The 57,671-nt window shown below is 72.7% G+C and carries 45 protein-coding genes (1 of these 45 running past the window's edge); 22 read left to right on the top strand and 23 right to left on the bottom strand.

Annotated features, from left to right (window positions below; genetic code table 11):
• Nucleotides 1-217, top strand: the final stretch of a protein-coding gene (locus tag AB0I79_RS57145) for an FAD-dependent monooxygenase (protein ID WP_357893383.1). The gene continues 1,259 nt to the left of window position 1, outside the view; the window shows 217 of its 1,476 coding nt (coding positions 1,260-1,476); its start codon lies beyond the left edge, outside the window; the stop codon is at nucleotides 215-217.
• A 32-nt stretch (nucleotides 218-249) separates the two neighbouring features.
• Here AB0I79_RS57145 and AB0I79_RS57140 read toward each other — a convergent pair whose 3' ends face one another.
• From AB0I79_RS57140 to AB0I79_RS57125, 4 genes are all read right to left on the bottom strand, one after another.
• Entirely contained in the window at nucleotides 250-1,053 is an 804-nt protein-coding gene (locus tag AB0I79_RS57140; protein ID WP_357893381.1) for a carbohydrate ABC transporter permease, read from the bottom strand.
• Nucleotides 1,050-1,925 carry a sugar ABC transporter permease gene (locus AB0I79_RS57135; protein WP_357893379.1) on the bottom strand — a complete coding sequence of 292 codons (876 nt, stop codon included), beginning with the start codon at nucleotides 1,923-1,925 and terminating at the stop codon, nucleotides 1,050-1,052. The genes AB0I79_RS57140 and AB0I79_RS57135 overlap by 4 nt, the downstream gene beginning before the upstream one ends.
• 349 nt (nucleotides 1,926-2,274) lie before the next feature.
• Nucleotides 2,275-4,245: a substrate-binding domain-containing protein gene (locus AB0I79_RS57130; protein ID WP_357893377.1), complete on the bottom strand. Its 1,971-nt coding sequence runs from the start codon at nucleotides 4,243-4,245 to the stop codon at nucleotides 2,275-2,277.
• Between the two features lie 174 nt (nucleotides 4,246-4,419).
• Nucleotides 4,420-4,902 carry an NAD-dependent epimerase/dehydratase family protein gene (locus tag AB0I79_RS57125; RefSeq protein WP_357893375.1) on the bottom strand — a complete coding sequence of 161 codons (483 nt, stop codon included), beginning with the start codon at nucleotides 4,900-4,902 and terminating at the stop codon, nucleotides 4,420-4,422.
• A gap of 674 nt (nucleotides 4,903-5,576) precedes the next feature.
• Here AB0I79_RS57125 and AB0I79_RS57120 point away from each other — a divergent pair.
• The 9 genes from AB0I79_RS57120 (at nucleotide 5,577) to AB0I79_RS57080 (ending at nucleotide 17,552) form a co-directional block, all read left to right on the top strand.
• The gene (locus tag AB0I79_RS57120) at nucleotides 5,577-8,351 is read left to right on the top strand and encodes a carbohydrate-binding protein (protein WP_357893373.1); all 2,775 of its coding nucleotides are present in this window, start codon (nucleotides 5,577-5,579) and stop codon (nucleotides 8,349-8,351) included.
• A gap of 6 nt (nucleotides 8,352-8,357) precedes the next feature.
• Nucleotides 8,358-10,970, top strand: a complete 2,613-nt coding sequence (locus AB0I79_RS57115; protein WP_357893371.1) for a ThuA domain-containing protein — start codon at nucleotides 8,358-8,360, stop codon at nucleotides 10,968-10,970.
• Between the two features lie 74 nt (nucleotides 10,971-11,044).
• Nucleotides 11,045-11,509: a cupin domain-containing protein gene (locus AB0I79_RS57110; protein ID WP_357893369.1), complete on the top strand. Its 465-nt coding sequence runs from the start codon at nucleotides 11,045-11,047 to the stop codon at nucleotides 11,507-11,509.
• Between the two features lie 48 nt (nucleotides 11,510-11,557).
• Nucleotides 11,558-12,031 (top strand): hypothetical protein, encoded by a 474-nt coding sequence (locus tag AB0I79_RS57105; protein WP_357893367.1) that lies wholly within the window; start codon nucleotides 11,558-11,560, stop codon nucleotides 12,029-12,031.
• Nucleotides 12,028-12,894: an alpha/beta hydrolase gene (locus AB0I79_RS57100; RefSeq protein WP_357893365.1), complete on the top strand. Its 867-nt coding sequence runs from the start codon at nucleotides 12,028-12,030 to the stop codon at nucleotides 12,892-12,894. The genes AB0I79_RS57105 and AB0I79_RS57100 overlap by 4 nt, the downstream gene beginning before the upstream one ends.
• A gap of 212 nt (nucleotides 12,895-13,106) precedes the next feature.
• Nucleotides 13,107-13,622 (top strand): DUF2243 domain-containing protein, encoded by a 516-nt coding sequence (locus tag AB0I79_RS57095; RefSeq protein ID WP_357893363.1) that lies wholly within the window; start codon nucleotides 13,107-13,109, stop codon nucleotides 13,620-13,622.
• On the top strand, nucleotides 13,619-14,527 hold the full coding sequence (locus AB0I79_RS57090) for a cytochrome c oxidase assembly protein (protein ID WP_357893360.1): 909 nt from the start codon (nucleotides 13,619-13,621) through the stop codon (nucleotides 14,525-14,527). The genes AB0I79_RS57095 and AB0I79_RS57090 overlap by 4 nt, the downstream gene beginning before the upstream one ends.
• A gap of 217 nt (nucleotides 14,528-14,744) precedes the next feature.
• Nucleotides 14,745-15,659, top strand: a complete 915-nt coding sequence (locus AB0I79_RS57085) for an iron-containing redox enzyme family protein (RefSeq protein ID WP_357893358.1) — start codon at nucleotides 14,745-14,747, stop codon at nucleotides 15,657-15,659.
• Nucleotides 15,660-15,866: 207 nt separating this feature from the next.
• A complete protein-coding gene (locus AB0I79_RS57080) occupies nucleotides 15,867-17,552 on the top strand; it encodes an FAD-binding oxidoreductase (RefSeq protein ID WP_357893356.1) in 1,686 nt (561 codons plus the stop codon).
• Between the two features lie 196 nt (nucleotides 17,553-17,748).
• Here AB0I79_RS57080 and AB0I79_RS57075 read toward each other — a convergent pair whose 3' ends face one another.
• Nucleotides 17,749-18,075, bottom strand: coding sequence for a hypothetical protein (locus tag AB0I79_RS57075; RefSeq protein WP_357893354.1), 327 nt, complete (start codon nucleotides 18,073-18,075; stop codon nucleotides 17,749-17,751).
• A gap of 53 nt (nucleotides 18,076-18,128) precedes the next feature.
• Between AB0I79_RS57075 and AB0I79_RS57070 the strand changes: the two genes are divergently transcribed.
• Entirely contained in the window at nucleotides 18,129-18,611 is a 483-nt protein-coding gene (locus AB0I79_RS57070) for a hypothetical protein (RefSeq protein ID WP_357893352.1), read from the top strand.
• A gap of 12 nt (nucleotides 18,612-18,623) precedes the next feature.
• Here the strand turns inward: AB0I79_RS57070 and AB0I79_RS57065 are convergent, their stop codons facing one another.
• A complete protein-coding gene (locus AB0I79_RS57065; protein WP_357893350.1) occupies nucleotides 18,624-20,609 on the bottom strand; it encodes a hypothetical protein in 1,986 nt (661 codons plus the stop codon).
• Between the two features lie 227 nt (nucleotides 20,610-20,836).
• Nucleotides 20,837-22,780, bottom strand: a complete 1,944-nt coding sequence (locus tag AB0I79_RS57060; RefSeq protein ID WP_357893348.1) for a hypothetical protein — start codon at nucleotides 22,778-22,780, stop codon at nucleotides 20,837-20,839.
• Between the two features lie 202 nt (nucleotides 22,781-22,982).
• On the opposite strand from AB0I79_RS57060, the gene lgt reads away from it, so the two are divergent.
• On the top strand, nucleotides 22,983-23,822 hold the full coding sequence (lgt, locus tag AB0I79_RS57055) for a prolipoprotein diacylglyceryl transferase (protein WP_357893346.1): 840 nt from the start codon (nucleotides 22,983-22,985) through the stop codon (nucleotides 23,820-23,822).
• A gap of 215 nt (nucleotides 23,823-24,037) precedes the next feature.
• Here the strand turns inward: lgt and AB0I79_RS57050 are convergent, their stop codons facing one another.
• From AB0I79_RS57050 to AB0I79_RS56995, 12 genes are all read right to left on the bottom strand, one after another.
• A complete protein-coding gene (locus AB0I79_RS57050; protein ID WP_357893344.1) occupies nucleotides 24,038-24,424 on the bottom strand; it encodes a hypothetical protein in 387 nt (128 codons plus the stop codon).
• A 143-nt stretch (nucleotides 24,425-24,567) separates the two neighbouring features.
• Complete coding sequence (locus AB0I79_RS57045) at nucleotides 24,568-27,399, bottom strand: TIM-barrel domain-containing protein (RefSeq protein WP_357893342.1); 2,832 nt, start codon at nucleotides 27,397-27,399, stop codon at nucleotides 24,568-24,570.
• Nucleotides 27,396-30,668: a TIM-barrel domain-containing protein gene (locus AB0I79_RS57040; RefSeq protein WP_357893340.1), complete on the bottom strand. Its 3,273-nt coding sequence runs from the start codon at nucleotides 30,666-30,668 to the stop codon at nucleotides 27,396-27,398. Before AB0I79_RS57040 ends, AB0I79_RS57045 begins: the two co-directional genes overlap by 4 nt.
• 14 nt (nucleotides 30,669-30,682) lie before the next feature.
• Complete coding sequence (locus AB0I79_RS57035) at nucleotides 30,683-32,998, bottom strand: TIM-barrel domain-containing protein (protein WP_357893338.1); 2,316 nt, start codon at nucleotides 32,996-32,998, stop codon at nucleotides 30,683-30,685.
• Entirely contained in the window at nucleotides 32,995-34,170 is a 1,176-nt protein-coding gene (locus tag AB0I79_RS57030; RefSeq protein WP_357893336.1) for a glycoside hydrolase family 15 protein, read from the bottom strand. The genes AB0I79_RS57035 and AB0I79_RS57030 overlap by 4 nt, the downstream gene beginning before the upstream one ends.
• A gap of 42 nt (nucleotides 34,171-34,212) precedes the next feature.
• Entirely contained in the window at nucleotides 34,213-35,478 is a 1,266-nt protein-coding gene (locus AB0I79_RS57025) for a sugar ABC transporter substrate-binding protein (RefSeq protein WP_357893334.1), read from the bottom strand.
• A gap of 12 nt (nucleotides 35,479-35,490) precedes the next feature.
• A complete protein-coding gene (locus AB0I79_RS57020; protein ID WP_357893332.1) occupies nucleotides 35,491-36,297 on the bottom strand; it encodes a carbohydrate ABC transporter permease in 807 nt (268 codons plus the stop codon).
• The gene (locus AB0I79_RS57015; RefSeq protein WP_357893330.1) at nucleotides 36,290-37,231 is read right to left on the bottom strand and encodes a sugar ABC transporter permease; all 942 of its coding nucleotides are present in this window, start codon (nucleotides 37,229-37,231) and stop codon (nucleotides 36,290-36,292) included. Before AB0I79_RS57015 ends, AB0I79_RS57020 begins: the two co-directional genes overlap by 8 nt.
• Nucleotides 37,232-37,301: 70 nt before the next feature.
• On the bottom strand, nucleotides 37,302-38,552 hold the full coding sequence (locus tag AB0I79_RS57010) for an ROK family transcriptional regulator (RefSeq protein ID WP_357893328.1): 1,251 nt from the start codon (nucleotides 38,550-38,552) through the stop codon (nucleotides 37,302-37,304).
• A gap of 172 nt (nucleotides 38,553-38,724) precedes the next feature.
• Nucleotides 38,725-40,188: an MFS transporter gene (locus AB0I79_RS57005; RefSeq protein ID WP_357893326.1), complete on the bottom strand. Its 1,464-nt coding sequence runs from the start codon at nucleotides 40,186-40,188 to the stop codon at nucleotides 38,725-38,727.
• 71 nt (nucleotides 40,189-40,259) lie between these two features.
• Nucleotides 40,260-40,748: a MarR family winged helix-turn-helix transcriptional regulator gene (locus AB0I79_RS57000; protein ID WP_357893324.1), complete on the bottom strand. Its 489-nt coding sequence runs from the start codon at nucleotides 40,746-40,748 to the stop codon at nucleotides 40,260-40,262.
• 412 nt (nucleotides 40,749-41,160) lie between these two features.
• Nucleotides 41,161-43,209, bottom strand: coding sequence for an ATP-binding protein (locus AB0I79_RS56995; protein ID WP_357893322.1), 2,049 nt, complete (start codon nucleotides 43,207-43,209; stop codon nucleotides 41,161-41,163).
• A gap of 644 nt (nucleotides 43,210-43,853) precedes the next feature.
• On the opposite strand from AB0I79_RS56995, the gene AB0I79_RS56990 reads away from it, so the two are divergent.
• From AB0I79_RS56990 to AB0I79_RS56975, 4 genes are all read left to right on the top strand, one after another.
• The gene (locus AB0I79_RS56990) at nucleotides 43,854-45,317 is read left to right on the top strand and encodes an MFS transporter (RefSeq protein ID WP_357893320.1); all 1,464 of its coding nucleotides are present in this window, start codon (nucleotides 43,854-43,856) and stop codon (nucleotides 45,315-45,317) included.
• Complete coding sequence (locus tag AB0I79_RS56985) at nucleotides 45,314-46,144, top strand: ChbG/HpnK family deacetylase (RefSeq protein WP_357893318.1); 831 nt, start codon at nucleotides 45,314-45,316, stop codon at nucleotides 46,142-46,144. The genes AB0I79_RS56990 and AB0I79_RS56985 overlap by 4 nt, the downstream gene beginning before the upstream one ends.
• 323 nt (nucleotides 46,145-46,467) lie before the next feature.
• Nucleotides 46,468-46,893 carry a hypothetical protein gene (locus tag AB0I79_RS56980; RefSeq protein WP_357893316.1) on the top strand — a complete coding sequence of 142 codons (426 nt, stop codon included), beginning with the start codon at nucleotides 46,468-46,470 and terminating at the stop codon, nucleotides 46,891-46,893.
• 145 nt (nucleotides 46,894-47,038) lie between these two features.
• Nucleotides 47,039-47,767 (top strand): PEMT/PEM2 methyltransferase family protein, encoded by a 729-nt coding sequence (locus tag AB0I79_RS56975; RefSeq protein ID WP_357893314.1) that lies wholly within the window; start codon nucleotides 47,039-47,041, stop codon nucleotides 47,765-47,767.
• Here AB0I79_RS56975 and AB0I79_RS56970 read toward each other — a convergent pair.
• A complete protein-coding gene (locus AB0I79_RS56970; protein ID WP_357893312.1) occupies nucleotides 47,757-48,323 on the bottom strand; it encodes a hypothetical protein in 567 nt (188 codons plus the stop codon). The genes AB0I79_RS56975 and AB0I79_RS56970 overlap by 11 nt on opposite strands.
• A gap of 225 nt (nucleotides 48,324-48,548) precedes the next feature.
• On the opposite strand from AB0I79_RS56970, the gene AB0I79_RS56965 reads away from it, so the two are divergent.
• The 6 genes from AB0I79_RS56965 to AB0I79_RS56940 are packed head-to-tail and all read left to right on the top strand — an operon-like array spanning nucleotide 48,549 to nucleotide 54,139.
• Complete coding sequence (locus AB0I79_RS56965; RefSeq protein ID WP_357893310.1) at nucleotides 48,549-48,797, top strand: phosphopantetheine-binding protein; 249 nt, start codon at nucleotides 48,549-48,551, stop codon at nucleotides 48,795-48,797.
• On the top strand, nucleotides 48,794-50,023 hold the full coding sequence (locus AB0I79_RS56960) for a beta-ketoacyl-[acyl-carrier-protein] synthase family protein (protein ID WP_357893308.1): 1,230 nt from the start codon (nucleotides 48,794-48,796) through the stop codon (nucleotides 50,021-50,023). Before AB0I79_RS56965 ends, AB0I79_RS56960 begins: the two co-directional genes overlap by 4 nt.
• A 13-nt stretch (nucleotides 50,024-50,036) precedes the next feature.
• Nucleotides 50,037-50,420 carry a hypothetical protein gene (locus tag AB0I79_RS56955; protein ID WP_357893306.1) on the top strand — a complete coding sequence of 128 codons (384 nt, stop codon included), beginning with the start codon at nucleotides 50,037-50,039 and terminating at the stop codon, nucleotides 50,418-50,420.
• A 46-nt stretch (nucleotides 50,421-50,466) separates the two neighbouring features.
• Entirely contained in the window at nucleotides 50,467-52,191 is a 1,725-nt protein-coding gene (locus AB0I79_RS56950; RefSeq protein ID WP_357893304.1) for a fatty acid CoA ligase family protein, read from the top strand.
• Entirely contained in the window at nucleotides 52,188-53,204 is a 1,017-nt protein-coding gene (locus tag AB0I79_RS56945; RefSeq protein WP_357893302.1) for an NAD-dependent epimerase/dehydratase family protein, read from the top strand. Before AB0I79_RS56950 ends, AB0I79_RS56945 begins: the two co-directional genes overlap by 4 nt.
• Nucleotides 53,204-54,139, top strand: coding sequence for an alpha/beta fold hydrolase (locus AB0I79_RS56940; RefSeq protein WP_357893300.1), 936 nt, complete (start codon nucleotides 53,204-53,206; stop codon nucleotides 54,137-54,139). The genes AB0I79_RS56945 and AB0I79_RS56940 overlap by 1 nt, the downstream gene beginning before the upstream one ends.
• On the opposite strand, the gene AB0I79_RS56935 is transcribed toward AB0I79_RS56940, so the two are convergent.
• Genes AB0I79_RS56935 through AB0I79_RS56925 form a run of 3 tightly spaced genes read right to left on the bottom strand, consistent with a single transcriptional unit; the run spans nucleotide 54,128 to nucleotide 57,452 of the window.
• Entirely contained in the window at nucleotides 54,128-54,871 is a 744-nt protein-coding gene (locus AB0I79_RS56935) for an MMPL family transporter (RefSeq protein ID WP_357893299.1), read from the bottom strand. The genes AB0I79_RS56940 and AB0I79_RS56935 overlap by 12 nt on opposite strands.
• Complete coding sequence (locus AB0I79_RS56930; RefSeq protein ID WP_357893298.1) at nucleotides 54,804-56,381, bottom strand: MMPL family transporter; 1,578 nt, start codon at nucleotides 56,379-56,381, stop codon at nucleotides 54,804-54,806. The genes AB0I79_RS56935 and AB0I79_RS56930 overlap by 68 nt, the downstream gene beginning before the upstream one ends.
• 60 nt (nucleotides 56,382-56,441) lie before the next feature.
• Nucleotides 56,442-57,452, bottom strand: a complete 1,011-nt coding sequence (locus tag AB0I79_RS56925; RefSeq protein WP_357893296.1) for a 3-oxoacyl-[acyl-carrier-protein] synthase III C-terminal domain-containing protein — start codon at nucleotides 57,450-57,452, stop codon at nucleotides 56,442-56,444.
• Nucleotides 57,453-57,671: the final 219 nt, after the last annotated feature.

Raw genomic sequence — 57,671 nt, 5'->3', positions numbered from 1 at the left:
GCTCCTGCTCCGCCTCGGCGACCGGCCCCTGCCGGCGGCCGGCGGCCGGGTGGACACCCACGACGCCCGCTGCCCCGGGCAGCCCGGGCTCGAAGGGCTGCTGATCCGCCCCGACGGGCACACCGCCTGGGTCTCCACCACCGCCGCCCCCCAGCCCGACGCCACCCTCGCCACGGCCCTGTCCACCTGGTTCGGCGCCGCCTCCCGGGTGGGCTGAACAGGAGACAGACCAGGGCCGCGGCCACCCGCTCACCCCTTGATCGCCCCCGCCGGCCCGTTGACGAAGTAGCGCTGCAGGAGCAGGAAGAGGGCGATCACCGGGAGCACGATGATCAGCGACGCCGCCATCACCTCGTTGTAGCGCGGCACCTCGCTGGAGACGAGCGACTCCAGCCCCAGCGGCAGCGTGAACCGCGAACGGTCCGACAGCGACACCCGGGTCAGCACGTACTCGTTCCAGGTCGGCACCGCCGTCAGCACGGCCACGGTGATGTGCGCCGGCTTGGCGAGCGGCAGGTACACCGACCAGAAGATGCGCGCCTCGCCCGCGCCGTCCGACCTGGCCGCCTCCCGCAGCTCGCGAGGGATGGAGCCGTAGCTGGCGGTCAGCAGCAGCACCGTCAGCGGCGCGGTGCCGTTGACGAAGGGCAGCACCAGCCCCAGGTGGGTGCCCAGCAGCCCGAGGTTCTTCTCCAGGATCACCACCGGCAGCAGCACCGTGATGCCCGGGACGAACAGCAGCGCCACGAAGAACCAGTACAGGAGGCGGCGGCCGGGGAAGTCCAGCACGGCGAAGGCGTAGGAGGCCAGGCTGTAGACCACCAGGACGCCGGCCACGGTCAGCGCCGTGACCTGGAGGCTGTTGCGGAAGTAGTCGAGGAAGTGCAGCCGGCTCCACGTGGCGACGAGCGTGTCGAGAGTGGGCTCGCGCGGCAGCAGGCCGCCTTCCAGGATCTCGCCGCGCGCCTTGAAGGCGCCCGACACCATCCACAGGAACGGGTACACGCTGATCACCGCGTACGCGATCAGCCCCGCGTGGGCGAACCGCTTCACCGGACCCTCCGCAGCAGCCGCGCGTTGGCCAGGGTCAGCAGCACGGCTCCGGCGAACAGCAGCCAGCCCAGCGCGCTGGCGTGACCCAGCGACGGCGCCAGGCCCTTCATGAACGCCAGCCGGTAGGCCATCAGGCCGAGCACGTCCGTGTGGCCGCCAGGGCCGCCGTTCGTGGTGATCAGGAAGAGCTGGAAGCCGTGCAGCGCGTCGCGGACGCCCAGCAGCACGATGGCCACGGTGATCGGCCGCAGCAGCGGCCAGACGATGCGGCGCAGGACGTGCCAGGAGCCGGCGCCGTCGATCCGCGCCGCCTCGACGAGAGCGCGGTCGATGGCCTGCAGCCCGCTGAGGTAGAGCAGCGTGGCGATGGGCACGCTGGACCACACCAGGATCACGATCAGGGCCGGCAGCGCCGTGCCCGGGTTGCCGAGGAAGCCCTGGGGCTGCTGCAGGCTGCCCAGGCCCAGCGAGCCGAGCAGCAGGTTGATCGCGCCGTCCGGCGCCAGCACGTACCGCCAGGCGTAGTAGACGGCGATGCCGGCGGTCACGTACGGCAGGAAGAACACCGAGCGCAGGACGGCGCGCAGGCGGGTGATGGAGTTCAGCATCACCGCGAGCGGCAGGGCCACGGCCACGGTCAGCAGCGGCGTGACGACCATGACCTGAGCCGTGTTCCCGGCCGCCCGGCGCAGGTCGGCGGCGAGCGACGGGTCGGCGTGCAGCAGGTCGGCGTAGTTCCCGAGCCCGACCCAGCGCCATTCGGGGGTGAAACCGTTCCACTTCGCGAAGCTCAGCAGGAACCCGCCGGCGATCGTGTACGCCCCCATCAGCAGGAACAACGCCACCGCGGGCGCGACGAAGGCCTGATCCACGAGGGCCCTCGCCTCGTCGAGGCCAGGCCTGGCGGCGCAAATCGTTAAGATGACTCCGAAATCTACACGCGGCGCATGCGGTGTCAAGAGCCCGCCCCGGCCGGATCGGCGAGCTGTGAGTGTGGCGGGCGCTCAGGCGAGCGGGCGTGGCCGGTCCGGCGGCGAGGGCTCAAGCGGAGCGGCGGCGGACGAGGCCTGCGAGGGCTCAAGCGGAGCGTCGGCGGACGAAACCTGCGTGGACTCAGGTGGAGCGGCGGCGGACGCGAGGTCGGCTGGGGCTCAGGTCGGCGCGGGTTCAGGTGGATCGGCGGGGACGAGGCCGGCGGGGGCCAAGGCGGTGGGGGTTGGTTCAGGTGGATCGGCGGCGGACCAGGCGGGCGGGGACGACGAGCTCGGAGGACGGCTCGTCGATGGCGCCGCGCAGCCGTTCGAGCAGCCGCGTGGCCGTGGCCCGGCCGATCTCGCGGGCCGGGTTGGCCATGGTGGTCAGGCCGGGGGAGACCATGCCGGCGGCGTCGATGTCGTCGAAGCCCATCACGGCCAGGTCGTCCGGGACGCGCAGGCCGCGCCGCGCCGCCACGTCGAGGGCGCCGATCGCCATGACGTCGTTCGCGCACAGGACGGCGTCGGGCGGCTCGGGCAGCTCCAGCAGCCGCGCCACGCCCTCCGCGCCGCCCGCGCGGCTGAACTCGGTGTGCGCCACGAGCGCCTGGCCGGCCGGCACGCCGGCCTCGGCGAGGGCCGCGCGGTAGCCGGCGACGCGCTCGGCCGCCGGGCCCTCGGCCGCCGGGCCGCACACGAACGCGATCCTGCGATACCCGCGGTCGAGCAGGTGGCGCGTGGCCTCGGCGGCGCCGCCCTCGTCGTCGCTGTGGACCACGTCCACGCCCCGCTGGGCCAGCCGGCCGCCGAGCCGCACCACCGGGATGCCGGCCTCGATGACCGGCAGGAGGTCCTCGGCGTGGGTGTGGAACACCGCGAAGGCCAGCCCGTCGACCTGGCGGGCGATCATCTGCTCGATCGCGGCCCGCTCCGCCCGCCGCACACCGTCGGTGTTGCTGATGATCTGGTCGTAGCCGGCGGGGCCGAGCACGTCCTGCAGGCCGCGCGCCAGCGCCGGGTAGAACGGGTTGGTGATGTCGGGGATGATCAGGCCGACGGTCTGGCTGCGGCTGGTGCGCAGGCCCCGGGCCAGGACGTTGGGCCGGTAGCCGAGCTCCTCGATGGCCCGCAGCACGCGCCGCCGGGTCTCCTCGGCCACCGGGCGGCGGCCGTTGAGCGTGTGCGACACGGTCGTCGCGCTCACCCCGGCCAGGTCGGCCACCCGCCTGATGCTCGGCCGCTCACCCCTGACCGCACGCGGCTGCCCGCCGGGGCCTCGGAGGAGCCCTCCTGCGCCAGGGCCTTCGGCCACCTCGCGTCCCTCGGGGAGGCCCGCGGTCGCGCCGCCGTGCCGGGGGAGACCCACGGGCGCTCCGCGTCCCTGGAGGAAGCCCTCGAAGGCGCCGCCCAGCACGGCGTAGGCCTCCTCGAGCGTGCGCACGCCCCGCGCGACGGCCTCGGCGGGCGGCACCCGGCCGGCCGCCTCCAGCAGGATCGACTCCCACACCTGTCGCAACGGCCCCAGCGCCGCCGCCGCCAAAATCCGCGCCCTGAGCCCGCTCGCCCCCTCGGCCACCGACCCGATCAGCGACCCGGTCACCGACCCGGTCACCGGCCCAGTCACCGGCCCAGTCACCGGCCCAGTCACCGGCCCAGTCACCGGCCCCGCCACTCGCGCTGCCACCGGCTCCGCCTCTGGCCCAGGCACCGGCTCGGCCAGCGGCTCGGCCAGTGGCCCTGTGACCGGCTCGGTCAGCGGCCCTGCCACCAGCCCTGCCACCGGCTCGGTCAGCGGCTCGGTCAGCGGCTCGGTCAGGAAATCGGCCAGTGCGTGCTCGCGGCCCGCGAACAGCTCGCGGCCGTACGCGCGCAAGGTGTCGCTGTCGCGGTACACCCGTCCGAAGAGCGCCAGGTCGCCGGCGGGCTCGGCGCGCAGCAGCCCGCTGAGCGCGACCGCCGTCCGCCCGCCCCGCCGGTGCCGCACCACCTCGGCGGGGTCGCCCGCCAGCAGCGGCTCGTGCTCGTAGAAGAGCTGCTCCTTGACGGGGAAGTAGTTGAAGACGGTCTTGGCCGACACGTCCGCCGCCTCGGCGACCTCGTTGACCGTCACCGCGTCGAACCCCCGCAGCGCGAACAGGCGGAGCGCGGCGTCGGCGATGGCGCGCCGCATCTCGGCCTTCTTCCGCTCACGCCTGGCCGGAGGCTGCTGGGTGGGCATGCCGAGATCTTACACCGACACGATCCTTTCAGTCGCTAGAATTTTTTAGGATGCCTCCAGCCCTCCGTCCGGCCTGCGCACCGTGGCGGCCCAGCCGTCGGGGTACGGCTGCCCCGGGTAGCCGCCGGCCGTTCCAGGAGCGCCGTAGTGGACGTCTCCCGGGCGCGCGCCCGGTCACGGCAACACGTGCCGCGCGGTGAAGCCCAGCACCCGCTCGGCGGCACCCAGATCGACCCGCTCGGCGGCACCCAGATCGACCGGCACGGCGCGATCGGACACCGGAGCCCGCCGCTCGCTGTCGGGATGGAACACGGCCAGCAACTTCTCGGTCGGCTCGGACATCAGCGTGTTCGGCGCGGCGACGGTCACCACGTGGTGCCCCTCGACCGGCCGGGTGACGGCCAGCCACGCCGCCCGCGCGGCGTCGCGCACGTCCAGGTAACTCCACAGCTCCCTGGCGCCGGCGGCCCGGTCGGCGGCCCACTCCCGCGCCGCGTGCCGGAGCTTGTCCCGCGGCCCGCCCAGCCGGGGGAAGCGCAGCGCCACGGTCGTCATCCCGTGCCGGCGGCTCATCATCGCCGCGGTGAGCTCGTCGGCCTGCGTGGACAGCCCGTACGGGTCCTCCACCTGCAGCGGGATCTCCTCGTCCACAGGCACGTACGCCGGGTGCAACACCCTCGACCTCCGGATCGCCGGCGCTGCCCACCGCCATGCGGTCGAGCGGCAGGCCGCCGGGGTCGCGCAGGTCGAGCCCGGTCGCCGTCACCTTCCGGCGGGCGAGCAGGTCGAGGGTGGCCCGGCCGACGTTCCCGGCCGCACCCGATGACCAATGCCCGACGCGGAAAGTCGGTCATGTGCTCCTCAGGACACAAATCGATTTGTGAGGCGCAGCATGCCGACCCGAGGGGCGGATGTCAAGGTGCGTACAGCGACTGTAAGTTTCGCGCGGCAGCACGGATGCGCCCGCCCGGCACGGGAGGACGGCACCCACATGCGGCGGGCCCCCGTGGTCGGCGGCAGGGGGCCGCCGCAACCTTCCGTCGATGCCAGGCGGGCGTGCGTCTGGATTAAAGGCCCTCCAGCCCCGCCCATGCAAGAGGGTGGAGCGCTCCAGCCGTCAATTTGCGCTACCTGATCGAGATTTTGCGGATCTCCGTCGCCTGTCACCGTTCAGTCGCTGAACGGTCAAGCTCTTGACAGCCATATTTCGTCGCGGTAAGCAACTCGTTGGATCCCGAAACCGCCCGACAAATCGTCAAGCGCACTCCCCACAGCAAAGCGCGGTCGGCGCGCGCCTTGCCTGACGTCCCCCCGGTCAGGAAAGGAAGCCCATGTCTGCGTGGCCGAGGCTGCTCGTCGCGGCGTCACTGGTGTTCACCGGTGCCGCGGCGATCGACATCCCACCCGGCGACTACCAGCACGTCCAGCTCGCCCTCGGGCCGTCCGAACTGGGCGAGCCCATGTCGCTCACGGTCCTGCCCGACAGGTCCGTACTGCACACCGCCCGCGACGGCACGGTCCGCCACACCGACGCCTCCGGCGCCACGAAGGTGGCGGGCAAGCTCGACGTCTACACCCACGACGAGGAGGGGCTGCAGGGCATCGCCGCCGACCCCGGCTTCGCCGCCAACCGCTTCGTCTACCTCTACTACTCGCCCAGGCTGAACACCCCGCCCGGCGACGCCCCCGTGACCGGCACCGAGGCCGACTTCGCGCCGTGGAAGGGGCACCTGAACCTGTCGCGCTTCACGCTCAAGGCCGACAACACCCTCGACCTGGCCAGCGAGCAGGTCGTGCTGGAAGTGCCCAACGACCGCGGCCAGTGCTGCCACGTGGGCGGGGACATCGACTTCGACGCCGCCGGCAACTTGTACCTGACCACCGGCGACGACACCAACCCCTTCGAGTCCGGCGGCTACTCCCCGCTCGACGAGCGCACCGGACGCAACCCGCAGTTCGACGCGCAGCGCTCCTCCGGCAATACCAACGACCTGCGCGGCAAGCTGCTGCGCATCAAGCCGCAGCCGGGCGGCGGCTACACCGTCCCGGCGGGCAACCTCTTCCCGCCCGGCACGGCGGGCACCCGGCCCGAGATCTACGCCATGGGTTTCCGCAACCCGTTCCGGATGTCGGTCGACAAGCAGACCGGCACGGTCTACCTGGGTGACTACGGCCCCGACGCGGGCGGCGCCGACCCCGGCCGCGGGCCCGGCGGCCAGGTGGAGTTCGACCGCATCACGGCGCCCGGCAACTACGGCTGGCCGTACTGCACCGGCACCAACACCGCCGCCGAGACCTACAACGAGTACACCTTCCCCAGCGGCCCCTCCGGCGCCAAGTACGACTGCGCGGGCGGCCCGGTCAACAACTCCTTCCGCAACACCGGCCTGGCCAGGCTGCCCGCCGCCCAGCCGAGCTGGATCAAGTACGGCGACGCCGGCTCGCCCCCGGAGTTCGGCGGCGGCTCGGAGTCGCCCATGGGCGGCGAGGTCTACCGCTACGACGCCGGCTCCTCCTCGATGGTCAAGTTCCCGCAGTCGCTGGACGGCCGCTACTTCGCCATGGAGTTCGGCCGCCAGTGGATCAAGGCGATCGAGGTGGACAGCGACGGCACGCCCGGCGTGATCGAGGACTTCCCGTGGGACGGCACGCAGATCATCGACTCACAGTTCGGCCCCGACGGCGCCCTGTACGTGCTGGACTACGGCACCGGCGGCGGCAACCAGGCGCTGTACCGGATCGAGTACCTCGGCGGCGCGAACCGCAACCCCGTCGCCAGGGCCGGCGCCGACAGGACCTCCGGCAAGGCGCCGCTGACCGTGGCCTTCTCCTCCGCGGGCAGTTCCGACCCCGAGGGCGGCGCGCTCACCCACACGTGGGACTTCGGCGACGGCACCTCCTCCACGCAGGCGAACCCGGCCCACACCTACACGGCCAACGGCACGTTCCGGCCGACCCTGACCGTACGCGACCCGCAGGGCCTGACCGGCACCGCCAGCCTGGTGATCACCGTCGGCAACACCGCGCCCACCGTGACGCTCACCACCCCGGCCGACGGGCAGCTCTTCTCCTACGGGCAGGCCGTGCCCTTCCGGGTCACCGTCACCGACCCCGAGGACGGCGCCGTGAACTGCGCCGCCGTCAAGGTGACGTACCTGGTGGGCCATGACAGCCACACCCACTCCATCACCTCGAAGAACGGCTGCGAGGGGTCGATCACCATCCCGCCCGACGGCGAGCACGACGCGGCGGCCAACCTCTACGGGGTCTTCGACGCCGAGTACACCGACCAGGGCGGGCTGACCGGCCACAGCGTCCGCACCCTGCAGCCGGCGCACCGCCAGGCCGAGCACTTCGGCGCCCAGCAGGGCGTCCAGATCGCCAACCACGGCGGGGCCGAGGGCGGCGCGACCGTCGGCTTCACCGACGACGGCGACTGGATCTCCTTCGAGCCGTACCTGCTGGCGGGAGCCACCCGCGTGACCGCCCGGGTCTCCTCCGGCGGCCCCGGCGGGACGATCGAGATGCGTGCCGGCTCCGCGACCGGGACCCTGCTGGGCACGCTCACCGTGGCCAACACGGGCGGCTGGGACACCTTCACCGACGTCTCGGCCGGCCTGAACGGCGCCGCCCCCACCGGCCCGACCAAGCTGTTCCTCGTCTTCAAGGGCGTGACGGGCCAGGGCAACCTGCTGGACGTGGACGCCTTCACCTTCTCCACGGCGGCCACGACCGTCGAGGGCGAGGCGTACACCTCCAGCGCGGGCGTGCAGGTCGCCGACCACCCGCCGGCCAGCGGCGGCAGGACGCTCGGCTACGTGGACAACGGCGACTGGGCGGGCTACGCGAACGTCACGACCGCCGGAGCCACCCGCTTCTCCGCCCGCGTCTCGTCCGGCGGGGTGGGCGGCACGATCCAGGTCCGCTCGGGCTCGGCCACCGGCACCCTGCTCGGCTCGGTCACCGTGCCCGTCACCGGCGGCTGGGAGAACTTCCAGACCGTCTCCACCACGCTGACCGGCTCCGCCACCGGACCGCTCTTCCTGGTCTTCACCGGCGGCAGCGGCAACCTCTTCGACATCGACTCGTTCACGATCACCAGGTAGGCGGCGATGCTGCACAGACTCCTGACCCTCGCGCTCGTGGCGGCGAGCCTGACCGCCGTGCCCGCCGATCCGGCCTTCGACGTGCTGGTCTTCTCCAAGACCGCCGGCTTCCGCCACGACTCCATCCCCGCGGGCATCCAGGCCGTCCGCGACCTCGGCGCGGCCCACGGCTTCACCGTGACCGCCACCGAGGACGCCCGCGCCTTCGCCGACCTGTCCGGCTACGAAGCCGTGATCTTCCTCAACACCACCGGCGACGTCCTCGACCCCACCCAGCAGGCCGCCTTCCAGACCTACATCGACACCGGCGGCGGCTACGCCGGCGTGCACGCCGCCGCCGACACCGAATACGACTGGTCCTACTACCAGCAACTGACCGGCGCCCCCTTCGCCAGCCACCCCGCCATCCAGCAGGCCACCGTCCGCACCGAGGACCGCGCCCACCCCGCCACCGCCCACCTCACCCCCGCCTGGACCCGCACCGACGAGTGGTACAACTACCGCACCAACCCCCGCCCCTCGGTACACGTCCTGCAAACCCTGGACGAGGCCACCTACAGCGGCGGCGACATGGGCGACCACCCCATCACCTGGTGCCACCCCCAGGCACAGGGCCGCGCCTTCTACACCGGCCTCGGCCACACCACCGAGTCCTACACCGACCCCGCCTTCCGCAACGTGCTGCTCGGCGGCATCCGATACGCGGCCGGAGCCGCCCACGCCGACTGCCGCCCCGAGCACGGCTACACCCCGCTCTACAACGGCTCCACCAGCGGCTGGTCCCAAGCCGGCCCCGGCAGCTTCACCAACACCGACGCCACCCTCACCTCCCAGGGCGGCATGGGCCTGTACTGGTACTCGGCCAAGGAACTCGGCTCCTACTCGCTGAAACTGGACTGGAAACTGACCGGCGACAGCAACTCCGGCGTGTTCGTCGGCTTCCCCGCCTCCGGCGACCCGCAGTCCGCCGTGGACCACGGCTACGAGGTGCAGATCGACGCCACCGACACCCCCGACCGCACGACGGGCTCCATCTACGGCTTCAAAGCCGCCGACCAGGCCGCCCGCGACGCCGCGCTGAACCCGCCCGGCTCCTGGAACACCTACGAGCTGCTGGTGGAGGGCGAACGCCTGCGCGTCCACCTCAACGGCGTGCTCATCAACGACTTCACCAACACCGACCCCCTGCGCTCGCTGCGGCAGGGCCACATCGGCATCCAGAACCACGGCGCCTCCGACCAGGTCGCCTTCCGCCACATCCGCGTCAAGGAGCTCGGCGCCGGCAGCGTCACCGTCGAGGGCGAGGCGTACACCTCCAGCGCGGGCGTGCAGGTCGCCGACCACCCGCCGGCCAGCGGCGGCAGGACGCTCGGCTACGTGGACAACGGCGACTGGGCGGGCTACGCGAACGTCACGACCGCCGGAGCCACCCGCTTCTCCGCCCGCGTCTCGTCCGGCGGGGTGGGCGGCACGATCCAGGTCCGCTCGGGCTCGGCCACCGGCACCCTGCTCGGCTCGGTCACCGTGCCCGTCACCGGCGGCTGGGAGAACTTCCAGAACGTCTCCACCACGCTGACCGGCTCCGCCACCGGGCCGCTCTTCCTGGTCTTCACCGGCGGCAGCGGCAACCTCTTCGACATCGACACCATCACCCTGGACGGCGGCGGCACGGCGCCGCCGCCGTCGGACAAGGTGCACGTCTTCTACTACCCCTGGTACGGCTCCCCGCAGGTCAGCGGCGGCTGGCGGCACTGGCAGCAGGGCGGGCGCACCCCTCCCGACGACATCGGCGCCGACTTCTACCCCGCCCTGGGCGCGTACGACTCGGGGGACTTCGCCGGCGCGGTGGCCCAGCACATGAAGTGGATCAGGCAGTCGGCCGCCGGGGTGCTGGTGCTGAGCTGGTGGGGCCGAGGCAGCTACGAGGACGGCCTGGCCCGCGGCGTCCTGGACGCGGCGGCCAAGGAGGGGCTCAAGGTGGCCTGGCACCTGGAGCCCTACTCCGGCCGCACCGCCGCCTCCACGGTGGAGGACATCCGCTACATCAACCAGGCCTACGGCGCGCACCCGGCCTTCAGCGACGCCTTCTACGTCTTCGAGAGCCTGCGCATCACCGACTGGTCCGCACTCGACGCGGTCAACGACGACAACGTCATCCTGGCCCAGACCACCGACACCACGAAGATCGCCCACTTCAACGGGATGTACACCTACGACGCGATCGCCGGCGCCACCGCGCCCGGCTGGCAGCAGGCCGCCGACCACGCGCGGCAGCACGGGCTCGTGTGGGCCCCGTCCGTGGGGCCCGGCTACCTCGACGACCGCGCGGTGCCCGGCAACACCACGCCCACCCTCGCCAGGGACAACGGCGCCACCTACGACAAGGAGTGGTCCAACGCCCTGGCGACGGGGCCCACGTGGGTGTCGATCACGTCGTTCAACGAGTGGCACGAGGGCAGCGTGATCGAGCCCGCGGTCGCGCGGGCCGGCTACCAGAGTTACGAGGGCGCCTACGGGCGTACGGGCGCCGCGGCGCAGACCGCGTACCTGGACCGGACGGCTTACTGGGTGGGCCGGTTCGCGGCGGCCGGCACGCGCGCACCCCTCGGGAAGGGCTGACGGCCTGCACGAATCGTGAGCGGCCGGGCACGCGTCGGCAGGACGCCGGGCCCGGCCGCCGCGAGACTGGCGGTATGACACCACCTCCCGCATCGCGGATCCGGACGCCGGCGATCACCACTCCGGGCACCCAGCAGACCGTGTCGTTCCTCGGCGAGCTCTATCACCTGCGCGTCACCGGCCGCGACACCGGCGGCGCGTTCGCGGTCGTGGAGACCACGGGCCGCCGCGGGCACGGCAGCCCGATGCACGTGCACCGGGCCGCCAGCGAGACGTTCGTCGTGCTCGAAGGCGAGCTGCGGGTGATCGTGGACGGCCGCGAGCACCTGGCCGGCGCCGGCTGCGCCGCCGTGCTGCCCGCCGGACGGCCCCACGGGTTCGTGGTGACCAGCGACTCCGCCCGGTACCTGACGCTGCACCACGGCCCGGCCTTCGCCGACTTCCTGGTCGAGGCCGGCGCAGGCCCGGACCAGGCCGCGCTGGGCGAGATCGCGGCGCGGCACGGGATCGACATCGTCGGACCACCCCCTCTGCCGTGAACATGACTACTTGACGGACGATAGCAAGTACTTGCTATCGTCCGTCAAGTGACGACGACCGACGAACACGTCGAGCTGGTGGCCGCGCTGGTCCGGCTGCTGGAGACCCGGGTGCTCGACCCCCTGGAGATCCTCCTGGCCTCCGGCGAACTGCTGGAGCCGATCAAGGACCGCCTGAGCATCGAGGCCGAGGTCTGGGCGGCACAGCTGCTCGGCCGCGACCGGCGGCAGGCCACGCTGACCGCCGCGAGGCTGATCGCGGTGCTGTTCCCCGGCGACGAGCCCTTCGACCCGCCCGAGCAGTGGTGGCGCACCCCGCTGGGCCGCGCCGTGGCCCGGGGTGCCGGACACCCCTCCGCGGCGGCCGTCTCCTACTCCACGGCGGGCGCCATGCTCGGCATCACCCGCCAGGGCGTCCACGACCTTGTCAAACGCGGCAAGCTCGACAAACACCCCGAGGGCGGCGTCACGACCTCCTCCATCCACGCCCGGCTCAACCGCCCGAAGGAGAATGCCCAGTGACCCCCTCCGACCTCGTCCTCGACGACCGCCCGGTCCGCCTGGCCGTCCGCGACCACGGCGGCGACGGCGCCCCCGTCCTGCTGCTCCACGGCCTCGGCGGCACCCTGCTGCACTGGGACGAGGTCGCGTCCCTGCTGACCGGCTCCCACCGCGTCGTCGCGATGGACCTGCGCAGCCACGGCCTGTCGGGCGATGGCCGGTGGGAGTGGGAGGCCGTCCTGGACGACGTCCGCGCCGTCGTCGACCACCTCGGCCTCGACGAGCCCCTCGTGGTCGGCCACTCCCTCGGCGGCATGGTCGCCGTGCGGTGGGCGCTGCGCCACCCGGACGGGCCCGGCATCGTCAACCTCGACGGCCTGCGCTCGGCCGAGACCGAGCCGCGGCACTACGCCGGCCTCGACCACGAGGACCTCCAGGCGCTGCTCGCCGAGCTGAAGGCCGTCTTCGACGCGCAGGCGGCGGCGATGGCGCAGCCGCTGCCGGAGGCGCACGCCGCCATGTACCCGCAGCGGGCGCTGCTCACCACGGACGAAGGCGTCTTCGTACGGCCGGGCGCCGCGCTGGCCGGGCAGGTCAGGCACGACCCGTACTTCCTGGACAGCGTCCCGCCCATCGCGCGGATCCGCTGCCCCGCCCTGTTCGTCCTGGCCACGCGGAACCTGCCCGGCCTGCCCGGCCGCGTCGGCGAGCTCATGCCGGCGCTGCGCGCGGGCATCCGCCGCGACCTGCTGCCCCTCCTCGCCGACCGGCCGCACCTGCGCGTGCTGGAGCTGGACGCCAGCCACAACATGCTGGCCGAGCAGCCGGGCGAGATCGCGCGGGCGGTGCTGGGGTTCCGCGCCGAGACCACCGGCCGTCCCTAGCCGGCACCGGCCCTTCCCAGCTGGCACTGGCCGTTCCTAGCCGGCACCGGCCCTTCCTGGCCGGCGCCGGCCCTTGCTGTCCGGCCGCCTCTCCCGCCAAGCAGGCCTGCGGAGTCGGCAAGGATCCCGGCTGGGCCTGAGGCACCCGGGCGTGTCGCGATTCTGGCGGGGTAGGCCACCGCCCGGACGCGAAGCACGCGAAAGGGAGCCTCATGGCCACGCGCAACGCCATCGCGCTGCCCGGGACGATACTCGGAGTCGGTCTCGGCGGCTTCGTCGACGGCATCCTGCTGCACCAGCTCCTGCAGTGGCACCACATGCTGAGCAGCACCGACACCGACAACCTCGGCATCAGGTACTACCCGGTGGACACCGTGCCAGGGCTGCGGATGAACACGCTGTGGGACGGGCTGTTCCACACCTTCACCTGGCTGGCGGTGCTGATCGGGCTCGGCCTGCTCTACTCCCGCGTCACCGCCTCCAGGGGCCGGATCTGGCGGTCGCGGAACCTCTGGGGCTGGATCCTGGCCGGCTGGGGCCTATTCAACCTCGTCGAAGGCGTGATCGACCACCACCTGCTGGGCATCCACCACGTCCGCACCGGCCCCGGCCAGCTCTGGTGGGACCTGGGCTTCCTGCTCCTCGGCGCGCTGCTGGTGCTCGGCGGCTGGGCGCTGCAGCGCGGCGGCGGGGAGCTCGACCTGTGCCGGCGGGACGAGCGGACGTGACGGCCCACCACGCTCACGCCGGCGCGGTGACGCCTGCCCTGCTGCTCCTGGCCCTGGTGGCCTACCTGATACCGGCGGCCCGCGCCGCCTCCTGGAAGGGGTGGCGCTCGGCGATGTTCGCCGCCGGGCTCGCGCTGGTGGCGGCGGCCGTGACGGGGCCGATCGCCGCCTGGGCCGCGACCGACTTCCGCGGCCACATGGTGCAGCACCTGCTCATCGGCATGCTGGCGCCGCTCGGCCTGGTGCTCGGCGCGCCGATGACCCTGCTGCTGCGCTCCCTGCCCGCCGCCCACGCCCGCCGCCTGGCCCGGCTGCTGCGCCACCGCGCCGCGCACGCCTTCGCCAACCCGGTCACCGCGCTGGTGCTGAGCGCGGGCGGCATGATCGTCCTGTACTGCACGCCGCTCTACCGGCACGTCACGACGAACGGCTGGCTGCACGCGGCCGTGCACGTGCACTTCCTGCTGTCGGGCTGCCTGTTCGCCTGGGTGATCGCCGGGCCCGACCCGGCCCCGCGCCGTCCGTCCGTGGTGGCCCGGCTGGTGGTGCTGGGGGTGGCGATCGCGGCGCACAGCGGGCTGTCCCAGCTCATGTACGCCGGGATCGCCGTGGACCTGCCCGTGCCCGAGGAGCAGCGGCTCGGCGCCGCCGAGATCATGTACTACGGCGGCGACCTCGCCGAGCTGCTCCTGGCCCTCGCCCTGGTGGCCGGGTGGCGCCCCCGCCCCGCGGTACGGCGGCGGGTGGCCGGCACCGGCAGGCCCGGCCAAGACAGCCCGTTCTTCCGCGACGCGGACACGGTCGCCGCCGCCTCGCTCGGCGCCCCTGACCAGGCGAAGCAGCCGCGGTGGCCGTCGTTCGCCCAGAGCAGGCGAGGCGGCCGCGGTGCCGGCGTCCGGCCCTGAGCGCGCGACGTCGAGGCGGCGGCCGTCGCTCTGCCCTGAGAGCACGGTGGGGAGGCGGCGGGCGCCACCTCGTCCGGCCGTCTTCGACCGGCCCTGCACGGTGGGCCGTTTGAGCGGGCAGGGGCAGGGCAGATGACCGCGACCAGCAGGTGAGCTGCCGGCGCTGGACGCACATGCCCGTTGCGGCAAGCCGGGACCCGAGCGGAGGAGGTTCGTGATGCGTCTGCCCGTCGCCCGCGGCCCGATCACGGCCGAGCTCTTCGCCCGCCTCGGCGGCCCGCCGGGCGAGGTGGACCCGCCGCTGGTCACCCCGCCACCGGCCGCGGCACTCGACGACGGCGACCTCCAGCTCGCCCTGTTCGCCTGCTACGAGCTGCACTCGCGCGGCTTCGACGACGTGGACGACCTCTGGGAGTGGCAGCCGTCGCTGCTGGCCACCCGCCGCGAGCTGGAGCGCTCCCTGGAGTCCGCGCTCGCGCTCGCCGTCCCGCGCCCGCCGGCCGTTCCGCCGCAGGACGTCCGCCACGCGCTGGCCGAGCTGGTGGCCAAGGACGAGGTGAGCGCCCCCTCGCCGGCGGCCCAGCTCCAGCGCGAGGCCGACCTGGGACGGTACCGCGAGCTCGTCGTGCACCGCTCGATCCACCACCTGAAGGACCCGCACACGTGGGCGCTCCCGCGCCTGCCCGGCGACGCCGAGACGGCCCTGCCCGTCGACCACGGCGGCGGGGCGCAACTGTTCAGAGCCACCATGAGAGGGCTCGGCCTGGACGACACCTACGGCGCCTACCTGCCCGACGTGCCCGGGATCACGCTGGCCGTCTCGAACGTCATGTCGTTGTTCGGGCTCCACCGGCGGCTGCGCGGCGCGCTGGCGGGACACCTCGCGGCGCTGGAGCTGACCTCGTCACCGCCCGGCCACCACACCGCCCTCGACCTCTGCGCCGGCCTGGCCGCCCAGGAGCCGTCGCTGGCCGGCGACATCCTGCACGGCGCCGCCTGTGCCCTGGCCCTCGAACGCCGCTGGGCGGAGCACGTCATGGATTGCTGGCGGCACGGCCTCAGCTCCCTGGAGATCCGGGAACCGGTGAGGCACGACGACCCCGAAGGCGAGACGGTGGCGGCGACGAGCTGAGGCCGGTTCCCCGGCGTTCGGCGGGGTGGGCCAGCCGTTCCGGGGGACGGGACCAGCCGTTCCGGAGGAGGGGACCAGCCGTTCGGCGGATGGGATCAGCCGTTCGGTGGGGCCGGGATCTCAGCCGCCGATTCATGACATCGGCTGATGTGCGCTCTGATGCCGGATTGCGAGGCTGGCGACCTCCGATCCGAGGGAGCGAACCACATGCCAGAAGCGAACCAGCCCGCCACGAACCCCGCGATGAGCCGCCGCGGGATGCTGACCGCCGCGGGCGCCACCGTTCTCGGCGCGGGGATGACAGGCACCGCGTCGGCGGAATCAGCGGGCACGGCAGGAACCGCGGGAACGGGGGAGACGGGGGCGACCGGCGTAGCAGGGGAGACGGGATTCGGGCCGGTGACCGTACGTCCCGGCGACCCCCGCTACGACAACCTCCTGCGCGGCAACAACTTCCGCTTCGCCGGCACGCCGGACGAGATCCGCGTGGTCGCATCGACCGACCAGGTGGTGCGCGCCGTGTCGGACGCCCTCCGGTCCGGCCGGCGGATAGCGGCGCGCAGCGGCGGGCACTGCTTCGAGAACCTCACCGCCGACCCGGCGGTACGGATGCTCCTGGACCTCTCCCCGATGAACGAGGTCGGCTACGACGCCCGCCGCAGAGCGTTCACCGTGCAGCCCGGAGCCACCCTCGGCGAGGTGTACCGGACGCTGCTGAAGGGCTGGGGCGTGACGATCCCCGGGGGCGGCTGCCCGGAGGTGGGCGCCGGCGGCCACTTCGCGGGCGGCGGGTACGGGCCGCTGTCCCGCCGGTACGGCTCCGTGGTGGACCACCTGTACGGCGTGGAGGTCGTGGTGGCCGGCCGCGACGGCACCGCCCGCGCGGTGGTCGCCACCTGCGAGCCCGACGACCCCAACCGCGACCTGTGGTGGGCCCACACCGGCGGTGGCGGCGGCAACTTCGGTGTGGTCACCCGGTACTGGCTGCGCTCGCCCGGCGCCGGCGGTGCCGACCCGTCCCGGCTGCTGCCGCCGGCGCCGCGGCACATGCTGCAGCACGTGGTCATCTGGCCCTGGGAGCACATGACCGAGCAGGCCCTCACCGGGCTGCTGCGCAACTTCGGCACCTGGCACGAGCGCAACAGCGCGCCCGGCTCCCCGTACGCCGGTCTGTACGGGATCCTCCAGCCGTCGCACCGCGCGGGCGGAACCGTCATGCTGGTCGCGCAGATCGACGCGGACCTCCCCGGCGCCGGCGGCATGGTGGACGACTTCATCTCCGCGGTGACCGCCGGCGTCGACCTCACACCCGCGCTCGACCTCCGGCGGACGATGCCGTGGCTGCACCGGATGACCTGGCCGGGCAGCGGCGAGCCCGGCGACGTGATCGTCCGCCGCTACAAGATCAAGGCCGGCTACCTGCGCCGCTCGTTCACCGAGAGCCAGCTCGCCGCCGTCTACCGCAACCTGACGAACCCCACCGGCGGGCAGGGCTCCGGCATGCTGCTCGTCGGCTACGGCGGCCAGGTACGCGCGGTGGAGCCGGGCGCCACCGCGATCGCCCAGCGGGACGTGATCATGAAAGCGGTCTACCAGACCGTCTGGGCCGACGAGGCCGACGACGCGGCCAACCTCGCCTGGGTGCGCGGCTTCTACCGCGACGTGTACGCCGGCACCGGCGGCGTGCCCGTGCCCGGCGAGGTCGACGACGGCTCCTACATCAACTACCCCGACACCGACCTGGCCGACCCGGCGTGGAACACCTCGGGCGTGCCCGCGCACACGCTCTACTACAAGGACAACTACCCCCGCCTCCAACGGGTGAAGGCCCGCTGGGACCCGCGCAACGTCTTCCGCCACGCGCTGTCCATCGAGCCTCCCCGGGCAGGCTGACCGGGCGGCGGGCGCGTGGCGGCTGGACCGGCAGGCGGAGACGTCCAGCGGGGCAGAGCGGCGTGAACGGTCCAGCGGCCCGGTGGCCCGTGGTGCCGGCGGCCGGGCCGTACGCGTGGCCGGCACTCCCGGCCGGCCGCGGCCACCGTGGCGATCGACCGGCGGCGGCTCGTCCCCGGACGCCCGGCCGGGCCTGCTAGAAGGCGGTGAACATGCGCGGCCCGCCGGACAGCCGCGCGGCCTCCTCCCGCGCCACAGCGGGGGACACCTTCGGCGGCGTCCGCCTGATCTCCGCCTCCAGCTCCGCCACCACCGTCTCGGCCTGCTGCCTGAGCCGCCGCCTGTAGTGCCCCAGATCCTCGCCGAACCTCCTGGCGACCGGCCCGATCCACACCGCGTCGCCGGAGAAGAGCTCGAACGGCTCGTCCAGCGCCGCCCGGAGCGTGGCAAGGTGCTGCTCGACCTTGACCAGTGCCTGTTGCAGGGCGGTATAGCGGGGATTGTCCACCGGGACCTCGGTCATCGTGGCCAACCCATCCTGGCGTTACGGGTACGGCGGGGGCCTGGTGATGGAGTATGGGAGCGGCGGGGCAGACGTTCGGAACGGAGACGATCGCGATGGCATCGGTGTGGCGTTGCGCGATTGCCGTGGGGGTTGTGGCTGTTCTGGCTGGTTGCTCGACGGCCGATCGGGGGCCGACGGTGGAGCAGGCGGGGCGGACGCTTCAGGAGCACATCACCGAGTTGATGGAGTCGGTGGATCCGGAGGAGACGGTGGTGACCGATTCTGGGGGGAAGGATGTCGCTTGCGGGGCGGACGGGGTGAAACGTACCTATGCCGCAAGATCGACCTTTTCCAGGTCGGATAAGCATCTCCTTGCCGAGATGGTGGGTCGGCTCAGCATGATGTGGAGCTATAAGGTGGACAAGCCCTACGGGCCTGGCCTGCCCAGGACAACCATGAAGCTGGCCTCGTCCCGCACCAGCATCACCTTGGAGACACCCAGCGACCATGAGGCCCTGGCCGCCGGTGAGACCGACTGCATCCCCCGCGGATAGCCCGATCATTTCTCAGTCTTCTCCGATCAGAATCTCGTTCAGCTGGGGATCGGTCGTGGACAGATGTTTCTCCGCGCTGTCTCGTTCTCCGGCGAACTTCGCGGCAGCCGCATCGACCAACCTTCCCAGCATTCGGTGGTCCGCTTCGCTTTCGACGCTGCCGTTCTCCTTCAACCAGGCGAGGAACGCCCTGCTCGCCTCCGGGCTCCCGTTGATCTCCGCGTTTGGGCGCAGTTGCCCATGTTCGTCGACAATGAGCGGGTCGGTCGGAGGCTGAAACCCGACAGGAGCGTCCTTCGAGGTGTAGCCATGCGAAATGAGTCCGGTGGCGATCTCGTGGAGGACCGCGCGCGCATGTTCCATCTCCTGCCGGTCGACCCCCGGCATCCGGAGGTCCGGGCCCATCGCGGCGCCGATGCCGTCCTTGATCCCCCAGCTGAGGAACATCCAGCCCGCCGCCGCAGGCAGTCCTCCTGCGGTGGGGAGGAACAGCATGCCTGTGTCCATACCCTTGTCCAGTACCTGCCCGAAGCGTTCGACCTCCTCCTGATCCTTGAGGTCCGCGGTACCCCGGACGCGCTTCATCGCGGCGAACTGTATGCCCGCGACGGCGCCCAACCGGGCGAAGACCTGCTCGACTGCGGTCTCCGGCTGCAGGCGATCCGGAGGAGGGAAGGCCAGCAGATGACGGTCCGCCCGCACACCCGCCTCGAAGAGCTGCTGAGTGAGCGCCGCCATGCCCTTGTTGAACGGCTCCATGTGAACATCTGTGTCCGCGAAGGTCTGCATGAAGCGATAGCTGTCCGCCAGGGACAAGCGGAACATCGGGGTGGTCCCCACAAGTTCGTCGTCGAAGTGACCGAAGCGACTCGGCAGTTGCGAGTCCGGATCCAGCACTTGGGCGCCCGCGGCGAACTCCGTGGCATACGCCCCGGCGATCTCCGCGAAGTACCTCCTCATAGCATCGTTCTTCAACAGCCCAGGCCCCTGCGTGATCACCTGGAACGCGAACGCCGCAGCCCCCTCACCATGCGCCCCGTCCCTCTCGTCATACACCCCCGAAGCCGCCGCCAGCACCCGCCCGAACGCATCGCCGGCATCCGGATCGCCCGACACCAGCGCGCTCAACCCGGCGAGATCCGTCACCGCGGCCCGGGCCGCAGTGGGGTCGTGCGACAGGGCGGCGAGGAACCGCCCGGTGACGTCCGCCCGCCCGGTGGCCGTCAGGTGACGCCGGGCCACGGCGGTGAGCCACTGCGTCGGAAAGGCGCCCGCGCTGACAAGCCAGGACAGCGACTCGGAGTCGATGCCCTCCCCGCCCCGCTCGAGGTCGCTCATGACCTTGGGGAAGCGGGGATCGGGGGGAGAGGCGGTGGTGGCGGCGGCGAACAGCCGGCTGAAGTCGCCGAGGAGCTGCTTCTCCTCCGGCCCCGTGCGGAGGCCGGGGGCGGCGGGCCCGAACAGGTCGAGGATGTCCTTGGGCAGTGCCATGGTCCCGGATGTCCCGAGCCGGCCGAAGAAGGCCGCGGCGAAGTCGGGGTCGTCCTTGTGCGCCAGCACGCGCTCCATCAGTTCCCTGAGGCGCTGCACGGCCTCGTTCGGCAGCGGGCTGCTCATGCCGTGCTCGGCCGCCTGGACGTACTGCAGGTGGAGCGCGCCCAGGGCGGCGCCTTCGCGCCGGGACTCCTCCGGGGTGGCGTACGGCATCGTGGCCTCGTCGTAGGTCACGATGCCCGGCGTCCAGCCGGGGACACGCCTGCGGATGGCGGCGTTGCGGGCCCGCAGCTTCGGCACCTGCCCGCGCACCCAGCGTTCGACCTCCACGAACGGCGTCAACGTCAGCGTGCCGACCCCCAGGCGCGTCAGCTCGGCCCTGATCGCCTGGGTCTGCTCGGCGACGTCGATGCAGGCGCGGTCCATGGCGGCGACGAAGCCGTCCATGCGCGCGGGGTCGATCCCCGACACCTCGGGGTTCCACGGGCCATGCGGATGAGCCACGCGTCGCTACCTCCCTCGGCCCCGGAGACGCGGGCCCGGGCCGGACCGTACGAGGTCCCAACTTTCCCACAGGTACGCCCGACGCACGCCGCCTTACGACTTTCCGGGCGGTGTCCTGGAGGGTGGCGGCAGTCTGTGAGAGATGGCTCGATCGACGAGGCGGGCGCACCCGGCCACGGCCTGACGCCGAGGGCGGCCGTGGCCGGGCGCTGCCGCGTGGCCCGATCTCAGCCGCGCGGACCGGCGTACCTGATCCTCGGCTGGGGCGGCGTGGTCATGCCGTGGCCCAGGAAGTAGTCCACGTTGCTGGACTGCAGGTATCCCTTGAGGGTCAGGCCGTTCCGGTAGGCCGGGTTGTGCGCCAGGGTGTAGAGGCGGGTGTCGGTCGGCCTGTCGGTGGTGAGGATGACCAGTTCGTCGAAGGTGGCGCTGGTCAGCACCACTTCCTCGCGCCAGTCGCCCAGGATGTCGCCCACCAGGTGCGGGTAGACGGAGTTGCCCAGCGCGGTGACCGCGCCGTGGCCGGAGGCGGTCACCACGCGGGGCAGCGCCCAGGGCTGGGCCGGGGCGGACGGGTCCCACTTCTCGATGCGGGCGTCGCGCCGGTCGGGGAAGGGGTCGGCGTTGAACAGCTCGCGCAGCGGGTCGCCGTCCCACCACACGCCCATGTGCGGCCAGGGCTGCTTGGTGGTGTCGGGCTCGGCGAGCCGGTTCGTGGCGGCGTTGTGGAGGCCGTTGGGCCTGCCCTGCTCGTAGTTGACCTCGCCGTTGATCGACCAGGTCTCCATGCCGGGGAAGCGGGGGTCGATGTCGGCGACCATGCCGCGGCCCGCGTCGGCGCCGGGGGCGTCGGTGCCGTGCTTCCAGATCATGGCGCCGGTGGCGGCGTCGTAGTAGTAGTCGAGCAGCCCGCCGGGGTGGTCCTGCTGGATGCCGTACCCCTCCAGCCCCGGCCGGGCGGGGTCGATGTCGGCGACGAACCAGCGGTCGCCGTGGATGATCCCCTGCGGGGCGAGGCTGTAGCGCAGGGTGCCGTCGCCGTTGAGCAGGAACCCGATCTCGCCGACCTCGTCCTTGCCGTCGCCGTCCACGTCCACGATGCGGGTGTTGTGGCCGTCCGGGAGGTCCTGGTCGCCGCGCAGGAACTTCCACTGGTTCGTCAGCGAGCGGCCGTCGTACTTCCAGGCGGAGTACATGAGGTTGAAGCCGCCGTTGCCGATGCGGTTCTTCATGTACGCGACCAGGCTGGGGGTGGTGCCGTCGAGGTGGCCGACGCCGAAGCGGGCGTACATCGGCCCGTCGGAGAGGTAGTCGTCCGGCACCGGGGCGACCGCCTTGGGGGCGCCGGTCCGGCCGTCGAGGACGGCGATGGACTGGCGGACGGCGTCGCTCTCGGCGTGCTTGCTGCCGTCCCCGAACGTGACGCCGTCGGCGACGCGCACGGCGACCTCGGCCCGGCCGTCGCTGTCGAGGTCGTAGACCGTGACCCCGTCGTTGTGGCCGACGTCGATGGTGGCCGAGCCGCCCTCGATGTTGTTCTGGTTGGTGCTGTTGGGCCCCAGGTCCATCTCCCACAGGAACGTGCCGTCGCCGCGGTAGGCCTCCAGCTTCTGCGGCGCGGTCTGGCGGTCCAGCACGTAGTCGTAGGCGCCGTCGCCGTCCAGGTCACCGACCCAGACGAACTTGATCGGCCCGCCCGGGCGCAGCGGCACCCGCACCACCGGCTCGACCGCGTGGCCGGCCGCCAGGGTGAACGCCCTGCTCGGGGCCTGCGGCCGGCGGTCGAGCACCGGCCGTACCCGGTAGCGGTTGGTCCTGCTCAGGTCGGCGGTGGCGTCGACGTGGTTGGTGCCGCCGGTCAGGGGCTCGCGGTTGAGCTTGCGGTACGGCCCGCCGTCGGTGGACCGCTCGACGTCGAAGGCGATGCCCTTCGGATCGAGCCCGAGCAGGCGCCAGCTCACCAGCACCTCCCGCTCGCCCGACCGCACGGCCACCACACCGCGATCGAGCCGCTCCATGACCCGCGCGTCCGGGCCTCTGCCGGTGGTCCCGGCCTGCGCCAGGGCCGGCGCGGACGCCGTCGCGCCCAGGGCCAGGCCGGTCAGGACGCAGAGCGTCAGCGCTTTCAGGCGGCGGGTCCTGCCGCGTCGGCCTCGTGCCGTCATCGCCATGGGGGACTCCAGTCGGATAGGCGAAATCTCAACGAAACGGCCCGGAGTTGAACCGTTTACCATCAGAGGGAATAGCAGCATGAGCTTCGATGCGTGTCAATAGGGGTCGAAGCGATGGAAACGGTTTATCAGCGATGCGCGACATGAACCTGTTGCACGAAGGGATCTCAATCGTTAGCCCGCCGTGGCTACGCTCTCCGCCATGGGCCTCGCCTCGATTCCGAGCCCCGCCCAAGGGGCCTGGGACATCGGATTCATCCCGATCCGGGCCTACGCCCTGTGCTTCATCGTCGCGATCGGCTTCGGCATCTGGCTGAGCGAGCGCCGCTGGCGCGCCCGCGGCGGCGAGCAGGGCCTGATCAACGACATCGCGTTCCCCGCGGTGATCTTCGGGCTGATCGGCGCCCGCCTCTACCACGTCATCACCGACTGGCAGACCTACTTCGGCCCGCGCGCGATCAAGGAGCCCCACCAGGCGCTGTTCATCTGGGAGGGCGGGCTCAGCATCTGGGGCGCGGTCGCCCTGGGAGGCGTGGGCGTGTGGCTGGCCTGCCGCCGCCGGGGGCTGTCCCTGGGCGCCGTGGCCGACACGATCGCGCCCGGCATCGCGTTCGGGCAGGCGATCGCCCGCTGGGGCAACTGGTTCAACCAGGAGCTGTACGGCAGCCCCACCACCCTGCCGTGGGGCCTGGAGATCGACCAGGCGCACGGCGGCGAGCCGGGCGTGCTCTACCACCCGACGTTCCTGTACGAGTCGCTGTGGGCCACGGCGCTCGGCTTCGCGCTGATCCTGGCCGGCCGGCGGTTCACGCTGCGCCACGGCCGGCTGTTCGCCCTCTATGTCGCCGGCTACACGTTCGGGCGGTTCTGGATCGAGGGGCTGCGGATCGACCCGGTCGGCGGGGTGGACCACGCGGTGCTGTTCCTGGGGCTGCGGATCAACCAGTGGACCTCGATCCTGCTGTTCGCCGGCGCGCTGGCCTACCTCTGGGCGACCCGCGACAAGGACAGCGAGGAGGTCGTGGTGGCGCGGGCGGGCTGACGCCGCCCGCTCCTGTGGTTGCCCGTCACGGACGACTCCCGGCGCCGGCGTGCGCTCCAACATGATCACCCAGCACACGAGGACGCCCCCGGCCGCTTCTCGCGGCAGGGGCGCCCTCATGGGGTGGGCAATCGATCCCCTGGATCCGTACTCCTACCCAGCGGATCCAGTTTGTATGCATTTGTCCGTTTTGGGTTATTTGGGTCGGCCGGCTGTCACCCGTCGCGGTGGTCCTCGCCGGGGCAGAAGGTCGGGCGGCTGTTCTTGACCGAGCGCAGGTTGTCCAGGCTCATCCAGCCGTGGGTGTTGGTGCCCTTGACGCGGGCGAACACCCAGTGCTTGCCGTACCTGTTCAAGGTCCAGCAGTGGAAGTAGAGGACCTGGCCGGCGCGTAGCCTGGCGACGTTCCCGCAGGCGGCGTACGGGGCGGTCTTGAGGTTGAAAGAGCCCTTCATGACGCCCGAGCCGTGGTCGACGTTCACCGTTCGCGGCGCCGGGCAGCCGGGCATGGTGGCGGCCGATGCGGCCGGAGCGCTCAGCAGGGTCGCCGTCAGCGCGCCCCCCAGCGCCAGCGCCCCCATGGTCTTCGACGAGAGTTTCATGCTTTCTCCCCGTTCGCATGATCCAGTTGTTGCGAGGACCGTAGGGGGGAGCCCTTGCCGATCTCTTGCATCCGGCTTTCCGGCACGGCCGGCGAACGGGCCGGAGGGGCGGCGCTACCCCCCGGCCCATCGCGAGCCGTCGGTCAGAACGTGCCGGTCGTGGTGCCGGCGCTGCCGCTCGCCGGCGTCGTGAGCACGGTGTTGCCGCCGGGCTGCCACTGGTCGGCGGTGTCGGGGAAGTTCGCCTCCTGCCGCTTGACGCACTTCCACTCGACCGTGGTGCCCGGCGGGAGCTTGCCGATCGTGCCCGTCCAGGTCGGGTAGGCGGCCGGTGACAGCTTGACCGCCGAGGCCACCGACCACGCCCCGAGCTGCGGCGCGCTGCCGACCGCGTAGACCGACTGGCCGGGGGTGGTGGTGCCGTTGTGGCAGGTGAACGTGGCCGACACGGGCGCCTGGCCGAGCGTGAACGCGAACGTCCTGGCCGTCGTGACGGCCGTGCCCGCCGACTTGGCGACGACGAGGTTGCCGCCCGCGTTGTACCAGCCGCTGGCCGCCGCGTCGAAGGCGGCCTTGGTGGCGTGCTGGGTGAGCGGGGCGCCGTTCAGCGTGACGGCCGAGGCCTGGGTGTCGGTGACGAGCTCGACGACGTTCTGCCTGCTGGCCGGAGCGCCGGGGTAGGTGCCGCTGGAGGCGGCGACCGTGACGGTCGCGGTGCCGCCGGTGAGCTGCTGGCTGATCTGCGTCGTCCGGACGGCGCCGGTCCGGTACCCCGTCGAGGCCCCGTCGTCCTCGTAGAGCGTGAAGCTGGTGGCGGCGGCGTCGGGGTGGACGCGGGCGATCAGCTCGTTCCTGGTGGTGGCGTCGGTCCGCTTGCCCGTGACGTTCATGGTCTTGTCGTCCACGTGCATCTTGGGCAGGATCGCGCCCGCCCGGGCGAAGGCCGGCAGCCGGAAGACGCCGTTCACCCACAGCGGCCGGCCGGTGAACCACTGGCCGGTGCTGGTCAGCTTCTCGCCCGTGGCGTAGTCGTACCAGGTGCCGGCGGGGAGGTAGACGTCCCGCTCGCGCTCGCCCGCGCCCGCCACCACCGCGACCAGCAGGTCGCGGCCGATGAGCTTCTCGTGGCCGGCCTCGCGCAGGTTCGGGTCGTTCTGGTGGTAGTACGCGGGCGGCGGGACGACGGGCTCGCCGAACAGGTGGGCCCGGTGGGCCAGCGAGTAGTAGTAGGGCGTCAGCTCGTAGCGCTGCCGGAGGTTGGCGAGGTTGCTGGCCGTATGGCCGATCTTGTCCGGAGAGGTCTGCGCGCAGTTGCACAGGTTCTCGGTGTGCGGGCGGACGGGGACCTCGAACCAGGCGCCGTTGGCGAACCACTGCGTGTAGAGCTCGTTCAGGTCGGAGTTCAGCATCTCCCTGCGGAAGCCGCCGATGTCGGAGCCGTAGTAGTCGATGCCCGACATCGACATGTGCAGCTGCGCGTTCTGCTGCTGGGCCAGCGCGGTCAGCCTGGAGCCGATGTCGGCCGACCACATGGCCACGCCGTGCCGCTGCATGCCCGCCGCGCCGGAGCGGGCCAGCATGAACGGGCGCTTGGCGCCGGAGGCGTAGCCGCGGGCGATGCTCTCGGCCCATTTGAGGTTGTAGACGTTGTGGTAGTCGGCGTGGGCGTGCTTGCCGGGCAGCACGCCGGCGGTCCAGTCGCCGGCGTCGTACATCTCCGGCTCGCCGAGGTCCAGCCAGTGGCCCTGCACCCCGGCGTCGATCAGCGGCCGGCGCTTGACGGCGTGCCAGTGGTCGCCGGCGGCGTCCTGGGTCCAGTCGATCATGCCGCCCCGGCCCCACCAGTCGTTGGTGGTCAGGTACGCGGGCGCGCACGCCGCGCACCCGGCCCGGACGAGATACCCGCGGGAGGCCAGGTCGGCGTGCTCGGGCAGGTTCCTGCCGACGTAGGACTCCTCGATCGTCATCAGGCCGACGCCCTTGTTCGCCTGGAAGTCGGCGATGGTGGCCGACGGGTCGGGGAAGGCGGCGGTGTCCCAGGTGAGGGAGCCCATCCTGGTGTTGTCGGAGCCGGCCGTCACCCCGCCGAACCACGGCAGGTCGAGGACGAAGCCGTCCACCGGGAACTTCGCCGCGCGCAGCCCGGAGAGCCGGTTGTCGATCTCGGCCCAGTTGTCGTAGCCGAACTCCGACACCCACATCCCGAACGCCTTCTTCGGCGGCACCGGCGGCCGGCCCGTCAGCTCCATGTAGTCCTTGCGCAGGTCGGGCAGGTCGGGGCCGGTCATCGTGTACCACCTGAGCTGGTCGCCCCAGGTGTCGACCGTCCACAGGTCGCCGGTCAGGTTCCACTCCTGCTTGTAGACCTGGTCGAGCAGCAGCCCGTAGTTGAGGTTCGCGGCGCCGACCGCGAACAGGACCGGGATCTGGGCGTTGCCCACCGGGCCGTTGTCGCCGTCGTAGACCATGGCGTTGCCGTACGGGCCGCCCGGGGTGCGGGTGCGGCCCACCCAGTCGCCGTCGGCGCTGCCGCCCGTGAAGAACTGCTCGCCCAGCCCGTACGCGTGCTGCATCGAGCCCTTGGTGATCGTCAGGCCCTTCCACGCCTGGGCCAGGTTGCGCGGGCACGCCTCGTACAGCAGCCGGGCCGGGTCGGACACCTTCACGCACAGCGTTCCGGCCGTCACCTCGACCTTCATGGCCGCCGTGGTGAGCGTGTCGCCCGACTGGTTGAAGCTGGAAGGCCCGGTGTAGTCCGTCTTGGCCACCTGCGGCGTGGTGAACAGGGGCGAACCGGTGCCCGGGGACGTGCCGCCGGCCAGCTCGAAGTGCACCAGGTCGTCGTCCAGGAACTCGACGATCAGGTAGGTGGAGCCGCTGGTGAACTGCACCCGCTGGACCGCCGCCACGGCGGGCGGCGCGACCAGCAGCGGCAGGAACAGAGCGGTCAGGAGGACGATCGCACGTGTTGTCATGGCCGGGCCACCACCAGGTTGTCGAGGTTGATCCCACCGGTGTTCGAGGCGTCGTACGCGATCTTGACGGTGTGGGCGCCGGCGGTGAGCGAGGTGGTCAGCGTGGCCGTGCCCCAGGTGTCCCAGTCGGGCAGGGCGGGCAGCGAGAGCGTGCCCGCGGCGACGCCGTCCACGTAGACCGTCCGGGTGGCGGCCACCGTGGTGGAGTAGCGGAACGCGAGCCGGTGGCTGCCCGCCGCGTCCGCCTTGACGTGGAACGTCACCGCGTCCCCGGAGGTGGCGAAGCCGTCGGTGAAGCCGGTCCCGGTGTAGCCGGCGTGGTCGGTGTTGGTGGAGGTGCCGGTGCCGGTGGCGAACTCGGACTCGTAGGCCGCCTTGTCCACGCCGTTGAGCGTGACGGTGCGACCGGCGGCGGCGCTCGCCAGCTTGACGTGGGTGAGCTGCTGCACCGGGTCCCACCACCAGCCCTCGGACGCGGCCTTGAGCGCGGCGAGGCTCGCCCGCGCGGTCGCGCCGGTCACCGAGGCCGGCTTCGTGCTCGCGACCTGCAGCGTGCTGGTCGTGGTGAGCGCGGGCACCGTGACGGCCACCGTGTGCGCGGCCCAGTTCTCGGCCGAGGTGATCGTGCGGGTGGCGTTCGCGGAGTCCTCGAAGTAGGCGTACGACGTCGAGCCCGAGGGATAGATGCGGAAGGTCAGGTTCGGGTACGTGTCCACGCTGTTGCCGATCTCGCCGCCGAGCTGGTAGTCGGCGTTGAGGTTGAGCGGCACGATCGCGCCCGGCCTGGCGTAGACCGGGATGGTGTCGAGGGCGGCGTGGTAGGTCTTGGTGCCGGGCCCGGTGAAGCGGCCGCCGTTCCACAGGTCGTACCACTCGCCCGCCGGCAGGTAGACGTTCTTGGCGGTGGCGCCCTGCGTGGTGATCGGCGCCACGAGGAGCTGCGAGCCGAACAGGTACTGCTGGTCGTGCCCCGCCGCCGCCGCGTCGCCGGGGAAGGCGAAGCTCATGGCCCGCATCATCGGCACGCCCGTCGTGGAGCTCGCCTTGGCCTCGGTGTAGAGGTACGGGATCAGGTTCATCCGCACGTTGGCGAACGTGCGGAAGGTGGGCACCACACTCGTGTTCCCGGTGCGGGCCTGGACGTTCCACGGCGTGCGGGCCTCGGAGACGCCGGGGCTGGCCTTCTCCGAGTGGTACTGCATGATCGGCGAGAACGTGGCCTGCGCCGCCGAGCGCAGGTACAGCTCGGCGCCGGGGAAGTCGCCGGTGAACCCCGCCAGGTCCCACGCCGTGTACGGCACCCCCGACTGCCCCGCGCTGAGCTGGGCCCGCACCGCCTCCTGGAAGGCGGTGAAGCTGGAGTTCTGGTCACCCGCCCAGAAGATCGACGTGGTCTGGGCGCCGGTCGTGCCCGCCCGGCTGAAGATCGTGCCCTCGGGCTTCTTGCCCCTGACGTAGGCGTTGTAGGCGCCGGTGTAGCTGCCCGGGTAGGCGTTGTGCATCTCGTCGCCCTTGCGGCCGTCGGCGAACTGCACGCCCCTGCCGAAGACGGCCTCGCTGCCGTCGGTCTTGAAGCCGTCCACGCCGACCTCGTCGAGGAGGTAGTCGCGCTTGCTCATCCACCAGTTCGCCGCGGCCGCGCTGGTGAAGTCGGGGATCATGCTGTCGCCGAACCACTGGCCGGTCGGGATGCGGTAGGGGCCGTTGGTCGCGTTCCTGGCGACGTATCCCTGCGCCTGCGCGTACGCCTTGTCGTTGAGGTGCTGCTGCGGCGCGGTGGGCGGGTTGCTGTCGAAGTTCTCCTTGAACACCGGGATCTGCCAGAGGATCATCCTGATCCCCTTGCTGTGCGCGTTCGCGACCATGGCCTTCGGGTCCTGCCACGCGCTGCCCGCCGGGAACGTCAGGTCCGCGTACGCCAGCTTGCCGCTGCCGGGCTTGGCCGTGTACGTGGCGCCGTGCCAGACGTAGAACGTGGCCTCGTCGCTCCACTGCTCCAGCACCATCGCGGTGTGCGGGATCTTGTACGTCTCCACGTTCGCCAGCTCGGCGGTCACCTCGGCCTGGGTGTTCCACTCGTTGGCCGACATCCACACCCCGAACGCCCACTTCGGCGGGAGCTGGGGCCGCCCGGTGACCGCCGTGTGGTCGTCCACGATCTCAGCCGGGGTGCCGGCGAAGAAGTGGTAGTCGAGCGTCGAGTCCAGCCCGCCGCCGGTGTCCACGGTGAAGCCGGCCAGGTCGCTCAGGTGCGTGCCCAGGTTGAAGATCGCGTAGCGGGTGCCGGTGACGTGCACGCCGTACCCGGCCGAGTTCAGGAAGAACGGCACGCTCAGGTACGTGCGCCGGGTGGCGCCCTGGTCCCGGTACTGGTTGTAGACGTAGTTGTGCACGTCGGTGCCGCGCTGGTCGAGCCGGTCGTAACGCTCGCCGAAGCCCTCGAAGCGCTCGCCGGGCGGCGACAGGAAGTGGTCCTCGATCTTCGTGATCGTGGTGGCGCCGTCGCTGGCCCAGCCGATGTTGCGGAACGTGGCGGGGTCGTACTGGCGGGTGATCAGCGTCGTGCCGTCGCCCTTGTAGACCGACAGCCGGTACGGCGACTTCTGGATCTTCAGGACGAGCGAGCTCGTGGCGATCGTCACCGTGCTCGCCGAGTTCGTCACCGTGTATCCGGAGACGCCGGAGATGTTCAGACCTGAGCCGCTGGGGGCGATCTGCGTGCGGAACCGGTCGAGCGCGGGGAAGGCGAAGCGGATCTTCGGCGTGAAGCTCCCCGCGCTGTCACCGGTCATGACGTCCACCGACGTGCCGTTGTTCACGAACCCCGTCACGTCCGTCACCGTGCTCCACGAGGTGACCGTGAACGCGAACGGGCCGGTGCTCTTCTGCCCGCCCCCGTTCACGTCGGCGTGGACCGTGTAGGAGATCCGGTCGCCGCGGGCGAACGGGCCGAGGCCGATCCTCCAGTAGCTGTTGTTGCCGCTGTTGTGGTCCCAGGCGGCGCCCACCGGGGTCTGGGCCACCCCGTTCCTGGTCCAGGTGACCCAGACGGTCTGGCCGGGTTCGACCGGCCAGGTCGTCGCGTTGATCTGGACCGGCTCCCCGGCCATCGGGTCGCGCGGGATCCGCTCGGTCGGCTCGGTGGAGTAGAGGTCGTCGATTCCGGTCGGGTTGTGGTGAACGCCATCCAGGGCGTACGCGGGGGCGGTGACCAGGGACGCGAGCAGGACGAGCGCCGTGACGGTGGCGACCGACCGTAACCGGCTCATGGGGTGGGCTCCTCTCAAACGGTGAACACGGGGGAGAGACGGGTCCAGTGCTCCGCCGCGCACAACACGGGCGGGCGGTCGAGCGGTGCGGGCAGGCTCACCGTCCGCCCGCCGGCCAGCTCGCGCCCGGTCCAGACGTCGACCCAGCCGCCCTCCTTCCCGGGGAGGTAGACGGACGCCTCGGTGATACCGGGCTCCGTCACGGGCGCGACCAGCAGCGCGTCGCCGAGCTGGTACTGCAGCGGATGCCGCCACACCTCCGGGTCGTCCGGATGGTCGAAGAACAGGCCGCGCATCAGCGGCGCCCCGCCGGCCGTCGCCGCCCGCGCCTGCTCGGCCAGGTACGGCACCAGCCGCTCCCGCAGCTCGGCCAGCCGCCGGAACACCGGGACGACCCGCTCGTCCCCGGTCTGGGCGGCCACGTTCCAGGGCGTGCGATCCCTGATGGGCGTGCGGTGGTGGTTGAACTCGGAGTGGTACTGCATGATCGGCATGAAGGCCGAGGCTCCCGCCGCCCGCAGGTACAGCTCGGCGTCCGGCACCGGCCCCGAGAAGCCGGCCAGGTCCCACCCCCAGTAGACGATCCCGCAGGCCGAGGCCGTGATCCCGGCCCTGATCGAGGAGCGGAACGCCTCCCAGGTCGAGTCCTCGTCGCCCGCCCAGAAGGCGCCGTGCGGCTGCGAGCCCGCGAACCCGGCCCGGCTGAACGTCACCGGCGCCTTGCCGCAGGCACGCAGCAGGTCGCCGAACGCGCGGGCGTAGTGCACGGGGAACAGCCCGTTGCCCGCCGCGCCGTCACGCCCGTCGGCGTACCGCAGGTCGTGGCCCCAGGCGTGCTCGCCGCCGTCGGTCTTGAACCCGTCGATGCCGACCTCCTCGACCAGGTAGCGGCGCTTGGCCGTCCACCAGTCGCGGACCTCCTGAGAGGAAAGGTCGGGCATGAGCGCCAGCGGGAACCACCAGCCCCGATTCCGGTAGGGCCGGCCGTCGGCCTCGCGCACGCCGTACCCGCGCTCGACGAGCTGCCGGGCGTCCACGGCCGCCTGGTGGCGGGGGTGCGGGCGCATCTTCTGCAGCGGGATCTGCCAGAGCAGCACCTTGACGCCCCTGCGGTGCAGCTCGTCCACCATGCCCTTGGGATCCGGCCACGGCCCGCCGGCGGGGAAGGTGTAGTCGGCCAGCCGGTGCGGCTCCTGCGACGGCTCGTACTCGGCCCCGCGGAACGCCGTGAACGTCGTCTCGTCGCTCCACGCCTCGATGACCACCGCGCCCACCGGGATGCCGTGCTCGCGGTGCCGGTCCATCTCGGCCAGCACGCGTTCCTGGGTGTTCCACTCGTTGCCGCTGGCCCACAGCCGGAACACCCACTCCGGCAGCTCGGCCGGGCGACCCACGTCGCCGAGGAAGGCGCCCAGCACGTCCGCCGGGCGCTCGCCGTCGTAGAAGCGCACGCCCAGCTCGCCGTCCGGGCCGGTCTCGGCCTCGACCACGATCCTGCCCGGCCGCGACGCGCCCACGTCGTACCAGGTGCGCCGCGAGGTGCGCACGTGCCAGCCCCAGCTCGCCGGGCCGCCGGCCACCATCGCGTACGGCATCGGCAGGTACGTGCGGCCGTGCCGGCCCTGCGCCTTGTACTGCTCGAACACCACCGCGTCCAGGGCGCGGCCCCGCTGGTCCACGGCGTCGAACCGCTCGCCGAAGCCCACCACGTGCTCCTCGGGGCCGAGCGCCAGCTCGAAGCGGACGCGCAGCGGCCCGTCGCCGTCGGCGAGCCAGCGCACGCTGCCCGGCACCACCCGGTCGGTGCCTGTCACCTCCAGCTTGCCGCCCGTGTCCGTCCAGCTCGCCGCCGTCACCTCGAACCACCTGGTGGCACGGGTCGCGCCGTCGGCCGCCGTCGCCCGGAAACGGTAGGCGTAGCGGCTGCCGGCCCGCAGGGAGGGGGTGCGCACGGCCCAGGAGCCGGCGGCGGCGCGGGCGGCGCGTGCCTGGGCGGCGGCCAGGTGCCCGCCGTCCACGGCTCCTGCCGCGCCGGCCCCTTCCGCCGCGACAGCCTCTCCCGCTGCGACAGCCTCTCCCGCCGCGCCGCCCTCTTCTGCTGCGCCGGTTCCTTCTGCCGGGCCGGTCCGCGCTGGGGCGTCCCGCCTGGACAGGGGGAGTTCGGCGGGCGCGGCCCCGTCCACGGACCAGTCGCACACGACGGAGACGACCCGCGCCGACGCGCGCACCCGCAGCTCCACGCTCTCGCCGTCCAGCGGCCTGGCCGGGACGCGCTGGTCCTCCGTCTCCGCGTACGGATGCCCCGAACCATGGGGCCGGTGCCGGATCACGCCGCCACCCCCAGCTCGTCGGCGAGGATCAGGTACATGCCGTGCGACCACAGCAGCGGCGTGGCCACCGGGCCCCACCGCTCCAGCCACTCCTGCCGCCGGTGGGGGGCCAGCAGCAGGTCCGACACCTGCTCGGGCAGGTCGCCCTCGGGCGTCGCCTGCGCCGCCATCCACTCCAGGTAACGCACGGCCTCGTCCCGCCGCCCGGCGCGGGCGTGGTTCCAGCCGAGGAACCCGGCGAGCAGCAGCCACCGCCCGCCGCCGTAGAAGGTGTCGTCGAGGTAGCGGTACACGCCGCCATCGCGGGCGAGTTGCCGCTCGACCTCGGCGACCGTGGCCTCGCCCACCGGATGCCCGGCCGGGTACAGCCCGAACGGCTCGACACAGGCCAGCAGGCTGCCGTCCACGGCGTCGCTGCCGAGCCACTTGCGCAGGTGCCGCCTTCCACCGGCGCCCGGCCCACGGGCGCCCGGCCCACCGGCGCTGGGCGTTCTGGCGGTCTGCCCGTCGTCGCCTTGACCACCGTCGCCCTGACCGCTGAGGCCCTCGCGCGCCACAAGCGCGGCGATGCCCTCGACGGCCTCGGCCGCCGCCGCCGACTCCGCCGCGCTCAGCACGCCGAGCGCGACGGCGGCCCGCAGGCCCGCGTGGATCGAGCCGAGCGTCGCCACGTGGCGGTGCTCGACGTGCTCCTCCCACCAGTCGTAGCAGGGCACCTGCCAGAACGCGGTCAGGTAGCGGGCCGCCGTCCTGACGCCCTTCTCGACCCCGGGCACCGCCCTGCCGTGCCGTACGACGTGCTCGCGCAGCGCCCAGAGCCACGTGCCGTAGCCGTCGAGCTGGAAGTCCCACCAGTCGTCGTCGCCGTCCACGCCGTCCAGCGTGAAGCGGGTCGGCAACATCTCGGCCGCCGTGACCGCCTCGCCGCGCCCAGCGCGGGACACCAGCACGTCCACCTGGCCCGCGCGGTCACCGACCACCCGGGCGCACCAGGCGTGGAAGGCGTCCGCGCCGGCCACGTCGCCGTGCCTGCTCACCCCCTCGGCGATGAACGCGCCGTCGCGCAGCCAGGAGTAGCCGCGGTAGGCGGAGAAGGTGGGCGAGGCCGGATAGGCCCCTGAAGGCGCCTGCAAACTCTTGATCACGTCGAGGCTGTGCGCGACGAGGGACAACGAATCTCTCCTGAATGCGTAGGAAGCGAAGAAAGGGAACGGCTAGCCGAGCAGCGCGTCGACTTCGGTGGCGGCCGCCTTGAGCGCGTCCTCGACACTCTTGCGCCCGGCCGCGGCCTCGCTGAGCTCCTTGGTCACCGCGTCCTGCATCTCCTGCTGGCGCTTGATCACGGGCGGCAGCGCGATGGACTTGAGCGAGTCGAAGACCGCCTGCCGGTTGGCCGGCTTCGGATCCTTGAGGTAGCCGGACAGCACCTGCTGGTCGGAGATCGGCGGCAGCTCCCACGACGACTGGATGCGCGTGGTGGCCGCGGTGCCGGACGCCGACAGGAACCGGGCCCAGGCCCACGCCTGCTTGCCGTGCTTGGTCGTGGAGGAGGCCGCCACCGCGTTGTGGAAGACCGCGCTGGCCTTGGCCGAGTCACCCGGCTCGACGACGACGTCCCACTCGAAGGGCACGTCCTTCAGCCCGGCGAACTGCCAGATGCCGTTGTGCCACATGGCGAGCTTGCCGGACTTGAACAGGTTGGTGTCGTAGTCGGCGGTGCCGCCGATCTCGGCCTCGGTCGGCATCGTCTTGCCCACCTTGGACACCAGCCAGGTGGCGGCCTTGACGCCCTGCGGGCTGTTGAAGGCGGACTTCTTGCCGTCGGCCGACAGGAACTCGCCGCCCGCCTGCTTGAGCGTCTTGTAGAACTCGAAGAACTGCACCGGCTGGAAGTCGCCGTACACGCCCTTCTTCTTGTCGGTCAGCTTCTCGGCGGCAGCCTGCTCGTCCTGCCACGTCCAGTCCGCCGTCGGGACGGGCACGCCGGCCTTGTCGAACAGGTCCTTGTTGTAGAAGAGCACGACCGTGGAGAACGAGGCGGGCAGCGCGTACTGCTTGCCGTCCCGCTTGAAGGCGTTGAGCGACTCCTGCGCGTACACCGAGGTGTCCATGTCGCCCGCCACCGTGCCGAGGTCGAGCAGGGAGCCGGCGCTGGCGTAGGTGACGAAGTTCTCGTAGTTGAGCTCGAACGTGTCGGGCGCGGTGCCGCCGGCGATGCTGGTCTGCAGCTTGGTGAAGTACTGGTCGAAGGGCGCGGTCTCGACGACCACGTCCACGTCCGGGTTCTCCTTCTCGAAGGCCTTCTCGATCGTGTCGAGATCCTTCACGTGGTCGGGCGCGGCGGAGAAGGTGAAGTACCGCAGCGTCACCTTGCCGCCGGCCTCGGCGGTGGTGCCCCTGGTGGCCGATCCCTGCGAGCAGGCGGTGGCGAGCAACGAGGCCGCCGCGACCGCAGCGGCGATCTTGATGTGTCGTGACATGGGGGGATTCCTTTACTTGAGCCCGCTCTGCGCGACGCTGGCGATGACATGCTTCTGCGCGAAGACGTACAGGATGAGGATCGGGACGACGCTGACGACCGAGCCCGCCATCACCACGTCCCACTGCGTGGTGAACTGGCCGTGCAGGGTCGCCAGGCCCAGCGGCAGGGTCATGAACTCCGGCGACTTGATGATGATCAGCGGCCAGAGGTAGCTGTTCCAGCTCGCCATGAAGCCGAAGATGGCGAACGTGGCCAGGGCCGGGCGGATCAGCGGCAGCACCACGTACAGGAAGATGCGCAAATGCCCGGCGCCGTCGAGCACGGCCGCCTCGTCGAACTCCCTGGGCACCTGGTTGATGGCCTGCCGCAGCAGGAACACGCCGAACGCCGAGGCGATCGTCGGCGCCAGCAGCGCGAAGTACGTGTCGACCAGGTTGAACGCGCGCATCTCGATGAACAGCGGCACGACCAGCACCGGCAGCGGCATCATCAGCGTCGCGAGGTAGACCGCGAACAGCGCGCCCCGCCCGGGGAAGGGCAGCCTGGCGAACGCGTAGGCCGCCATCGCGCTGGTGAGGAGCTGCAACGCGGTGGAGGCGGCGCCGATCCAGGCGCTGTTGAGCACGATCCGCCAGAACGGCAGCGTCTCCAGCAGCCGCCCGTACGCGTCGAGGCTCGCACCCTCGGGGGTGAAGTCGGGTGGAACGGACAACACGGCGTCGCTCGGCGTGATCGAGGTGATCACCGCCCAGCCGAACGGGAACAGCATGACGAGCGCGCCGATCCCCACCAGCAGGTACCGCAGGACCTTACCCATAGGTCACCCACCTCTTCTGGCCGCGGATCTGCACGATCGTCACCAGCAGCACCAGCGCGAACAGCAGCCACGACAGCGCCGAGGCGGCGCCGGCCCGGCCGTAGCGGAAGGTCAGGTCGTAGATCTGCGAGACCACCACCTGCGTCGCGCCGCCCGGCCCGCCGCCCGTCATGATCTGGACCTGGTCGAACACCTGGAAGCCGTTGATCAGCGAGATCACCACCACGAAGAACGTCGAGGGCGACAGCAGCGGCAGCGTGATGTGCCGGAACCTGCGCCAGGCCGTCGCGCCGTCCACCATGGCGGCCTCCTGGTACTCCCGGGGGATCGCCTGCAGCCCGGCCAGCAGGATGATCATCACGAACCCCAGGTCCTTCCAGGCCGAGGCGAGGATGATCGACGGCATCGCCCAGTCGGGATCGGTCCACCAGCCGGGCCCGCTCACGCCCACCAGGCCGAGCGCCCAGTTGACGATGCCGCTGGCCGGGTTGAGCAGCCACTTCCACATCAGCGCGACCACGACCCAGCTCGTGATCACGGGCAGGAAGTACACGCCGCGCAGCAGTCCGCGCGCGGGCATCGCCCGGTTGAGCAGCACTGCCAGGCCCAGGCCGCCGAGGTAGACCAGCGGCAGGTACCCGGCGATGAAGTACAGCGTGTGCAGGAACGCGGCCCGGGTGTCGGGATCGCCGATGAGCTCGACGTAGTTGCCGAGGCCCACCCAGCGCATCTCGGTGATGAGGTCCCACTCGTGCAGGCTGGTCCAGAACGACCCGACCATCGGGATCAGCGTGTAGAGGGTCAGCGGCACCAGGCTCGGCAGCAGGAACAGCGCGACCGTGCCGGCGTAACGCCACCCGCCGCGCCGCTTCGGGCGCGCGTGGCCGGCCGGCGCCTCGGGCGGCGCCTGGGGCATGGCCTGCCGGACGCTCACGAGCCGCCTCCGATCAGGTGGGACCGGACCGGGCGGGGGAGGACCGAGCGGGCGCGGGGCGGGTGGGCGTTCATGCGCCGGCCCCGATCAGGCGGGCGCGGACCAGGCGGCCCTGCTCGCCCGCCGCTCCGGCGGAGTCGAACGGGGTGGCCAGCACCAGGGCCGCCGCGCCCTGCGCCCAGCTCGTGTCGTCCCAGCTCTCCACCTCGACGCAGATGTCGCGCCGCCCCGGGTACAACTGCGCGCGCAGGGCCGGCTCGAAGCCGGTCCGCCACAGCGGCCAGTCGGCCGTGCCCTCGCCGAGCACCACCACGACCTCCGGGTCCACCACGTTGATCAGCCCCGCCGTGGCGCGGCCCAGGATCGCCCCGGCCTCGGCGAACACCTCCCGCGCGGCCACGTCGCCGTCCGCCGCGGCCCGGCCGAGCGCGGCCACCGCGCCGAGCGGGTCACGCACCCCCGCCCGTGCCAGGTCCGCGCCCGGCCGGCCGGTCTCCTGGGCCAGGGCGTTCCTGGCGCGGGCGGTGGCCAGCAGCCCGGCCGAGCCGACGAACGCCTCCAGGCACCCCCGGGCACCGCACCCGCAGGGCGGCCCTTCGGGGTCCACCTGCAGGTGGCCGAACTCGCCCGCGCCGCCCCGCGCGCCCCGGTAGACCCGGCCGCCGGCGACGATCGCCGCGCCGACGCCGCGCCCGATCGTCAGCACGAGGAAGTCGCTGTGCGTACGCCCCCGGCCGTACAGGCGCTCGGCCGCGGCCAGCGCGTTCACGTCGTTCTCGACCAGGACGGGCAGGTTGAGCCGGCGGCGCAGCCGCTCTCCCACCGGCATGGCCTGCCAGCCGAGCGTCGGCGCGTTGACGGTGCCGACGGCCTGGTCGTCCACGCTGCCCGGCACCCCGACCCCGACACCCAGCAGCGGCGGCACGCCGGAGATCTCGCGGACCACGGACTCCACCGCGTCCGCCAGGTGCTCCAGCGCGTCGGGCGCCGACGGGTCGTGGGGTCTTTCCCAGGAGCCGAGCACCTCGCCGTCGAGCCGTACGTCCACCAGCACCAGGTGGTCGGCCGTCACCTTCACCCCGAGCGCCCGGCCGGCGCTGCCCACCAGCCCCAGCCGCTGGGCCGGACGGCCGCCGCGTGACGGCTTCAGGTCCAGCTCCTCCAGCATGCCGTGCCCGATGAGCTCCTTGGTGAGCTGCGTGACGGTGGCGGGGCTGAGGTCGAGCTCGCGGGCTATCTCGCTGCGGCTCAGCGGGCCGACCGTGCCCAGGAGGGCGAGGATGGCCGTCCTGGTGAGGTCGCCGCGGTCCGTGCCTGCCATGTAAGAGGACTTTCTTTAGGAATAAAGTTAGTGGTGAAGATACTGAGGCGCGGCCCCTCTCCTGTCAAGAGTCCGAAACCTTGCCGAAACCTGGTGCGCGCATCCGGGAGGAGGCTCCGGAAAAGCTCAGGCCCGGCGCGCCAGGGGCGTGCCGGGCCTGAGCGGGCGGCGTTCAGGAGGTCGCGGAGGTCTCCAGCGACGGCGACTGCGACTGCGTGCCGGAGGGCAGGTCGCCGCCGGCGGCGGACCGGCGCAGGACGATGAGCGCCACCGCGAAGGCCGCCAGCAGCAGCCCGGCGGAGATGGCGAACGCGAGCCGGTACCCGCCGGTGAGCGCGGCGGCCTCGCCCGCTCCGGTCGCCAGCAGCTCGCCGGTGCGCGAGGCGGCCATCGTGGACAGCACCGCCACGCCGATGGCCATGCCCACCTGCTGCGTGGTGTTGAACAGGCCGGAGGCCAGTCCCGCGTCGCTGTCCCTGGCGCCGGACATGCCCAGCGTGGCCAGCGCGGGCAGCACCAGCCCGCCGCCCGAGATCAGCAGCATGGGCGGGAGCAGGTGGGTGAGGTAACCGGCGTCCACCGTGACCCGGGTGAGCAGCAGCATCGCCGCCACCAGCAGCACCAGGCCGGCGAGCAGCACCGTACGGGCGCCGAAGCGGGCGCTGAGCCGGGCGGAGACGAACAGCGAGATCGTGCCGATGCCCACCGCGGCGGGCAGCATCGCCAGGCCGGTCTCCAGGGCGCCGTACCCCAGGACCCGCTGCATGTAGAGCGCGACGAGCACCTGGAAGGCGAACATCCCGGACAGGCTCAGCATCTGGGCGAGGTTCGCGCCGGCGACGTTGCGCGAGCGCAGGATCCGCAGCGGCATCAGCGGGGTCTTCGCGGTGGCCTGCCGGGCCACGAAGGCGCCGAGCAGGGCGAGCGAGAGCGCGCCGAGCCCGAGGGTGTGGGCGGCGAGCCAGCCGTGCTCCTCGACCTTGACGATGGTGTAGATGCCCAGCATCAGCCCGGAGGTCACCAGCAGGGCGCCGATGACGTCGGCGCCGGCGGACAGGCCGGCCCCGCGGTCGGCGGGCAGCGCCGGCAGCGCGAGCAGGATCGTGACCAGCCCGATCGGCACGTTGATGAAGAAGATCCACGGCCAGCTCAGCGCGTCGGTGAGCACGCCGCCCACGACCTGGCCGATGGACGCGCCGGCCGCCCCGGTGAAGCTGAAGATCGCGATCGCCTTCCCGCGCTCGGCCTGGTCGGTGAAGAGCGTCACCAGGATGCCCAGGACCACGGCCGAGGCCAGCGCGCTGCCCACCCCCTGCAGGAACCGGGCGGCGATCAACAGGCTCGCATCGGTGGCCGCGCCCGCCAGCACGGAGGCGGCGGTGAAGATCGCGTTCCCGGCCAGGAACATCGCCCGCCGCCCGATCAGGTCGCCCAGCCGGCCCGCCAGGAGCAGCAGGCCGCCGAAGGGGATCAGGTACGCGTTGACGATCCAGCTCAGCCCGGCGGCCGAGAAGTCCAGATCCCGCTGGATGGCCGGCATCGCCACGGTCACGATGCTGCCGTCCAGGATCGTCATCAATCCCGTCGCGGACAGCACGCCCAGCGCGGTCCAGCGCGATGTGAGCACAGTAGACATGGTCTCTCCCGTCTTAGGTCGACAGGAGAGACCGTAGCAGATAATTCCGTAATAGACGATCCTTTGCGGAACTACTTTGCGCGCTCCCGTGCCCTGCGGGCCTGCTGCGGGCCCTCGGCCGGGGTCGCGAGATGCCCGCTCACCAGGCGGTTCAGGGCGCGGACCAGCACCTCCCGCTCGTCGTCCGGCAGCGCTCCGAGCGCGGCCCGATGCACGCCGTCCACGATCTGCTGGCTGCGCCTGGCGATCTCGGCGCCCGCCTCGGTGACCGCGATGATCCGGGCCCGCCGGTCGGTGCTGGACGGGCGGCGCTCGGCGTAACCCGCCTCCTCCAGGGCGTCCACGGTGACCACCATCGTGGTCTTGTCCATGTCGCCCAGCTCGGCGAGCTGGATCTGGGTGCGTTCCTCCTCCAGGGCGTGCACCAGCACGCAGTGCATGCGGGCCGTCAGCCCGATCTCGGCCAGTGCCGCCGACATCTGGGTGCGCAGCACATGGCTGGTGTGGTCGAGGAGGAAGGACAGGTCGGTTTCTGTACGTGCGGGAGCCATCGCTGTCATGTCTGCCAGCCTACCCAAACCATCCCGCCGCAGATTATCTGCGAAGGGATGATCGATGCTCGTCCGGGTTCGAGGCCGTGGGCGGAGGGTTGCCTCACGCCTGAGTCGCCCAGGGGATCGTCCTTCCGTCCTGACCGCGTGTCGTCGTTTCGGGTCGCCGTATGGCGGCCCTGTCGAAGCTCCCCGGGCCGCATTCGTCATCAATCACGAAATGCAATCTGCAATTCCGTCGTGAATTCCGGAAGATCTCAAATTCTGGAGACCGCCGATGCTTCGCGAACGGCGACACGGTGCGAAATCGTCTCCGCGGGCCTCGGGGGATCGGTGACAGAATGCAAATGGTTCACCGGGCCGAAGTCATCAGGTCGCATCGTCCCGGCGAGACGATCCGCGAAGCCGGGGATCGCGCCCCTCACGACGCGTCGGCCCCGTAGAGCTCCCGGTGCCACAGGTCGGCGCAGATGCGTTCGACGCCGGCCGTCAGATGGCGGCGGTAGGTGGTGAACGGCAGGCCGAGCTGTTCCGCGGCCAGCTCCTGGGTGGGCGTGCCGTGCAGGAACGTGACGGACAGCGCCCGGTGGAACTTGACCGAGCGCGGGTCCTCGCGCAGGTCGTCGATCGCCCGGCGGAGCAGGTCGCCCAGCGCCGTGCCCGGATCCTGCCCGGCCCGATCGGCGATCAGCCTGGTGCGCGTCAGCGGGGAAGCGGCCAGCGCGCCTGGCCGTGACAGCTGGCGTAACGCCTTGCGAACCGCCTCCGCGAACTGCGCCTGGGACAGCACCGCCAGTTCCGCGGTGGCCATGCTCGGGCCGTCGGCGGAGCCGTCGAGGAGCAGGCGGTTCATCCGCTCCAGCCACGCCTGCGCCGGCAACGCGCGCCAGTCGTGAACGAAGAGGGTGTAGGAGTCGTCGCCCAGCCGCGGCTGGTCGGAGATGATGCGCATCCCGTAACGTCCGAGATGTTCGACCCATGCGTGGTTCGGGCGCCGTATCGCGATATATGACCATGCCATGCGCTCGGCCCGCAGGCAGTTGCCGATCATTCGCCACTGGATCAAGTCCAGCACCGGCGAATTGCCGCGATACTGCGGCAGCACCCAGAGCCGGCTGACCGCCAGATGTTCACCGGCGCGCAACGGCGTGGTGGCGCGGGCATGCGCCCACGCCGCGGCCACGACGGGATCGGCCGCCAGCTCCCGCTCATCGAGCTCCGCCAGGCGCAGCCAGGCGGAGAAGGCCACGAGCTCGCCGGTTTCCGTCCGTCGATACAGGCGGAACGCCTCCGGCTGACGTTCGGCCCAGAAGGCGGCGCAGCGCGCGGACGCCGTGCCCTCCGCTGCCGCGGCCACCCGCAGCAACGTGCCGACGTCCTCCCGGCGCAGCACCTCTTCCTGGAACTCGCCCTCGTCGCGGCAGCGGTCGAAACCGGTCAGCGCCCCGTTGTCCCGATGCAGGTAGAGCAGCGCCGCCACCGCGCCGAGCACGTCCGCGTCACTCGCCGTGCGCACCTTCTCCGCCAGATGCGCGTAGATGCGGTCGTGCATCACCGCGTACCCGTCGGGGTCCCGCCACCGCAGGTCCGCCTCCAGCAGCTCGCGCACCACATCATGCGGAAACAGCCCGAGACTGCTCGACTCCACGAACGGCAACCGCCGCAGCCACCGGAACAACCTCCCGGCGTCCTGCGGCAACGCGGCCCGCAGCAGGGCCTCCGTCGTCATGTGCGCGTGCGCGCAGATCTCCAGCGCATGCTGGTGCGCCGCCGAAGGCAGCTCGCCCACCAGCTGGTCCAGCAGCGTGGCCACCACGTCCTGGTGCGGCACCCACCGCCTGCAGGCCCCGCCGTCCTTCACCGCCACCGCCGCGCCCAGCAGCAACGCCAGCGGGTGGCCGCCGGCGAACGCCAGCAGCGGCTCGCGCAGCTCGGCCGGCACCCCGCAGGAGTCCATCAGGGCCTGCGCGTCCACCGCCGGCAGGTCCCGCAGCGCCAGCACCTCCAGCGCCTGCGCCCATCCCGGATCGGCCTGCCAGCGCATGTCCGGCGGGTACCGTCCGGCGATCACCACCAGCGCCCCCACGGGCACCCGCGGCAGGAACCGTTCGCGCAGCCAGCCCTCCAGGCCCTGAATGCGTTCGAAGTTGTCGACCAGCAGCACCGCGTCGGCATCGTCCAGCACCAGCCCGGCCTCGGCCCCGAACGCCGCCGGCGACGGCTCCAGGGTGCGCCCGTCCACCGTGGACACCGGCCTGCCCGCCAGCGTGGCCTCGTGGGCGAGCCGCCGCAACAGGGCCGACTTCCCGATGCCGCCGGGACCGTGCGCGTACAGCACGCTGCAGCCGCCGCCGTACAACGCCGCCTTGAAGACCGAGACCTCTTCCTCCCGCCCCACGAACGCCAGCTCACGCGCCGCTTCCAGCCGCGATCCCAGCAACCCGGACCTGTTGCTACTCCCCGATGACATATCCCCGATCCCTCTCCGAACACCCGGCGGATGCTGCTCCTGAGCGCCCGTCCGACCTCTCGGACACGCCGGCCGGATTCTCGGTGAACCATCCACTGGTTCGGTCGGCCAAGAATTCAACAGGACACACCATGGCATATCGCCATGGTGTTCTCCTCACCCTATAAAAGGGCCACGCGTCGTGACGATACCGCCCACTGCCCGCCTCCGGTACAGCAGGCTGTACTTTTGCCTCCTTTCCTGCTGCGTAAAACGAGAAATCAATACGTCCAATGCGCGGATCGTTCATCTGATGAATTCGGCATTCCGGCGCGCGCCCCCATCGGACGCCGGTCGCGGGGCGAAGACGCCTTGCCCGGCAGCCGGGGTTCAGGCATCGCGTCGCGGGGCTGAGGGCGCGGCGGGACGGTGGGCGCGGAAGAACTCGATGATGTCGCGGGCCGGCAGGCCGGGTTCCTCGCGGGCGGCGAAGTGCCCGCCGCGGGGCATGTGCGTGTAGCGCGTGACGTCTTGGCCGGGTCCTCGGCCGGCCGACCGCGGCGTGGAACGAGATTCGGCCACCGGACGATCAGGTGAATGGGGGCAACTCCCTACCGCGAGCCCACGACGTACGGCATCGGCGCCCCCGCAGGAAAGGTGATCGCGTGTCCCACCCTGTTACGGTCTCCGACCCGGGCCGGACTCCCGCGTGGCGCTACGCCATCGGGATGTTCGGCACCTCGATCCCGATCAACATGATCAAGGGGTCGATGATCCTCTACTACGTCGACATCCTCGGGCTCGACGTCCGGGCCTACGGCGCGGTCATGGTGATCTACGCGGTCATCGACGCCCTCGACAACCCGCTGCTCGGCCACCTGTCCGACCGCACCCGCACCCGCTTCGGCCGCCGCCGCCCGTGGCTGCTCGCCGGCGCGCCGATGCTGGCCGCCTGCATGATCGCGTTCTTCTCCGCGCCCGCCTCCCTGGAGGGCATCGGCCTGGTGCTCTGGTTCGCGGTGTTCGCGATCCTGTGCGAGGCTTTCGACTCGATGCTCAACGCCAACTACGGCGCGCTGCTGCCCGAGCTGTACCCGCGCGAGCGCGACCGCGCCGTCGCCAACAGCCTGCGGCAGGGCTTCCAGCTCGTGGCGCTGGTGATCTCGCTCGCGGTCACCCCGCTGCTCACGACGAGGGTGTTCGGCACCGAGGAGTCCACCCAGGGCTTCCGGACCACCGCGATCGTCTACGGCGCGGTCGCGCTCGCCGTGATCGTGTTCATGGCGCTCGGCGCGCGGGAGAGGCCCCGCTACTCGACCCGTGAGCGGCCCCGGCTGCTGCGCAGCGTCTGGTCGATCGTGCGCAACCCGATGTTCTGGACGGTCGGCCTCACGGGCGCCTGCTACGGGATCGCCATGGCGCTCGTGCTGTCAGGCATCCAGCTCTACGTGCGCTACTCCCTCGGACTCCCGGTCGGGGACGCGCTCTACCTCCAGGGCGTCGTCATCCTCGTCTCGGCGGCCGGCCTCGCGGTGTGGACGCGCGTCGTGGCCCGCCGCGGCGCCCTGTGGACCTGGCGGCTCGCCTTCGCCGTCCTCGCGATCAGCTTCGCCGCCCTGTTCTTCGCCACCGACCTGGTCACCGCGATCGCCGCGGGGATGCTCGTCGGGGCAGGCTGGTCGGGCATGCTCGCGACCAACGACCTCATCGTCGCGCGGGTGCTGGACGCCGACGCGACGCGCAACGGGGAACACCGGGAAGGGCTCTTCCTGTCCGCCTTCGGGTTCTTCACCCGGCTCAACGGGATCGTGACGGGGCTCGCGCTCACCTCGCTCGGCGTGTTCCTCGGCTACAACTCGGGGGCCGACCCCGGCGCGGACCCGGGGCTGGCGTTCCGGGTGTACCTGTGCGTGTACCCGTTCGTGCTGACGGCGATCGGCGCGGTCGCGGCGCGGTTCGTCTCGGTGCCGATCGAGACGCCGCCCGAGGCGGGCGCGCCGGCCTCGCCGGCGCCTCCCGGGCCGGGCGGCGAGCCGGCCCCGCCGCCGGCCGCCGGGTCCGGTGACGAGCCGGTCGTGCCGCGGGCTCCCGGCGCCGACGGCGAGACCGCCGCGGAGCGTCCGCGATGACCCGCCGCGTCGTGATCACGGCCGACGACCTCGGCAGGGAGCCCGGCACCACGGAGGTCATCGTCGCGCTGCTCGCCGAGGGACAGGTGTCCGCGACGACGCTCATCTGCGTCTCGCCGGAGTCGGAGCGGGCCGCGGGCCGGGTGGCGGAGACCGGCGTCGTGCCGCGGCTGCACGTGACGCTCACCAGCGAGCGCGGGCTACCGCGCTGGCGGCCGCTCGACGGCGCGGCGAGCCTCGCCGACCCGGACGGGACGCTCAGCGACGACCCGTTCGTGCTCGGCGCCCGCGGCGAGGCCGGGGACGTCATCCGGGAGGCGGACGCGCAGCTCCGATGGATGCGCGAGCGTGGCCTGGCGCCCGTGGCCGCCGACTCCCACGCCGGCACCCTGTACGGCCTGCACGGCAGATCCTGGCTGGCCGAGTCGCTCGCCTGGTGCGCCCGCCACGGCCTGGCCTTCCGGCTGCCCCGCGACCCGGAGCCGTACTTCGGCGGCCCCCTCCCGCCCCACCTCGCCGCGGCCCACGAACGCGCCGTCGCCCACGCCGACGCGCTCGGCGTCGCCATCCCGCGGACGATCGCCACCAACCGGCGCACGGCCCGCGAGCTCGGCGCCTACGAGCGGCTGCGGGACGACTACCTGCGCCGGCTCGCCGCCCTTCCCGAGGGCACCAGCGAGCTGTTCCTGCACCCGTCGCGCGAGGACGCGGTCACGGGTCCCGACGGCGTCGTGCGGGTCTGGGAGGCGCGGCTGCTGCGCGACCCCGTGTGGCACAAGGCCCTCGACAGCGAGGACGTCGAGGTCGTGGGAGGCTGGTGGGCCTGACGCCCCGCCGCGTTCGAGGCCGCCCATCCGCAGGTTCACCACGTCGGGGCGGTCCACGCCGAGCGGGCGCGGGTTCGCCTCGACGCCTCGACGCAGGCCGTCCGGTGTCAGGCGGGTCAGGCCGGGAAGCGGTGGCGCCCTCGCGCCCGGCCACGCGGGGCAGCCGGAGCGAAGCAATCGCGGGCGGGCAAACTTGATCAACTCCTTAACGGCGTACGTCGCGTCACAAGTGATCATCTATTGGCGCATCGGCGACGCTGGACGGCAGACCCGTCTCTCAGCGCCACGCACCCGATCCTGACCTTTCGCCGCAAGGAGCCATCGTGCGCATCCGCGTCCTCGCCGCCGCCCTCGGCAGTCTCCTGCTCGCCGGGCCCGCCGTCGCCGACACTCCCGACCCGGCCATCGCACCGGCCGCCGCGCCCGGCGATGACCCGGGCAAGCTGTGCATCAGCATCCCGGTGGCCGCCATGGCCGATGCCTTCAAAACGTTCGTGTCCGGCTTCGCCGCGAGCACCACGCCCGCAAGCGGTGCGGCGCCGAGCCTCGCCGCACCTGCCGGTGGCGTTGCGCCGAGCCTCGCCACGCCTGCCGGTGGCGTCGCGCCGAGCACCGTTGCGCCCGCCGGTGCCGCGGTGCCCAGCGCCCCGGCACCCGCCCAGGACCAGTCGGGCGCGGCGGCGGCGCCTCGACCGGCCGGTCCCGCCCTGCCCGACAAGATGCTCGTGCTGCAGGCCGCGCCCTGCTGAGGCCGCCCCCTCAGCCGATCCAGACCGCCGGCGCGCCGGCGCCACGCGTCCAGCGACCGCCGACCGGCGAGCCCGCCCGCCGGCGAGCCCGCCGACCGGCGAGCCGCGCCGGCACCACCCGTCCAGCGACCGGAAGACCCCGCACATGCACACCATCACCGCCGCGCCGACCAGCACCTGGCGGCTGCCCATCATCCTGCTCGGCATCTCCGGCCTGCGACTGGACCGCGGCACCCGCTACCGCCCCGCGCGCGTGCTCCTGTTCGCCCTGATGGCCGCCCTGTACTACCTGCTCACCCCGGTCCTGACGACCCCGGCCGTCGCCACCGCCTACGCCGCGACGGTGTGGCTGCTCTACTACGGCGGCCTGTGCCTGACGCTCGGCGGCCCCGGCCGCCCCGCCCTCATCGCCCGCTTCGGTGAGGACCGCGCCTACGCCCTGTACGAGGTCGTCCTGGGCCTGCTCTTCATGAACCAGGCCTTCGCCCAGGCCGTCGTCATCCACGCCTACGGCGACAGCCTTCCCGCCGCCGTCCCGTCCTGGGCCGCCTGCACCACCGGGGCGGTCCTCGTGGCGGTGGGCACGTTCTACAAGGTGTGGGCGGCCCACACCGCCGGCCTGGACACCTACTACTGCCGCGACATGTTCACGGGCCGCCCCCTCACGGACGCGAGCGAGCTGGTCGCCGCCGGCCCCTACCGGCATCTGCGCAACCCCATGTACGGTGCCGGCAACCTGCACGCCTACGGGTGGGCCGTCTGGTCGGGCTCCCCGGCCGGCCTGGCGTTCGCGGCCGCCTTCCAGGCCGGCATCTACCTCTTCTACCACCTGTGCGAGCGCCCCTTCATCCAGCGCGCCTACGTCAGGAGGTGAAGGTGATCCTGCCCGTGCCGTGGACGGCGCCGAGCCCCCTGGTGGCGCAGGCGTTGACGTTGGAGGTCGGGGTGGCGGTGCCGGCCAGGCTCGACCCGGCCAGCGACCCCTTGGTGACCCGCCCGCCGAGGAGCATGTCGCCGGGGTTGTAACCGGACACCTGCTCCACCGAAGGCCGCACCGTGGACACGCCCGTCTGGGTGCCGTCGGCCCCGTACCAGGTGATCGTCCCCTTACCGCGGACGTCCCGCACGCCGGCGCACGAGGCGCGACCGGTGCTGTGCACGGTCATCACGCCCGAGCGCAGGCCGGCGGCCGACGGCGCCGAGGAGGCGCAGCCGGTCAGCACGATGGTGGCCCGGGCCGTCACGTTGCGGGGCAGCAGCCTGACCGGCGGCTCGAACGTGATCGGCCGTTCCGAGGTGGTGGAGACCTGGCAGGTGAGCAGCGTCTGCTGGACGGTCGCGGCCGCGACCGGGGTGGCGGTCAGGGCGGCCACCACGGCCGCGGCTGCGGGCATGAGCGGGTGAACGGGCATGAGCGGGTGCAAGGGCATGTCATCTCCTCGTACGGGCCGTGATCGTGCGCGGCCGATCCCTCCCGGAGCCGCGCCCGCGACAGAAGCGAGCATGATCTGCGGCAGCACGGGCGAACCGCCTCGCGGCAAAACTTGATCAACTCCTTAACGGCGGGCGACGTGCCACAAGTGATCATCTATCGCCCCATCAGGGACGCTGGGTGACACGAGCGCGTACGACGCCCTCGGAGGAAGGAGCTCGCCGTGAGCGACGAAGACATCGTGACCGTGGTACGCGAGCGCTGCGCGAAGATCCTGAAGGTCGATCCAGGCCGGGTCACCGAGGACGCGCTGCTGCGCGAGGACCTGGAGGCCGACAGCCTGGACCTGGCCGAGCTCCACGTCGCCCTGGAGGACACGTGGGGCCCGCTGCCCCGCGAGACCCTCGCCGACGTGCGGACGGTCGGTGACGTGCTCACCAAGGCCCGCCTGCTGCTCAGCGAGCGCGCATGAAGGCATCCCGGGTCCGGGTCGCGGTGACCGGGCTGGGGGTCCGCACCCCGGCGGGCGCCCACCCCAAGGAGTTGTGGAACGCGCTGCTGGCCGGACGGTCCACCGCCCGCCCGATCACCTCGTTCGACACCGAGGGGCTGGGCGTCGGCTTCGCCTGCCAGATCTCCGACCTGGACACCTCGGCGTACCTGACGCCCAAGCAGGCCTCCCGGCTCGACCGGATGGCCCAGCTCGCGCTGTGCGCCGCCACCGACGCCCTCGCCGACGCCGGCGCGCCGCGAACGCCGCCGCACCGGCGGGCGGTGGTGACCGGCACCGGCTTCGGCGGCAGGACGACCGACGAGTTCGCCATGCTCACCGGCCGGCATCCCGGGCGCGGCAATCCCGGCCCGCTGCACGTGCCGATGATCATGCACAACTCCGCGGCCGCCGCCATCAGCATCCACCACCGCGTCCAGGGCCCCAGCCTGGGGGTGGAGACGGCCTGCGCGTCCGGCTCCCACGCGATCGGCGAGGCGGCCCGCCTCCTGCGCGACGGCTCCGCCGACCTGGTGATCGCCGGCGGGGCCGAAGCCGGCATCACCCCGAGCGTGCTGCTCGCCTTCCATCGCTGCCAGGCCCTGTCGGAGCGCAACGACGCGCCCGAGCGGGCCAGCAGGCCCTTCGACCGGGATCGTGACGGGTTCGTGCTGGCCGAGGGCGCCGCCTTCCTCGTCCTGGAGAACCTCGACCACGCCCTGCGCCGCGACGCCCGCATCCACGCCGAGCTCATCGGCTACGCCTCCACCTCCGACGCCCACCACCTGACCGCGCCGCCGCCGCACGGCGAGGGAGCCGCGCGCTGCATGCGGGCCGCGCTCGCCGACGCGGGCCTGGCCCCGGAAGAGATCACGCACGTCAACGCGCACGGCACCGGTACGCCGCTCAACGACGTGGCCGAGGCCCAGGCGATCAAGGAGGCGTTCGGCGCCACCAGGGTCCCCGTCACCTCGATCAAGGGGGTCACCGGGCACGCCATCGCCGCCGCCGGCGCCATCGAGGCCGTGGCCGCCGTCCTGTCACTCAACGAACGGGCCATCCCGCCCACCGCCAACCTCGACCACCTGGACCCTCGATGCGACGTCGACGTGGTCGGCCGGGTCCGGCCCTTGCCGCCGGGGCCGGTGATGTCCAACTCGTTCGGCTTCGGCGGCCACAACGCCACGCTGATCTTCTCGCCATACTGACCAAGGATTCGTCATGCGTATCTCCGCTTCCGCCAGCCTGCTCGCCGCCGCCCTGATCGCCTGCGCACCGGCCGGTCCGGCCGCCGCCGAGGTGCCGGACACCGCTCCATCGGCCGCCGACCCGGACAGGGTGTGCGTCACCGTGCCCGTCCAGGCTCTCGCGCAGGCCTTCACGAACTTCTTCACGTCGGGCTCCACCGCCGGGGCGGCGCTCGCGAGCGCCGCCGCGTCACTGGTCTCACCGGTCCCGCCCGTCTCACCGGCGGCGACGGCGGGCGCCGTGACGCCGGGCAGCGCGGCGTCCACGCCGGCTCAGGCCGCGGCGGCGCCCCCATCGCAGCTCTTCGGCCTGGAGCTGCCCAGGCAGGTGCGCGTCCTGGAAGCGGCGTCCTGCTGAAACCCCGCCGCCGAGGCACTCCCGCAGCTGTGAGAGGTGATGCGGTGTGACCACCCCGCTCTTCGACGTCGTGGCCATGACCGAGCACTGGACGCGTGCCCACCCCGACACGGTCGCCTGCCGCGTCGACCGGCGCGGCCACGCCGAGACGCTGACCTACGGCCGGCTCGACGAGCTCATCACCCGGGCCGCGACCAGGCTGGCGCGCGCCGGCGTGACGGCGGGGACGCGGGCCGCCGTGATGGTCCCGCCGGGCCGGGAGCTGGTCGCCGTGGTCCTGGCCCTGCTGCGGTTGCGGGCCGTGCCCGTGCTCATCGATCCGGGGCTCGGCGCGCGTGCCATCGGCGCCTGCCTCGCACAGGCCGCTCCCGACGCGTTCATCGCGGTCCCGCGCGCGCACCTGGCGCGCCTGGTGCTGGGCTGGGCGCGCGACAGCGTGCGCACCACCGTCACGCTCGCCACGAGCACCCTGTGGCTCGCCCGCACCCGCCACAGCGGCGAGGCCGGCACCCAGCACGTCCCAGCGCCGCACGTCCCAGCGCCGCACGTCCCGGTGTCGCATGTGCCGGCGGCAAGTCCGACGCCGCTGGGGACGCCGCAGGTCGCGGCACCGAGCCAGGTGGCTCCGGACGCCGGAGACCTGGCGCTGATCGCCTTCACCTCGGGCTCCACCGGCCCGCCCAAGGGCGTGCCCTACCGCCACCGGCACCTGGCCGGGCAGACCGGGTTGCTGGCGCACGTCGGCGCGCTCCAGCCGGGCACCACCGTGTACTCGACCTTCCTGCCGTTCGCGGTGGCGGCGCCGTCGATGGGGTGCGCCGCCGTCATCCCGCGGCTCGACCTGCGCCATCCCGAACGCACCGACCCGGCCGCCATGGCCCGCTCCATCGCCGCCCACGGCGTGCGCGGCCTGTTCGCCGCGCCCGCCCTGCTGGACCGGCTCGCCCGTTACTGCCTGCGACGCGGCCAGGTGCTGGACAGCGTCGAGATCGTGCTCACGGCCGGCGCGCCCCTGCCGTTCGCGGTGCTGCGGCGCGCCCAGCGGTGCCTGCCCGCGCACGCCGACGTGCGCTCGGTGTACGGGGCGACCGAATGCCTGCTGGTCAGCATGGCGGACGCGGCCGAGCTCGCCGCCACGGCCGAGGCCACCGCGCGCGGCGCCGGCACCTGCCTGGGCGGCGTCCTGCCGGGCAACCGGGTCCGCGTCATCCGCATCACCGACGAGGCGATCCCGCGCTGGTCGGACGACCTGCTCGCGCCACCCGGCACCGTGGGGGAGATCACCGTGGCGGGCCCGGCGGTCGGCGACCCCTACCTCGCCCGCCCGTACGAGAGCGCCCTGGCCCGCATCGACGACCACGGCGAGCCGGTGCACCGCATGGGCGACCTCGGCCGGCAGGACGAGCAGGGGCGGCTGTGGTTCGCGGGCCGCAAGAGCGAGCGCGTGCGTACCGCCGACGGCGAGCTGTACACCGACCAGGTCGAGCCGATCGTCAACGCGGTGCCGGGCGTGCGGCGCAGCGCACTGGTGGGGGTGGGAGCGCCGGGAGGCCAGCGCCCCGTCCTGTGCGTGGAGTGCGAGCCGGGCACCTCACGGCGCGAGCGCCGCGAGGTCGTCGAACGGGTGCGGGCGCACGCCGGCGCGCTCGGGGACGTCGCGCCGGTGCTGCTCCACCCGGGCTTCCCGATGGACGTCCGGCACGCCAGCAAGATCCGCCGCCCGCTGCTGGCCCGCTGGGCCGCCAGGAAGCTCGGCAGGGAGGAGCGGTGAAGGTCCTGGTCACCGGCGGCGGCGGGTTCCTCGGCCAGGCCGTGTGCCGGCTGCTGGCCGCGCGGGGCGAGCACGTCTCGGCGCTGAACCGCCGCCGCTACCCGGCGCTGGCCGGGCTCGGCGTCGTCCAGCACACCGCCGACGTCCGCGACCCGGACGGCGTGCGGGCCGCCGTGGCCGGCTGCGACGCCGTCGTGCACTGCGCCGCCCTGGCCGGCCTGTGGGGACCGGCCGCCGCCTACCGCTCGGTCAACGTGCGGGGCACGGCGAACGTGATCGACGCCTGCCTGCGCGCCGGCGTCCCGCGCCTGGTGCACACCTCCTCGCCGAGCGTCGTGCACGATGGCCGCGACCTGGAGGGCGTGGACGAGTCGGCCCCGCACGCCCGCCGCTTCCTGGCCTCCTACCCGGCGAGCAAGGCGATCGCCGAACGGCTCGTCCTGGCCGCCGACGGCGACCGGCTCGCCACGGTCGCGCTGCGCCCCCACCTCATCTGGGGGCCCGGCGACCCGCACTTCCTGCCGCGCTTCGCCGCGCGGGCGCGCCGCGGGCGGCTCGTCCTGCCGCACGCCCCCGGCAAACGCATCGACACGGTGTACGTCGACAACGCCGCCCGGGCCCACCTGCTGGCCCTGGACGCGCTCGCGCCGGGCTCGCCGGCCGCGGGCCGGGCCTACTTCATCACCCAGGACGAGCCCGTCACGGTCACCCGCTGGGTCAACGCCCTCCTGGACGCCGCGGGCCTGCCACCCGTGACCCGGCACGTGCCGGCCCGGCTGGCCCGCCTGGGCGCCGCGGCCGTCGAGTACGGCTACCGGCTCGCCCGCGTCCGGGCGCAACCGCCCCTCACCCGCCTCGCCGCCGTCCAGGCCACGACCTCCCACTGGTTCGACATCTCCGCCGCCCGCCGCGACCTCGGATACGAGCCGCGCATCAGCATGGCGGACGGCCTCGCCAGGCTCGCCGCCCACCTCTCGGAGAACCCCGTGACCGCGTGCCCCGAGGCGCCCTGATGCCCCAGCACACCCGCCCCGGCCGGCCGCACCTGCCCGGCTACCCGTTCCGCTCCCGCTGGTTCACCCACGACGGGCTACGCCGGCACTACCTGGACGAGGGCGGCGCGGACGCGGCCCCCGTGCTGATGCTGCACGGCAACCCCTCGTGGAGCTACCTGTGGCGGCGGCTGATCCTGGCGCTGCGCGGCGAGCACCGCTGCATCGCGCCCGACCACATCGGCATGGGCCTGTCGGACAAGCCCGGCGACGACCGCTACCCCTACACCCTGGCCTCCCGCGTGGACGACCTCGAAGCGCTCACCGGCCACCTCATCGCCGAACGCGCGGCCCCCGACCGAGGCTGGACGCTCGTGATGCACGACTGGGGCGGCCCCATCGGCATGGCCTGGGCCGCCCGCCACCCCGGCCGGGTGGCCCGCCTGGTCGTGCTCAACACCGCCGCCTTCCCCAACCCGCACGGCCCGCGCGTGCGCCCGGCGCTGCGGCTGCCGCTGTGGCTGCTGCGCGAGACCCGCCTGGGGGAGCGCCTGTTCCTGCGCCACCACGCGTTCGCCCGGCTGGCCACGCTGCCGCCGTTCGGGGTCCGCAGCAGGCTGCCCCGGGACGTGCGGGCCGCCTTCCTGGCCCCGGACGACCGCGAGGGGCACCGGCTGGCCGTCCAGCGGTTCGTGCACGACATCCCGCTCGGGCCCGGCGACCCGTCCTGGCCGCTGCTGCTGCGGGCGGGGGAGAGCCTGGCCGCCTTCGCCGACCGGCCCGCCCTGATCGGCTGGGGGCTGCGCGACCCGGTCTTCGACCCGCTCATGCTGCGCGAATGGCGGCGCCGCCTGCCGGGCGCCCAGGTGCGCGTCTTCCCCCGCGCCGGGCACTACGTGCTCGAAGACGCCCACGACAGGCTCGTGCCGGCCATCGCCGCGTTCCTACGGCGCTGAGCCCCGCCTGCTCCGGAACCCGGGCAACCACCAGTTCCGGTGCCCCAGCAGCCGCATCAGGCACGGCACGAGCACCATCCGGATGATCGTCGCGTCCAGGATGATCGCCGCCGCGACGGCGAACCCGCCCTGCTGGAAGTCCAGCCGCCGGGTGAGCATCAGGCCGCCGAACGTGACGGCCATGATGGCGGCGGCCAGCGTGATGGGGCGCGCCGTGTGCCGCAGCCCGTGGAGCACGGCGGCGGTGTTGTCGCCGGTCCGGCGGTAGTGCTCGGCGATGCGGTGGACGAGGAAGACCTCGTAGTCCAGGGACAGGCCGAAGACGATGGTGAAGACGACCAGCGGCAGCAACGCGTTGACGTCGGCGCCCTCGCGGCCCAGGTCCTGGAAGGCGACGGTGAGCAGCCCGAAGGCGGCGCAGACGCACAGCAGGTTCATGGCGACCGCCTTCACCGGGATGAGCAGGCTGCGGAAGGTCAGCAACAGCAGCACGAACGACGCCAGCAGCACCACCCCCAGCACCCGCCACAGCCCGCCGACCGCACCCGCCGCCAGGTCACCGAGCCGTGCCGCCGGCCCGACGGCCAGCATCGGCTGACCCGCGGGCAGCAGGCGCGCGCCCAGCGCGTGCAGGTCCCGCTGGAAACCGGCCGCGGCGTCCCCGTCAGGCGCGCACCGGTCGGCGATCAGCATCACGGTCAGATCCCTGCCGTTGTCCATCACGGTGGCCATGGACACCCTCGGATCGGCCCGCAACGCCTGCTGGAAGGCGAACGTGTCCACGGGGGCGGCCCGGCCCGGGTGCGGCAACGCCACGGTGGTCACCCCGGCCACCCCGTCCCGCTCCAGCTCCGCCAGCCCGGCCCCGATGTCGGTCCCGGCGAGCGCCGGACGGTCGTAGTGCAGCCCCATCCGCAGGTGCAGCACCGGAACGGCGGCCAGGACCAGCACGGCAGCGGCCGCCACGGCATACCGGCCGGGCCGCCTCATCATGTGCTCGGCCCCCCCGCACCCACCCGGGCCGCCCCGTGCCCCCGCAGGATCGCCGCAGCCAGGCCGAGAGCGCCGAGCCCCGGCGGGGCCGCCGCCACGGCAGCGCGCCCCACTCCAGCCGGCGATCCAGCCGGGACAGCAGCGCGGGGCCCAGCGTCAGCGCGGCCGCCAGGGTGACGAGGGCCGCCAGCATGCCCGCCAGCGCCAGGGAGTGCGCCCACGGCACGCCGACGACCAGCAGCGCGCAGGAGGTGACGACGATGGCGGCCCCGCACCAGGTCACCGTGCCGCCCGCGGTGGCCGTGGCGCGTCCGGCGGCCACCGGGGGCGGCAGACCCGCACGCCGGGCCTGGCGGTAGCGCAGCAGGATCAGCAGCGTGTAGTCGAGCCCCAGCCCCAGCGACATGGTGACGGTGTAGGTCAGCATGGTCGAATCGACGGACGCGAGCGTGGACGCCGCCGCGAGCGCGCCCACACCGGTCAGGATCGCCGCGCCGCCCACCACCAGCGGCACCGCCGCCGCGCCCACCGCGCCCAGCCCGAGCACCAGCAGCACGGCCGCCACCGGAACGGTCATGGCCTCCATCGACCGCAGATCCGCCAGGTCGGCGTGGGCGAGCTGCGCGAAGGCGCGGCTCACGCCCAGGATCGTCACGGTGACCGCCCCGGCCGACGCCTCCCGGGCCGCCTGCCGGGCGCTCGCGAGCTGGGCGGGCAGGTTGCGCTGCCGGGCGAGCTCGTCGCCGTGCACGCCCACCAGCACGTAGGCGTGCCGGGGATGCCTGCCGCCGGTCTCCGGCAGCGGCAGCATCGCGCCCACGTCGGGCCGGGCGGCCAGCGCGCCCACCGTGGCGGCGATCGCCTGCTCGTAGCGCGGCTCGTCCGCGTCCAGTGCCGCCGAGCTGAAGGCCAGCATCATCTGCTCGCCGCCCAGCTCGGGGAACCCGCGCGCGATCAGCGCCGCGGCCGCCGCGGACGGGGAGCCCGGCACTTCCAGCGAGGGCGGGGCCAGCCGCTGCGTGAGCCCGGGCAGCGACATCACCGCCCCGGCGGCCAGGAGCAGCCACACCGCGACGACGAGCCGCCCGGCCGGCCCCGCCGCCGCCCGGCCCAGCCGGTCGAGGACACCGGAGCCACCGGCGAGCACGTCCTGCTGCGCTCCGGGGCCGGCGGGCTGCAGGACGGCGCCGATCAGGGCGGACGTCCCGGCGCCGCGGCGAAGCCGGCGGCCACGCAGATCGACCGGCATGGTCAAGCCTCCTTCCCACCCGATGGCGGGAGTCGTCGGCGCGGCGGCTGCGCGCCCCTGTCACCAGCGCAGCAGCACCGTGCCCGAGCTGAGCCCGCTGGCCACGCCCACCAGGGCGACGAGGTCACCCCGCCTGAGCCGCCCCGCCCGCTCGGCCTGGTGCAGCTGCATCGGCAACGTGGCAGCGGCGAGGTTGCCGTGCTCGACGATCGTCACCTCGGCCTTGTCCCGGGGCAGCTCGATCAGCTCGCACAGCCAGTGCAGCGCCGCCAGCGACGGCTGGTGCGCGCACACCACGGCCATGTCAGCCCAGCCGAGCCCGCGCTCGGCCAGCGGCTGCCGCAGCACGCTCAGATCCAGCTTCTGCACCCCGATGGCCAGCGCGACGGGATCGATGGTGAAGTCGCCGGCGCGGAAACCACCGGAACCGTCCCGGACGAACGGCATGAGCGAGACCTCCCAGTACGCGGAGTTCGCCCCGAACCGGTGCCCCAGCACCCCGGGGGTGCCGCTGGACTCCAGCAGCAGCGCCGAGCCCGAGTCGGACACCGTGTAGGACGGGATCGCCGGCTCGAAGTCCTCCTGCGACTCCACCCGCCACCGGATGCTGGAGGTGGCGACCTCGCCGCAGACGACGAGAACCGTACGGTGGTGGCCGCCGGTGATGAGCGCGTCGGCCAGGTGGATCGCCCGCAGGACGCTGTTGCAGGCGTCCCGCACGTCGAAGACCGGGCAGCCGGCCCCCAGCTTGGCCGCGACCATGTGCCCCGTCGCGGGTTCGACGGCGTCGCCGGACACGCCCGCGTAGATGATCAGGTCGATGGACGGCGGCGTGTGCCCGGTCTTCCGCAGCAGCCGGCGGGCCGCCGCCACCGCCAGATCCGACGCCATCCACTCCGGCGGGGCGACGTGGCGCCGCCGCACGCCGCTGTGCCGCTCGATCAGGCCGCGCGGCACGCTGATGCCGGGGTTCCGCTCGGCCAGCAGGTCTTCCAGCTGCGGCGTCGTCAGGCCGCCGTCCGGCACGTGAACCGCCACCCCGGCCACCCGGGAGTACCGTGACCGGCTCATGCCGGCTCGCCCCCTGCCCGCACGGGCCGCGCAGCTTGCCGATGGAGCATCCTGAGTCCGCCTTTCCTGGGCAACAGGCGCTCACGATAGGCAAGACCCGGCGGCGAGCCCAGCCGCACCGCCGGGGGCACGACCTTGCTTGCCACGCCCTTGACCGGCCACCCAGCAGGCCACCCAGCAGGCCGCCCGGGCCGCCCGGGCCGCCCGGGCCGCCCGGGC

The organism is Nonomuraea sp. NPDC050202 (assembly GCF_040656115.1).
Classification (GTDB): domain Bacteria; phylum Actinomycetota; class Actinomycetes; order Streptosporangiales; family Streptosporangiaceae; genus Nonomuraea.
The sequence above is the reverse complement of the archived record's forward strand: the minus strand, read 5'-3'. Positions and strand labels throughout refer to the sequence as shown.

Bases quoted from the DNA above. Each gene is read 5' to 3' on its own strand.
- AB0I79_RS57045 (WP_357893342.1), bottom strand. From the start codon at position 27,399: ATGACAACACGTGCGATCGTCCTCCTGACCGCTCTGTTCCTGCCGCTG.
- lgt (WP_357893346.1), top strand. From the start codon at position 22,983: ATGGGCCTCGCCTCGATTCCGAGCCCCGCCCAAGGGGCCTGGGACATC.
- AB0I79_RS57110 (WP_357893369.1), top strand. From the start codon at position 11,045: ATGACACCACCTCCCGCATCGCGGATCCGGACGCCGGCGATCACCACT.
- AB0I79_RS57040 (WP_357893340.1), bottom strand. From the start codon at position 30,668: ATGAGCCGGTTACGGTCGGTCGCCACCGTCACGGCGCTCGTCCTGCTC.
- AB0I79_RS57120 (WP_357893373.1), top strand. From the start codon at position 5,577: ATGTCTGCGTGGCCGAGGCTGCTCGTCGCGGCGTCACTGGTGTTCACC.
- AB0I79_RS57000 (WP_357893324.1), bottom strand. From the start codon at position 40,748: ATGACAGCGATGGCTCCCGCACGTACAGAAACCGACCTGTCCTTCCTC.
- AB0I79_RS57025 (WP_357893334.1), bottom strand. From the start codon at position 35,478: ATGTCACGACACATCAAGATCGCCGCTGCGGTCGCGGCGGCCTCGTTG.
- AB0I79_RS56995 (WP_357893322.1), bottom strand. From the start codon at position 43,209: ATGTCATCGGGGAGTAGCAACAGGTCCGGGTTGCTGGGATCGCGGCTG.
- AB0I79_RS57115 (WP_357893371.1), top strand. From the start codon at position 8,358: ATGCTGCACAGACTCCTGACCCTCGCGCTCGTGGCGGCGAGCCTGACC.
- AB0I79_RS57060 (WP_357893348.1), bottom strand. From the start codon at position 22,780: ATGGCGATGACGGCACGAGGCCGACGCGGCAGGACCCGCCGCCTGAAA.
- AB0I79_RS56925 (WP_357893296.1), bottom strand. From the start codon at position 57,452: ATGAGCCGGTCACGGTACTCCCGGGTGGCCGGGGTGGCGGTTCACGTG.
- AB0I79_RS57020 (WP_357893332.1), bottom strand. From the start codon at position 36,297: ATGGGTAAGGTCCTGCGGTACCTGCTGGTGGGGATCGGCGCGCTCGTC.
- AB0I79_RS56985 (WP_357893318.1), top strand. From the start codon at position 45,314: ATGACCCGCCGCGTCGTGATCACGGCCGACGACCTCGGCAGGGAGCCC.
- AB0I79_RS56960 (WP_357893308.1), top strand. From the start codon at position 48,794: ATGAAGGCATCCCGGGTCCGGGTCGCGGTGACCGGGCTGGGGGTCCGC.
- AB0I79_RS57095 (WP_357893363.1), top strand. From the start codon at position 13,107: ATGGCCACGCGCAACGCCATCGCGCTGCCCGGGACGATACTCGGAGTC.
- AB0I79_RS56930 (WP_357893298.1), bottom strand. From the start codon at position 56,381: ATGCCGGTCGATCTGCGTGGCCGCCGGCTTCGCCGCGGCGCCGGGACG.
- AB0I79_RS56955 (WP_357893306.1), top strand. From the start codon at position 50,037: ATGCGTATCTCCGCTTCCGCCAGCCTGCTCGCCGCCGCCCTGATCGCC.
- AB0I79_RS57005 (WP_357893326.1), bottom strand. From the start codon at position 40,188: ATGTCTACTGTGCTCACATCGCGCTGGACCGCGCTGGGCGTGCTGTCC.
- AB0I79_RS56940 (WP_357893300.1), top strand. From the start codon at position 53,204: ATGCCCCAGCACACCCGCCCCGGCCGGCCGCACCTGCCCGGCTACCCG.
- AB0I79_RS57075 (WP_357893354.1), bottom strand. From the start codon at position 18,075: ATGACCGAGGTCCCGGTGGACAATCCCCGCTATACCGCCCTGCAACAG.
- AB0I79_RS57050 (WP_357893344.1), bottom strand. From the start codon at position 24,424: ATGAAACTCTCGTCGAAGACCATGGGGGCGCTGGCGCTGGGGGGCGCG.
- AB0I79_RS56970 (WP_357893312.1), bottom strand. From the start codon at position 48,323: ATGCCCTTGCACCCGCTCATGCCCGTTCACCCGCTCATGCCCGCAGCC.
- AB0I79_RS56975 (WP_357893314.1), top strand. From the start codon at position 47,039: ATGCACACCATCACCGCCGCGCCGACCAGCACCTGGCGGCTGCCCATC.
- AB0I79_RS57080 (WP_357893356.1), top strand. From the start codon at position 15,867: ATGCCAGAAGCGAACCAGCCCGCCACGAACCCCGCGATGAGCCGCCGC.
- AB0I79_RS57130 (WP_357893377.1), bottom strand. From the start codon at position 4,245: ATGCCCACCCAGCAGCCTCCGGCCAGGCGTGAGCGGAAGAAGGCCGAG.
- AB0I79_RS56935 (WP_357893299.1), bottom strand. From the start codon at position 54,871: ATGGCCACCGTGATGGACAACGGCAGGGATCTGACCGTGATGCTGATC.
- AB0I79_RS57085 (WP_357893358.1), top strand. From the start codon at position 14,745: ATGCGTCTGCCCGTCGCCCGCGGCCCGATCACGGCCGAGCTCTTCGCC.
- AB0I79_RS57010 (WP_357893328.1), bottom strand. From the start codon at position 38,552: ATGGCAGGCACGGACCGCGGCGACCTCACCAGGACGGCCATCCTCGCC.
- AB0I79_RS57070 (WP_357893352.1), top strand. From the start codon at position 18,129: ATGGGAGCGGCGGGGCAGACGTTCGGAACGGAGACGATCGCGATGGCA.